Genomic DNA, 57,671 nt, shown 5'->3' with positions numbered 1-57,671 from the left:
AATAATCTGTCCAATACCAATCATCGCCAAGGGATAGATAATAGCGCCAATTACCCAAAGAACTAAAGTAGAACGAATGGCTCGGTTAACTTCGCGTGCAAAACTCATTAGAATTTCTCCGGGACAAACATAACAAAAAATAAATAAGTAGAAAGACCCAAAGTTACTAGCCCTAACAGACCTAATGACCAAGCTTGAACATGGGAAAAACTTTCTCCGGTGGCAGCATAAACAACAGGCGCAACCACGATGTTTAAACACATTCCCAAAAAGATATATAAAGGTAATCTTGGAATGCGGTAATCAGCCATAAAATCAATTATTTCTGTCAATATTTGAGGTAAACGAAAAGATTTCATACAACTATTCCACTCAAAAATATAGTGGTTCTTATGATGGTGATGTACAAGAAAGATGGAAGCAGATGGAAATAGATATAGCAATCCGTGTAGGAGTCGTGAAAAACATAGATATGGAAACGAACCGCAAAGGACGCAAAGGACACAAAGAAAGAGAATAAAAAGAAGAGAGAAAGTTTCACAAATGATTTATGATTGCTATAAATGGTCTCTCAACAGACGAGGAAATGCTATACATAAACATCACATTCCCTACTCTCCACTCCCTACTCCCTCTGATCAAGACAAAGGTAGGATGACATCAATTAATTTGATGGCAATAAAAGGTGCAACAATTCCACCCAAACCATAAATGAAAATGTTGCGTCTTAATAATTGATCTGCTGTCAGGGGACGGAATTTGACTCCCGTTAGTGCTAAAGGAATCAGTGCGGGAATAATCAGAGCGTTGTAAATTAGGGCTGAGATAATTGCAGATTGGGCGCTTTTCAATCCCATAATGTTGAGTGCGCCAATTCCCGCCGCCGCAAAGATAGTGGGAATAATGGCGAAATACTTAGCAATATCATTGGCAATAGAAAAAGTAGTTAACGCCCCACGGGTAATTAATAACTGTTTACCAATAGTTACCAAATCAATTAACTTGGTGGGGTCAGAATCTAAATCCACCATGTTGGCGGCTTCTTTTGCAGCTTGTGTCCCAGAGTTCATGGCTAAACCCACGTTGGCTTGAGCTAATGCGGGTGCATCATTAGTACCATCTCCAGTCATTGCTACTAACTTACCTTGAGATTGTTCGGCGCGAATTACACCAATTTTGTCTTCTGGTGTGGCTTCAGCGATAAAATCATCAACGCCTGCTTCTTGAGCAATCACACCAGCCGTAATGCGGTTATCACCTGTGAGCATAATTGTCTTGACACCCATCCGCCGGAGTTGGTCAAATCTTTCACGCAAACCGGGTTTGACAATATCTTTGAGATAGATAACCCCAAAAATTTGGTCATCTTGACAAACGGCTAAGGGTGTACCGCCTAACCGCGAAACTCGCTCATAAGCTGCATCAACATCACTAGCAATATGACCTCCACGAGAGCGAACAAAGCTTTTAATGGCATCTACCGCCCCTTTACGGACTTGCTTACCGTTGGGGAGATTTGTCCCACTCATCCGGGTTTTGGCAGAAAATTCTACACCTTCTGCTTGGTTGATATCGAAATCTACACCCACTCGATAAGTATCTGCCAGTTTGACAATTGATCTCCCTTCTGGTGTTTCATCAAATACACTGGCAGCATGGGCAACTCTGGCAACATCTTCAATGGTGTAACTGTTAACAGGGATAAACTCATCCGCCATCCGGTTGCCCAAGGTGATTGTACCTGTTTTATCTAGCACTAGGGTATTGATATCACCACAGGCTTCGACGGCACGTCCAGAGGTGGCAATCACGTTAAATTGCGCTACTCTATCCATCCCTGCAATGCCGATCGCACTGAGTAAACCACCGATGGTTGTTGGTATCAAAGCAACTAATAATGAAATCAAAATCGCCACACTCGCACCAGCCCGTAAGCTGTTACCGGCTTCCGCCCCAAATATGGTACTGATAAAGTTAGCAATAAAGTTAACAAAGGGCGGCATTGTTGCCACCACAATTAAAAAGACTTGGGTTAATACTGCTAACAATACTGTTAAGGCAATTTCGTTGGGTGTTTTGGTGCGTTCTGCGCCTTCCACCAAGGCAATCATGCGGTCAATAAAACCCTTACCAGGATCAGCAGTAATCCGAATTGTTAATTCATCAGAAAGCAAGCGCGTACCGCCTGTAACTGAACTGGCAATGTCTGTACCTGGTTGTTTGAGTACTGGGGCTGATTCTCCGGTGATGGCTGACTCATCTACAGAACCAAGACCTTGAATCACTTCGCCATCGGCGGGAATCATGTTATTAGCTACGACTTTGACTAAATCACCACGTCGCAGTTCTGTAGAATTAACTGTTTGAATTGAACCATCAGGAAGAATTTTACTCGCAACGGTATCAGAACGGGTGGAGCGCAAGGAATCAGCCTGGGCTTTACCGCGTCCTTCGGCTACGGCTTCGGCAAAGTTGGCAAAGACAACGGTGAAGAACAGAATAAGTGTAATTAAACCGTTTAATAAGCGTTGTTGATTAACATCTGCTTGAATTGTGCCGAATAAATTGGGGTCGAGGGTAACGAGAAAGGTAACAATTGTTCCTACCCAGACGATAAACATGACTGGGTTACGAACAGCTATTTTGGGGTGGAGTTTGACAAATGACTCTTTAATTGCTCTTTGGTAGAGTCCCCGCATATCTGATTTAGGGGTATGTTTGCGCGAGTCACGGGTTCCTTGAGGTAGACGAGGTGTTGTGTTGGTTTTCATAGAGAGAGTGAATGTTTTCACGCAGAGACGCAGAGGCGCGGAGAGTTTTTAGCCGATACCTTTGGCTATCCAGAAGGCTTCACCGATGGGGCCGAAGGCGAGGACGGGAAAGAATGTGAGTGCGCCGAGAATTAAAATTACGCCTGCGGTTACGCCTGTAAACAGTCCTGTGTCGGTGCGTAATGTGCCAACGGTGAAGGGGACTTGGGGTTTGCGAGACATACTATCGGCGAGTAAGAGTAAGCCGATGATGGGAATATAGCGTCCGGCGAGGAGGCTGAAGCAAGTGCTGAGGTTCCACCAGAGGGCGGTTGCTGTGGTTTTTGCGCCTGCTGCAATGGCGATGGGTGATGGTTGGGAGTCGCCTAAGCCTTCAAAGCCTGAACCGTTGTTAGCCGCAGCCGAAGCATATTCATAAAGGACTTGGGCAAAGCCATGAAAGCCAGGGTTGCTGATTCCTGCTAGTTGGTCGGGGAAGGCTAAAGCAATACCAGCAGGAATCATAATGGAGATGGGGTGAACTAGGAGAATCAAGAAACTCGCTAGTACTACCTCGCGCTTTTCGATTTTGCGTCCGAGAAATTCTGGTGTGCGTCCTACCATTAAGCCTGTGACGAATACTGCCAAGATGAGGTAGGCAAATAAATAAGCTGTACCTGTACCTTGTCCACCCCAAATGATTTGCAAAAACATATTGGAGAGGGTGACAAAACCACCGTTTGGCATAAAGGAGTCGTGTAAACTGTTGACTGCGCCGCACATGGTTCCGGTGGTACTGACGGCAAATAAGGCTGATTGCGCCCAGCCAAAGCGGACTTCTTTACCTTCGAGGTTGGGTTGGGTGCTACCCAACAGTGCGTTGACTGCGGGGTTGCCGTTATATTCACCAATGGCTGTGATGATAATAAATACGATGTAAATTACGCCCACCATCCCGTAGACTAACCAGGCTTGTTTGGTGTTATTGGCAAACAAGCCATAGGTATAAATTAACGATGTGGGAATTGATAACATCGCCACAATTTGAATTAAGTTAGAAAATCCGTTGGGATTTTCAAAGGGATGGGCTGAGTTGATGGCAAAAAAGCCGCCGCCGTTTTCTCCGAGTTGTTTGATGATTTCAAAATGGGCAACGGGGCCGAGAGCGATCGCCTGACTTACACTAGAATCTTCTAAGGTGGGGAATACAACTGGCCCTGCTAAGGTTTCGGGAACACCAGCCGCCATCAATGCAATTCCACCAACAATACAAATAGGTAATAAAATTCGCGTAATTGAGCGAATTAAATCTACATAAAAGTTACCTAATGGTCTACCTGTTAACCCACGAATAAAGGCAATTCCCACTGCTAAACCCGTGGCGGCTGAGGTAAACATGTGATAACCAAGCCCCCACATTTGACTGGCGTAACTCAAATATGTTTCACCAGAATAATGCTGTTGGTTAGTGTTAGTAATAAAAGAAATTGTTGTGTGTAGGGCTGTATCCCAAGTTGGTGCCGGGATTTTTGTTGGGTTAAAGGGTAGCCATCCTTGATTCATGAGAATAAAGAATATCAGCAAACCCATGACGATATTGCTGTAGAGAATGGCTCTGGCATATTGCCAGCCTGTCATTTCTGCTTTAGTCTGAACGCCAACTAAAGAGTAAAGTATGCGTTCAATTGGGTTTAAAATTGGGTCGAGAAATGTGCTGCGCTCTTGATAAACACGCGCCATATATCGCCCAAAAAATGGAGTTATGGCTACTACAATCAGTAGCGTTAGTCCAATTTGAATCCATCCTTGGAGCATAAATATTAATTATTTAGACAATTTGTAATTAATTGAATTAATTTAGATCATCGATTTTTTATGAGGGAAAAACAAGGGATGGAGGATATAAATTTATACTTATACAGCGTTTATTTTTTTCTATATCTAGCGTTTAGTTGGTTTCTAAACGCTGTTAATTTATGATAAACGAACCGCCAAGACGCAGAGAGCGCAGAGAAGATAAACTATTGTCATGAGGTATTAATCAAGAATATATATTGTAGTACTTACGCAAAATTAAGAAAAAACGAACCGCAAAGGACGCAAAGGACACGAAGTTATAAGAGTTTTAGAGAGTTATTGCGTTAGTACTATATTGAATATATCCATGCTCACAGTTGAGGGTACGGGAACAAGGAATTAACCGCCGATATCAGAGGATGAACGCTGATGAACGCAGATAAATTTGTAGCTCAAAAGAATAGTCAAGGCTATAAATTAGGCAGATTTATTATTATATTGTGTCTATTTGTTGGTGTGATGGTGATGGAGTTTAAAACACCAACAGAATATGTATTTGGATATCTTTATACAGGCGCAATTTTATTAACAAACTATTGGTTTGGCGGCAGGGCAACTTTTTTAGCAACTGTAGTGGCGGTGTGTTTGACGTTGTTGAATTTGGTTGTACCTGGAAATGAATTAGTGAAAGTCTCCACGGTCGCTAGTCGCTTAATTGCAGTGATGGCTTTGATTGTGACTGGTATTTTAAGCGATCGCCTGCGTCGTTCTCAAGAGGCGATCGCTCTCACTCGCGCCAAGTTAGAATCGCAAGCGGAATTGGTGAAGGTACGAGAAGATTTTGCTTCGACGCTGACTCATGATTTAAAAACACCGTTGTTAGGAGCAATTGAAACTATCAAAGCTTTTCAACAAGAAAAATTCGGCCCAGTTGTACCAATGCAGCAACAAGTTTTATCAACAATGGCACGCAGTCATCAAACTTCCTTACAATTGGTAGAAACGCTTTTAGATGTTTATCGCAACGATACCGAAGGTTTAAAACTGGACTTAGCACCAGTGGATTTAACTATCTTGGCAGAGGAGGCGGCTGGTGATTTGATGGAATTAGCGGCAAATCGTCGTGTTCATCTGTCGGTCGGTTATGGTGATTCTAATTGGCGACAATCATTGTGGGTGTATGGTGATGCGTTGCAACTGCATCGTGTGTTTAATAATCTGTTAGTCAATGCTATTAATCATTCCCGCCGTGGTGGGAAGGTGGAAGTTTTTTTAGAACCCCAAACTTCTTATCAAGTCGTGAAAATTTTAGATACGGGTGCGGGTATTCAACCAGAACAGTTTTCTCACTTATTTGAAAGATTTTATCAAGGACATAGCACCCGTCAAGCCAAAGGCTCAGGTTTAGGGCTTTATTTATCTCGGCAAATTATTGAAGCCCACGGGGGTATAATCTGGGCAGAAAACAAAGTGCCGACTGGTGCTGTGTTTGCTTTTAAACTACCTGTTTATCCACATCTTGCGCCTAGCGGCTGAAGTTACGGCTACCTCGAAGTCTTATCTATTCCCTTTACCTGTGTGAAATGTCTTCTACCCCCATCAAAATTTTGTTAGTTGAAGATGATGAGCTTTTTCGCTTAGGTTTGCAAGTACGGTTGCAGCAAGAACCTGGGTTAGAAATTATTGCTGAGACTGAAGATGGTGAAACAGCTATTGAGTTAGTCAAAGAACATCCTCTAGATATTGTGTTGTTAGATGTGGGTTTACCGGGAATTGGTGGAATTGAAACTTGTAGACAAATTAAGCAGCAAAATCCGGCATTGCCAATTTTAATTCTCACTTCCCACTCGCAAAAGTCTTTAATTTTCAAGTTAATTGAAGCAGGCGCTCAAGGTTATTGTCTTAAAGGCATTGCTGCGGAAAAATTAGTTTTAGCATTGCGTTCTGTGGCGGCTGGCGCTTCTTGGTGGGATGAAACTGCAACTAAAGAAATTCGTTCTTCTGTTTTGGCTGAACCATCACCCCAGACAGACAATATCTTAAAGCCTACCAATCCCCTAACTGGGCGCGAACAAGAAATTTTATCGCTGTTAGCAGCAGGTAAAACCAATCAAGAAATTGCAGCTGCACTATATATTGCACCAGGAACAGTGCGAGTGCATATTCATGCTATTTTACAAAAGTTAGAGGCGAGCGATCGCACTCAAGCTGTGATGATGGCTTTACAAAAAGGATTAATCAAAAGCGACATCATTGTGAATGATTAGCAAAATCCACAACGGAAGGTATTTGGTTATACTCAAAATGCTTTTATGAGATAGGAAGGAAAATCACAAACTCTGTCCCTTCACCTAGAACAGAATTGACTGTGATTTTACCACCGTGTTTTTCTTCGATAATTTGCTTTGCTATAGCTAATCCCAAGCCCGTACCTTTACCAACAGCTTTAGTAGTAAATAAATGGTCAAATATTTTGTGTTTTACTTCTTCACTCATCCCTTTACCATTATCAGCAATGGAGATTTTCACAGTTTTCTCTGCTATCGATGTGGTAATTATAATTTGATTAGGATGAGCTTGAATTGACTCAAAACTACGTCCGTGATTCGATTCATCTAATGCGTCGATAGCATTTGCCAAAATATTCATGAATACCTGATTTAATTGCCCAGGGAAACATTCAATTTGGGGTAAATTACCGTAGTTAGTGATTACTTCAATTGCGGGACGTTGTTCGTTAGCTTTGAGACGGTGTTTGAGAATCAAAATTGTACTATCAATGCCTTCATGAAGATTAAATGGCACTTTATAATCTCGATCAGCACGGGAGAAAGTACGTAGAGAGGTGCTAATGTTTTTCAATCTATCACAAGCTATTGTCATAGAATCGAGCATTTTAGGCAGGTCTTCTATGCTATATTCCAAGTCAATTTCTGCTTCGTGATCAAGAATTTCTGAACTCTTATCGGGTAAAGTTTCTTGATAGATTTTCAAGTGTTCGATAATATCAGCAAAGGTGGGTTTAGCTTGTTTGAGAGTTGCCGCAATAAATCCCAAAGGATTATTCATTTCATGGGCGACACCAGCGACTAAGTTACCCAAGGCAGACATTTTTTCACTTTGAACGATTTGTAATTGAGCTTGTTGCAAAGCCAATTCAGCTTGTTTGCGTTCGCTAATATCTAACATAATGCAATCCCAAACAAAACTTCCATCCACAAGTTTGCGGATGTAGCCTTCCGCCTGAACCCACTTGACAATTCCAGAAGGTGTCAAAATTCTACCTGACCATTGCCCAGAAGTCAGAGTTGTCATTGCGCCTCCTAGCGCCTGTTGGAAAGTCACAATATCTTCTGGATGAACTATATCAATGAGAGTCTTGACATTGGTATTGAATTGCTGGACTGGTATTTCCCATAATTTATAACAGCCTGCACTGATATAAGGTAAAGATTGTTCACCATTAGTAGACAAATGGACTTGATAAACAGCCCCAGGAAGATTATCTACCAAGTTATGAAAGCGAGAATTGCTGGCGCTCAATTCGTCAACCGATCGCTGTAATTGTTGGGCGGATTCCTGAGAACGTTGATAAAGTTGGGCATTTTCTATGGAAATGGCGGCTTGAGCGCAGATGAGGTTGAGTAGTTCGATGCGATCGCTTGTAAACGCCCCCGTCACTAAATTATTTTCTAGATATAAAATTCCCAGCAACTTCCCTTGATGTAAAATCGGGCTGCACAAAATACTCTGAGGCTGTTGACGAATAATATATGGATCGTTGGCTAAGGTGATATCTGCGGTTGCATCCAGCAGAATTATAGTTTGACTATTGCGCTTGACTTTGTAAATGAGTTTTAAGGGAATTTCCTGGCTATCCTCAACCGCCAGGTTTTGCAATACAACAGGCTCATTCCTCTGAGTAATTGAGCCAGCAATCAGCAGGCGCGAGTCTCGTAACAGCATTAACACACATTTATCAGCCCCAGCATTTTCAATGACGATGGAAAGCAACGATGACAGCAGTTTTTCCAGTTCAATTTTCCCGGAGATACTTTGAGATGCTTTGAGGATAGCTTTCAAATCTAGGGTATCGGAGACACTGCTGCTAGAACTAGAGGAACTGCTGGATGAGACACTCCCTAATGCGAGGATAGTTTCGTTAGTGGATAAGGAAAAACGGGTTTGCTGGAGGATGGGAGCAAGCAGTTGGGGATAGCGTCTTTCCAAGTCGGCAACTTTGGCTTTAGCTCCCCAGCGAGCATAGGCATAGTAAGCTTGGGTCATGTATTCCTGAGCAATATGCTGTTTACCCCAATTGAGATAAAACTTTGCTGCTAGTTCGTTAGCTAGTCCTTCTTCTTGGATATAGCCATTTTCTTTAGCTCCAGAAATAGCGCGATCATAATATTCAATTGCTTCCGCTTTATTGCCAAAAATCCGTTGTCGTTCTGCCTCAACTAAATACCATTTATGGAGATGATTCATGGGTGCAAAATGCGCCCACTGTTGCAACGTGGTTTGATGGGTTTCAACCAAGGCGAGAAATTCATCTAGTTCTGACTCTGGCTGTGTAGACAACAGTGCCAAATGCGTCAGGGCTGTATAGAAATGAAACATGGGAATAAAAATCATCCCTGATACTGCCATTAAATACTGTTTGGCTTGGGTGTTATATTCTAGGGCAGAGGTGTAGTTACCAAAAAAGTATGCCAGCATCAGTTTGTAAGTGTAAGCAATAGCGATCGCGGTGAGATCCTTGTCCTGATAGTGCTTAGGAATCATCACCGTTTCATCATAGGCGCTGCCAACTAAACAATCTGACAGAATCCGGGTTTCCTTCAAGTTATGTACAGTCTGCTGCATCATATCCAAATAAGTCAGGGCAGAATGTTGTTTTATCTGCACTAAGACAGCCCTGTAATCTGCTATTTCGGGTTCCCAAATATCCAGTTCTATCCCAGCAAAAAGTTTGGCAATAAAGTAATTGAGCGAGTTGTAGCCAGCGTTGAGAAAATCACCAGTTTCTATACCAGTTACATAGCCATCTTTCATCGTCAGCGTTGTTACCCTGAGAGATTCCCGATGATGTTGAACCCAGGCTGAAAACAGCAGTAGAACTTTAGATTTGAATTCCCCGACATTAAATTGATCGAGCAAGTTTATTGCTAATCGCCCAAAGCTATAGCCTGTTTTCACTTCTCCCAAAAAGGCACACAACACCATACCGTGAATCATATACCCCACAGTCGATCCTGGTGTATTCCCAAACTGGAGTGATAAACTTACCATCGTTGCACTCAGTATGGGCAGTAATCCCGGCATTGCCTGTAGAATCGGCGAAAATAATGTTCCTAAGAGTTGCATAGCTGCCTGAGTATGGCAATCGCTCATTACAGGTAGATTGACTAATTCTTCAATCTCTCTACCGCTTTGAAGGTTAGCTAGGGTTTCTAGGGCTTTGCTAATTTTGGCTTCGTCAGGTGCTGTGGGGAGTTCAACCCCCAATTGAGATAGGGCATCTCTTCCTACTGTAATGGCTTCTAATATCTTGCCCTGAGATGTCTGAGCGACGATTTGAATTTGGTATATTTTGATTTTGTCTAAAATTGTCTCAGCTTCTTTTAACGCCAGTGCTGCTATTTTCTCCATGCCATCAAAATCTGCATTCAAATAGGCAACTTCGGTAGCAGCAATATGGAGATTCATCGTCAATTCATACTGATCTTGCCAGCAGTTGACTGTCAGTAAATCAATCCCTGTTTGCAAATAGACTCTGGCTGCAACATAAGCTGTAGAATTTCTAGCTTTCTGCCCAGCTTTTAAGTTAAGTTGGGCTAGTGCTTCCCGTGCTTGCGGTTGGGTAATTAGCTCAATTCCTTGGTTTAAATGCCTGACAATATCAAACAGTTTTTCTTCCAGTTCTACTTCCGAGGAACTGTGCAGTAATAATTGTCCAATTTTCAGGTGAGTTGCAAGTTTTTGGTCATCGGGAATCAAGGAATAAGCTGCTTGTTGAATGCGATCGTGGAAAAATTTGTATGTAACAATCTCTTGATTTTCTGGTGTACTGACTAGAGTTTCTTGCCCAACATAAAACTTATAAATATTACCAATTGGTAAAATCAACCGTTCTTGTAATGCTTTCCATAAAGCAGCAGCAGTCTCAATTTGGGATTGTTCTGAAACAATAGCCAAAGTGGATAGATCGAATTGATTACCAATATAAGCAGCCAACTGCAATACATTTTGAGTTGCTTGTGGCAGTTTTTTCAATTGAAATGCCATAAAAGCCACAACGTCATCTGTAACTGCTTGAGTCCTCACCTGTATAATGTCACATTGCCAGCAGGCTAAATCAACATCAAATTTAATCAGTTCTTCTTGATGTAATGCTTTGAGAAATTGTGCGGTAAAAAATGGATTTCCCTGAGCTTTTTGATGTATCAATACTGAAAATTCCCATACCATTTCTTCTGGACATTTGAGGGTATCAGCAACTAGCTGATTGACTTGTGATTGACTGAGTGCTGCTAAAGTAACTGTGTTAATTGTTGCTTGTGTTTTCTGGATCTCACTCAAAGTCAACATTAATGGATGTGCTGGATAAACTTCATGATCACGGTACGCACCAATGATGAAAAGATGCCTGGTATCAGCCATTAATAGCTGCATCAACTTGAATGATGCCGAATCAGCCCATTGTAAATCATCTAAAAATATGACTAAAGGATGTTCTTTAGTTGTAAAGACTTGGGTGAATTTTTGAAATAATAAATTAAATCTATTTTCTGCGGCTGTTCCTGATAATTCTACTGCTGCTGGTTGTTTGCCAATAATTATTTCTAATTCGGGGATGACTTCAATAATTACTTGTCCATTTTCCCCAACAGCATCTAATATTTTATTTCTCCATTCCTGAATCTTTACATCGCTTTCAGTCAACAATTGCCCCATTAAATCGCGGAAGGCTTGCACAAAAGCACTGAAGGGAATATTCCGTTGAAATTGGTCATACTTACCTTTAATAAAGTAGCCGCGTTGCCTGACAATGGGTTTATGTACTTCTTTTACAACTGCTGTTTTCCCAATTCCCGAAAACCCAGCTACTAGTATCATTTCGGTTGCGCCAAGGCTAACTCTATCAAAGGCTTCTAAAAGGGTTTGAACTTCGGTTTCTCTGCCATAGAGTTTATCAGGGATGATGAAGCGATCGCACAAATCTCTTTGTCTAATCTCAAAGCTTTGGATTTCGCCAATTTCTTTTAGTTGATTTAGACAGTTTTCTAAATCAAATTTCAATCCCAACGCACTCTGATATCTATCTTCAGCATTTTTCGCCATCAGTTTACTGACGATTTCTGATATAACCAAGGGGATATCTGGATTAATTTCATGTATGAGTGTGGGAACTTTCGCAATATGAGAATGTACCAATTCCATCGCATCATGAGATTGGAATGGTAATTCTCCTGTTAATAGTTCATAGAAAGTCACACCCAGGGAATAAAAATCTGTGCGGTAGTCAATCCCGCGATTCATTCTCCCTGTTTGTTCAGGAGAGATATAAGCGAGTGTTCCTTCTAAAACATTCGGGTTAACTAGGGTTTGGGTTTCTCTGGGTAATAATGATGCAATACTAAAGTCAATTAATTTAACTTGTTTAGTTTCGGGGTTAATTAATATATTGCTGGGTTTGATATCTTTATGAATAATTCGCTTATGGTAGAGTAAGTCTAGGATATCGCAGAGTGCGATCGCTAAAACTAAAAACTCCTCAATAGATGCAACATTTTGATTTTTGGCAAAATAATCCTTGAGGGAAATTCCCCCAAAGTCTTCCATGACTAACATATAGCCATTATGTAAGGGTTCGAGGCTATATGTTTGGATAATCAGAGATGAATTGAGGTTTTTCCCAATAGTGTATTGATTGCGAAATAATAACAATTCGCTAAAGCTGGGATAGGGGTTTTTCAGCAGTTTGATAACTACTGGTGTTGAGTCGCTTTCTCTGACTGCGCGATAAACTAGTGTTCGGGAGCCATCATAGAGTTGTTCGCTGATGCGATATCCGGGAATCTTCACAAGAGTGTCAATCATAATCACTAAATCTTCAAAATGTCTTGATTTAGTATTCCCAAAGGATCAACTTTCCTCTATGATGACGTAAAAATTTACACTGGCAGTTGGATGATAAATTCTGTCCCTTCACCTAGAGCAGAATTGACTGTGATTTTACCGCCGTGTTTTTCTTCGATAATTTGCTTTGCTATAGCTAATCCCAAGCCCGTACCTTTACCGACTCCCTTAGTAGTAAATAAATGGTCAAAGATGCGATTTGTCACATCTGCACTTATACCTTTGCCGTTATCTTGAATATGGATATAAACTTGATTGGCAGTGACATAAGTACGGATCGTAATTTCTTGGGGATGGGTTTGTAATTCCGCAAATGTGCGAGTTTGCGCCATCTCATCAAACATATCAATGGCATTAGCCAAGATATTCATAAATACTTGGTTTAACTGTCCAGGAAAGCATTCAATTTCTGGGATATGGCCATATTCTTGTTGAATATTGATGGCGGGGCGCTGTTCATTGGCTTTTAGGCGGTATTTTAAAATCATTAATGTGCTATCCAAACCATCATGAATGTTAGCTATGACTTTATTGACTGTATCGGCACGGGAGAAGGTACGCAGACTGTTGCTAATAGATTTAATGCGTTCCGTTGCTTCTGTCATGGAATGCAGCAACTTGGGTAAATCTTCGATTAAAAATTCCAAGTCGATATTTTGGGCATTATTTTGAATTGGGGCAGCAGGTTCAGAATAATGTTGTTGATACAGTTCTAGATGTCCGATTAAATCTTGGGTGTATTCTTGGGCGTTACGGATACTACCGTAAAGAAAGCCAATGGGGTTATTAACTTCATGGGCAACCCCGGCGACTAAGTTACCCAAAGATGCCATTTTTTCATTTTGTACTATTTGGAGTTGGGATTGTTCCAACTGTTGGGCATATTCTTGGGCTTGGTGATAGAGGCGGGCATTTTCTAGGGAAATGGCAGCTTGAGTACACAAAAAGTTGAGAATCAAGATGCGATCGCTTGTAAACACCCCACTGCTAGACTGATTTTTTAAGTACAAAATCCCAATTAAATTGCCTTGATTGAGAATTGGTAAGCACAATACACTCTTTGGTTGGTGCAGAGTTAAATATTCACCAATGACAGGCAAATCAGTTTTGAGATTGTCAACTACTACGACTTCTTGGGTGTTTTTGACGTACTGTATCAGCTTGACTGGCAAATTAGGATTGTTCTCCAAAGGTTCCGCACAAAGTTTTGTGGTGTTGGTTGTGGCGATCGCTCTGACTTGCCAGATTCCCGCACGGTTGGGTAACATCAAGGCGCAGTGATCAGCACCAGAGTTTTGCAGAATAATTTGTGTTAATTGAGACAGCAAATCATCTAATTGAATGGTGCTGGAAAGACTTTGCGAGGCTTTGATAATAGCGGCAAAATCTAAGGCTAGATTCAAACTGGTGTTAGAAGAGGCAGTAGTGGCACTATGAAATGAGACATTAGAACTAGTCACAGCCGCCAGGGTTTCTAAGGGGTTGAGAGTTGCTGTAGCTGGCTGAAAAATCGGACGCAGTAAATTAGAGTAACGACTTTCTAAATCTTTGGTTTTGGCTTCTGCACCCCAATGGGCATAACCGTAGTAAGCTTCCTGCATATAAGTTGTGGCGATTTTTTCTTTACCCCAAGCGAGGTAAAACTTAGCAGCCAGTTCATAGGCGAGGGCTTGTTCTTGGAGGTAGCCGTTGGCTTGGGCGAGGGCGATCGCGCGATCGTACAAATCCCCGGCTTCATAATATTTGCCTAATACCCGATAAGTTTCTGCTTCTATTAGTTGAAACTTATGCAGATAATTCGCAGGGGCATGATCAGCCCATATCTGCATAGATTGTTGATTCTTGGCAACCTTCTCTAAATCTACAGTTGTTGTGAGAGTATCTGGGCTAGAATATTCTGACAATAAACTCAAAGATTGATAAAAGTTCTTCAGGGGAGTAATTAATAAACCCGCCGCCCCTTGTTCATATTCTTCAAATTTGCTGGCGTATTCTCTCGCGGTGTCAATATCACCAAACAAATAACAGAGTAAAAGTTTAGCAAGATAAACATAGCAAATACCGTTGACATTGCGACTTTGAATTAAGGCAGGTAAAGTCACAGTTTCATCAAAACTTGTACCAACCAGCGTCATCACATTTTCGGCTTTGCCACGCAGATTGACAACTGTTTGTCGCCAGGTATTTGCCCAAATTAACGAAGCTTCTTGCTTAATATCTTCAATGAGCAGACAATATTTATCGGCTTCTGCTTCGGCAATTTCTAGATGTTCACCTGTCCAAAATAAAAATTGGCAATAGCAGTTGGCACAATAACCAACATATTCTAAATCACCATATTCTAAACCACTGGTTAAACCAGATAAAAATACAGGTAATGTGGAACGTAAAGAATCTCGCCAATGTTTAATAAATAAAGCAAAAGTCAGATTTACTTTACTAGTTAATTCTTTGGCTTGCAATTGCTCTAAAATAGTAGTTGCCAGTTGCCCAAATTGATAGCCACGTTCAATTTCACCAGTCGCACATAAAAATAAGCCATATAAACTATAAGCGATGGCGGCTTGGGGAGAGTTACCACATCGAATGCAGATTTTCACCATTGTGAATATCTTTAAAGGTAACAATTGTGGTTTGGCTAAATAGACAGATGCAAATAAACCTACTAAGATTCGCATTGCTGCCAATTGATCAGGTGCTTGGAGAATTGGTAAATTTGCGAGAGATTCGATGGGGCGATCGCCTAAAATAATTTTGAGTTGTTGGTGTTCGGCAATCATCGTCTCAAAATCACAATCTTCTGGGAAATCAACGCCCAGTAAATTCAAAGCCTCCCTACCTGTATTGATAGCTTCTAGCAGTTGATTTTGGGCAGTGTAAGCTAAGATTTGAATTTCATAAACTTTGATTTTATCGAGTGGTTGACGCGCCGATAATAGGGTTTGATCAATGAAATATTTAGATTGGGCAAAATTAGTATTTAAATATTCTGATTCTGCTAAAGATTCATACATTTGCAGAGTCAGTGCATACTGATTTTGCCAGCAATTTTCGGTTAACAGTGTTAAACCAGTGTTTAAATAACTCACAGCCGCCGCGTAGGCGGTAGCTACTTTGGCTTTGTGTCCCGCCCGCAAGTTTAACTCGGCTAATTGTTCTCTTGGAGATAGTTCTGTAATTAATTCAATACCGATATTGAGTTGATTGACAATATCAAAAATTCGGTTGTCTAACTCTGATTCTAAGGTATTATTTAAAAGTAATGCCCCAATTTTGCGGTGAGTAGCTTGTTTTTGGCGGTCAGGAATGAGAGAATAAGCAGCTTGTTGGACGCGATCGTGTAAAAATTTATAAGTTAAGTTCTCAATTTTGTGAGTGTTTTGATTGGCTTGTTCGTGGCTGAGATAAAATTTATAAACTTCACTTTGGGGCAGAATTAATCCTTCTTGTAAAGCTTTCCACAAGGCTGTTGCCGCTTCCATTTGTAATTGTTCGGAAACAATTGCTAAGGTAGCTAAATCAAAAGAATTACCAATACAAGCAGCTAACTTGAGAACATTTTGAGTTTCATCAGGTAACTTTTGTAACTGCTGTGCCATAAACTCAACCACATCATCGGTGAGAGATAAGGCATTAATTTGAGCAATATCACATTCCCAATAGCCTTGTTCACGGTTAAATTTAATTTCTCCATCTTCGTGTAAGGCTTTGAGAAATTGGGTAATGAAAAAGGGATTACCTTTAGTTTTACGGATAATTAATTCTGTGAGAGGAAGCGATCGCTCAGTTGTACAATGCAGTGTATCGGCAATTAACTGATTGGTGTCACTCAAAGTCAAAGGCGCAAGGGTAATTGTATTTACAGTTCTACCAACTTGCTGGAGTTCTGCAACTGTTAAGATTAACGGGTGAGTTGGCGAAACTTCATTATCTCGATAAGCGCCCAACAATAACAGATAATTTTTATCTGCCATCAGCAGTTTAATTAATTGCAAAGATGCGGAATCTGCCCATTGCAAATCATCAATAAACATCACTAATGGATGTTCGGCGGTCGTAAAGACGGCAATAAATTTCTGAAATAATAAGTTAAATCTGTTTTGGGCGGCTGTTCCTGATAATTCTGGTGCAGGTGGTTGTTTACCAATGACTCTTTCGAGTTCTGGCATCACTTCAATTAAAACTTGTCCATTATCGCCCAAAGCCGCGAGAATCTGACTGCGCCATTGATTTAATTGGGTATCTGATTCTGATAATAACTGCCCAATCAAATCGCGCAAAGCTTGGACAAAAGCCAATAAGGGAATATTTCGGTTAAACTGATCAAATTTTCCTTTGATGAAGTAGCCTTGCTGGCGGGTGATGGGTTTATGCACTTCGTTGACGACGGCGGTTTTCCCAATTCCCGAAAATCCCGCAACCAGCATCATTTCAGATGTACCCTTGGCGACACGTTCAAAGGCTTGCAACAGGCTGATAACTTCGGCTTCACGTCCGTAGAGTTTTTCGGGGATGAGAAAGCGATCGCAAATATCCCGTTGTCCAATGGCAAAATTGGTAATTGTACCAGTATCTTGTAATTGCTGAGTGCAAGTTTCTAAATCATGCTTTAATCCCAAAGCACTTTGATATCTATCTTCGGCGTTTTTCGCCATTAATTTCAGCACAATATCTGCAATTACCTGGGGAATATCTATTTGATTACCCAAAATCAGAGTTTTGGCGATGTGACAATGCACTAACTCCATTGGATCATCGCAGATAAACGGTAAAGTCCCCGTCAACAGTTCATAGAAGGTCACACCCAAAGAATAAAAATCACTGCGGTAATCAATACCCCGGTTCATTCTCCCGGTTTGTTCTGGAGAAATATAAGCAAGTGTCCCTTCTAAAACATTGGGACTTTTGATTTCTTGAGTTTCTCGCGGTAATAAAGAAGCAATACTAAAGTCAATTAATTGTATCTGTTTGCTATGGGGATGAATCAGAATATTCGCAGGTTTGATATCCTTGTGGATTACACGGTGTTGATGTAAATCTTGGAGAATATTACTGAGTTGAATCGCGATCGCTAAAAATTCCGCTAAAGAAAGAGTCGTGGTTTTGATATATTCTCTTAGAGCGATCGCTCCCGTATCCGGCATCACTAATATATAACCATGCCCATAAGTTTCTAATGACAAGGGACGAATAACACCCGAAATTTGCAGATTTTTACTAATTGTGTATTGGTTCCGAAATTGCAATAACTCGTGAAAACTCGGATATTCGGAAGTGAGAAGTTTGATGACTACTGGCAGTTGATCAACTTGACGGATAGCACGATATACTATGGTTCTAGAACCTGCATACAATTGAGAACTAATTTGATATCCAGGAATGACGGGTGTCTGCAACTCAGTAGTCATTGATATATACCTCTAGTTTCTTTGGGTGGTTGCTTCTCTACATGGATGAAACCACGCGCAGCAAGTTTAGATAAACTTAGTATTCCCATTTGTGAGAGGTTTAATCACTAATAATTAGTTAAAGAGATTATGAATTACTGAATTTATTAATCAGACAATATGGTATTCCTATTTGAGATGTGAACAACACAGATCAGTGAATCCTTAGACAAGCTAGGTGTATCTTATGAGTGAAGTATTCACCAATTCTGTCTTCTGATTCCTTTTTATATAATCGGCAGGGAAATTATAAATTCTGTTCCCTCACCTAAAATCGAATTAACCGTAATTTTACCGCCGTGCTTTTCTTCGATAATTTGCCGCGCGATCGCTAATCCTAAGCCAGTACCTTTACCGACTCCCTTGGTAGTAAATAAATGGTCAAAGATTTTATGTTTTACCTCTGCACTCATTCCTTTACCATTATCAGCAATGGAGATTTTGACAAATTTATCTGCTATTGATGTGGTGATTGTAATTTGGTTAGGATGAGCTTGAATTTCTGCAAAACTCCGTCCGTGATTTGATTCATCTAAAGCATCAATGGCATTCGCCAAAATATTCATAAATACCTGATTTAATTGCCCAGGGAAACATTCAAGTTGAGGTAAATTAGCGTAATTAGTTACTACTTCAATCGCCGGACGTTGTTCGTTGGCTTTGAGACGATGTTTGAGAATTAAAATTGTACTATCAATGCCTTCGTGAAGATTAAATGGTACTTTGTAATCTCTGTCAGCACGGGAAAAAGTGCGTAGGGAAGTGCTGATATTTTTTAATCTGTCGCAAGCCATTGTCATAGAATCCAGCATTTTAGGCAAGTCTTCTATGGTATATTCCAAATCAATTTCTGCCTCGTGGTCGAGGATTTCTTCAGTTTTATCGGGTAAGGTTTCTTGATAGATTTTTAAGTGTTCGATAATATCGGCAAAGGTGGGTTTAGCTTGTTTGAGAGTAGCTGCAATAAAGCCCAAAGGATTATTCATTTCGTGGGCGACACCAGCGACTAAGTTACCCAAGGCTGACATTTTCTCAGTTTGCACCATTTGTAATTGGGCTTGTTGTAAGTCTTGTAATGCTTGTTCTAACTGTTGGGCATATTCCTGAGAACGTTGATAAAGTTGGGCATTTTCTAGGGAAATAGCAGCTTGGGCGCAAAGTAGGTTGAGTAGTTCAACGCGTTCGCTCGTAAACGCCCCCTTTGCTAAATTATTTTCTAGATATAAAATCCCCAGCAACTTACCTTGATTTAAAATCGGACTACACAAAATACTCTTTGGCTGTTGACGGATAATATAGGGGTCATTGGCGAAAGTGATATCTGCGATCGCATCCAATAAAACAACAGTTTGTTGGTTGTTTTTGACTTTGTAAATGAGTTTTTGGGGAATATCTTGGCTGTCTTCAATCGCAAGACTTTGCAAGACGACTGGGTTTGTTCCTTGGGTAATTGCACCTTGAATTAATAGATGGTTGTCTTGCAATAGCATTAACACGCATTTATCAGCCCCAGCAGTTTCAATCACGATGGAAAGCAACGATGCAAGTAGTTTTTCTAGTTCAATTTCCCCAGAGATAGTTTGAGAGGCTTTAAGAATTGCGGTTAAATCTAGGGTATCTGAGACACTGGTGCTAGAACTGGAAGAACGTGTAGATGTGACAGTCCCCAAAGTGAAGATAGTTTCGTTCGTAGAAAAAGCCGCACGAGTTTGCTGTAATATGGGTGCAAGTAGTTGGGGATAGCGTTTTTCTAAGTCGGCAACTTTGGCTTTTGCTCCCCAACGGGCATAACAATAGTAGGCTTGAATCATGTATTCTTGAGCTATACGCTGTTTGCCCCAATCTAGATAAAATTTAGCGGCTAGTTCGTTTGCTAGTGCTTCTTCTTGGAGGTAGTCGTTTTCTTGAGCCAATGAGATGGCACGATCGTAATAATCGCTCGCCTCTAAAGGATTACCAGAAATGTGCGCCATTTCAGCCGAAAGCAGTAGATATCGATGTAGAAAGTTCGCAGAACAAGTCTCGGACTGACGTTTTAAGAGTTGCTGTTGTTGTTGTAGAATGCCCCAATACTGGATTTTTGTCTCTGCGGTGACTGTAGGATACAAAGCAGCTAAGGAGAGCGGGTAGTAGAAGTGATATTGAATAATCGGGAAAAAATTTCCCGCCGCGCCCATCGTTTGCTCAATTTCTGCTGCTGAAGCGATCGCCTCAGTATAACGACCGTAGAGGTAGAGTAACTGAATCTTTAGTTGGTTATACCAATTAATACAATATGTTACCTGCTTTTGTCGCCAAACTTCAATGTAGGGAGTTGTTCGATCTACTAACCCATCGTCCAACAAATCGGTAACTTCTGTTAAAGCTTGCAAATGCAGCAGAAATTCTCTCTGCAAGCTAAACATATACAGCATATTTTGATCGTTGACTCGCTCGACGTAGCTGTGATATTTCTCGGTTTCAGCGTATACTTCGTTGAGCGGGTCGCCTTTAATCAGATGAGTCCAAGTAATAAACACAACTGACCAAACACCATAGAGCAGATCGCCTATTTCCTGACAAATTCGGAATGATTCGTCATAAATCGGTAAATTTGTCTTAATATGTCTGCTATAAAGATTAATTGCATGACAAAAGTGATTGTTACTTTTGACAATAAACGGTAACGCCTCAAATTGACGATCAAGCGCAGAGGCCAATTGACCAAACTCATAAGCTTTTTGATACTCCCCTTGATTCACCAAACTAATCCCATAAAAACAGTAAGCAAAACCAGAACTTTCTGCTGCGCCATAGTTCAATGACAAATCCAACATGAGGAGGTTGGATAAAAAGCCAAGTTCCTCATTACCGATTAAGTAAGCAGCAGTACACATACCCAACAGTAATTTCATCTGGGCTTTTTGCAGCGTCGCGGTCATTTTTGCTTGTTCTAGCAAAGATGAAAGTTCGATTGTTGCTAATTTTGCTTGTACTTTTTCGAGTTGAGCTTGAATCTCAGTTGGCAGCGCAGTGCGATCGGGTACTGTAATACCTAACACTCTTAATCCTTCCTGTGCAGCTGCAAAACCTGCTGCCAAATTTTCACCCTGAACAATCCGCAGAGTTGACAAACTAGCATAAATCTCTGCTTTATGAATGTCATCTGGAGTATTCTGCAAAGCAATATCATATAACTTTTCTGCCTGAGCAAAATTGCTATTAAAATATTCACATTCTGCACAATCTCGATATAAATCAAAAGTAAGTTGATAGTGATTTTGCCAACTATCTATCGATAATAGTTTAATGCCTACTTCCAAATACTTAACGGCTGATTTATAAGCGGTTGAAGTTTTGGCTTTCTTGCCAGCCAATAAATTTAATTCAGCTAACTCATAGCATTCTGATGCCTGAATAATAATGTCAATACCTTTATTCAACTGATTGACAATATCAAAAATCTTGAGTTCTATGGCTGCAACATCTGTGTTTTTCCATAGCAGTTGACCGACTTGATAGTGAGTTGCTTGTTTTTGGTCATCGGGAATTAGAGAATAAGCGGCTTGTTGTACTCTGTCGTGTATAAATTTGTAATTAACAGTCTGTTGATTTGCCGATATACTTACAAGATTTTCTTGCCCAACATAAAACTTATAAACATCACCAATGGGTATAATCAACCCTTCTTGTAATGCTTTCCACAAACAAGCTGCTGTTTCAATTTGAGATTGTTCTGCAACAATTGCTAAAGTTGCTAAATCAAAAGAATTACCAATACAAGCTGCCAGTTTGATGATTTCTTGTGTTGAGGGCGGCAGTTTCTGCAATTGCCAACTCATAAAAGCTACAACATCATCTGTAACCGCTTGCGCCTTTACTTGGGAAATATCACATTCCCAACAACCTAATTCAAAATCAAATTGAATCAGTCTATCTTGATGTAATGCCTTGAGAAACTGGGTAGCGAAAAATGGATTACCTTGAGTTTTTTGATAGATTAATACAGAAAGATTCCATGCCAAAGCTTCTGAACATTTGAGTGTGTCAGCAACTAACTGATTCACTTGCACTTGACTGAGTGGTACTAAGTTAATTGTGTTAATTGTTGCTTGTGTCTTTTGGATTTCACTCAAAGTCAACAATAATGGATGTCCTGAATGGACTTCGTTATCACGATATGCACCAATAATAAAAAGATACCCAATATCAGCCATTAATAGCTGCATTAATTTTAATGATGCGGAATCAGCCCATTGCAAATCATCGAGAAACATCACTAGGGGATGTTCAGGGGTTGTAAAGACTTGGGTGAATTTTTGAAATAATAAATTAAAGCGATTTTCGGCGGCGGCTCCTGATAATTTTTTAGCTGGTGCTTGTTTGCCAATAATGTTTTCTAATTCGGGAATGACTTCAATAATGACTTGTCCATTTTCCCCGACAGCCTCTACTATTTTATGTTTCCATTGCTGGATTTGTACATCGCTTTCGGTCAATAATTGCCCCATTAAATCGCGGAATGCTTGCACAAATGCCGAAAAGGGAATATTACGTTGAAATTGGTCATATTTACCTTTAATAAAATAGCCACGTTGTCTAACAATTGGTTTATGCACTTCGTTAACAACTGCTGTTTTACCAATTCCCGAAAACCCAGCCACCAGCATCATTTCCGTTGTACCCTGGCTGACTCTTTCAAATGCTTCTAGTAGGGTATTTACTTCGGTTTCTCTGCCATATAATTTATCAGGAATAATGAAGCGATCGCACAAATCCCGACTCGCAATTGCAAAACTCTGAATCTCACCAGTTTCTCTTAGTTGATTTAAGCATTTTTCTAAATCAAATTTTAATCCTAATGCACTCTGATATCTATCTTCAGCATTTTTCGCCATCAACTTACTGACGATTTCTGAGATAACTGAGGGGATATCTCGATTAATTGCGTGTAATAATGGGGGAATTTTCGCAATGTGAGAATGTACCAATTCCATCGCATCATTAGATGAGAATGGTAACTCACCTGTGAGGAATTCATAAAAAGTCACACCCAAGGAATAAAAATCTGTGCGATAATCAATACCCCGGTTCATTCTCCCTGTCTGTTCGGGAGATATATAAGCGAGTGTGCCTTCTAATACGTTGGGGTTAACTAGGGTTTGGGTTTCTCTGGGTAGGAGTGATGCAATACTAAAGTCGATTAATTTGATTTGCTTGGTTTCAGGATTAATTAAGATATTGCTGGGTTTAATATCTTTATGAATAATTCGCTCGTGGTAGAGTAAGTTGAGAGTGTCGCAGAGTGCGATCGCTAAAATTAAAAACTCTTCTAAAGATGCAAGACCCTGATTTTTGCTGAAATAATCCTTGAGAGAAATTCCCCCAAAGTCTTCCATAACTAACATATAGCCATTATGTAAGGGTTCAAGGCTATAGGTTTGGATAATCAGAGGTGAGTTGAGATTTTTGCCAATAGTGTATTGATTGCGAAATAACAACAGTTCGCTAAAGCTGGGATAAGGATTTTTCAGCAGTTTTATGACTACTGGTATTGAGTCGCTTTCTCTGACTGCGCGGTAAACCAGCGTTCTCGAACCATTGTAGAGTTCTTCACTAATGCGATATCCGGGAATCTTCACAAGCGTGTCAATCATAATATCTAAATCTTGAAAATGTCTTGATTTAGTATTCCCAAACGCTCAACCTTACTCAATAGTAACGTAAAAATTTACACTGGCAGTTGGATGATAAATTCTGTCCCTTCCCCCAAAACAGAACTGACTGTGATTTGACCGCCGTGCTTTTCTTCGATAATTTGCCGCGCGATCGCCAGTCCTAACCCAGTACCTTTACCGACTCCTTTGGTAGTAAATAAATGCTCAAAGATTTTCTCTTGTACTTCTGCACCCATACCTTTGCCATTATCTTGAATATGAATATAAACTTGATGGGCAACAACTTGAGTACGAACAGTAATTTGTTGGGGATGAGTTTGTAATTCCGCAAATGTGCGGGTTTGGGCTATTTCATCAAACATATCAATAGCATTAGCCAAAACATTCATAAATACTTGATTTAACTGACCCGGAAAACATTCAACTAAAGGAATATTGCCATAATTTGTTTGAACATCAATAGTAGGACGTTTGTCATTAGCTTTTAAGCGATATTTTAAAATTAATAAGGTACTATCTAAACCTTCGTGAATATTAGCCATGACTTTGCTATCGGTGTCAGCACGAGAGAACGTCCGCAGACTCATACTAATTGATTTAATGCGCTGCATGGCTTCCGTCATCGAATCTAGCAAATGAGGTAAATCTGCAACTAAAAAGTCTAAATCAATGTCTTCAGCATTTTCTTGAATTGCCTCAACAGGTTGGGCATAATATTGCTGATAAAGTTCTAAATGCCCAATTAAATCCTGCACATATTCTTGGGCGTTGCTAATACTAGCATTGAGAAAACCAATGGGATTATTAACTTCATGGGCTACCCCCGCGACTAAATTACCCAAAGAAGCCATTTTTTCATTTTGTACCATCTGAATTTGGGCTTGTTTGAGTTCTTGTAAAGCTGTTTCTAATTCTTGGGATTTTTTATGAATTGCTGCTTCTGTTTTTTGGCGATCGCTAATATCTAAACCAATTGAAACTCCACCACAAACCTGACCATTAGCATCTAACATTGGGGCATTAAACCATTCACAAATAATCCGTCGACCATCTTTAGTAATATTTTCATTAATTGCGTGAGAACCACCATGTTCAGCTAAAATCGAAGCAGTCACATCATCTACATAAACATGATGTTCTTCCGGGATAATTATCCGCAAATTATTGCCGACAATTTCTGCTTGTGTATAGCCAAACAATTTTTCGGCGGCTGGATTACAATGTTGACATTCAAACTGAGTATTCCACTCGAAGATAGCGACTGGAGTTTGTTGAATGATGATTTGCAATCTTTGTTGAGATTTTTCTAAACGCTCAGATTTTTCTCGTTCTTGGGCGTGGAGGCGGGCGTTTTCTAGAGAAATCGCTGCTTGGGTGCAAAGAATTTCCAAAATGAGAATGCGATCGCGTGTAAATACTTCGCTAGTATACTGATTTCTTAAATATAAAACCCCAATCAAATTTCCTTGATTGAGTACTGGTAAACACAACACACTTTTTGGACGGTGGATATTTAAATATTCACTAATAACAGGCAAATCCGTTTGCAGATTATCAAATACGACAACTTCTTGAGTATTTTTGACATAATTGATCAGTTTAATTGGTAAATGATGATTATTTTCTAGAGGTTCAAAACAAACTTGGGTATTTTCAGGTGTGCCGATGGCTTTGAGATGCCAATTACCATCGCTATCAGGCAAGATTAAAGCACAGTAATCGCCACCAGAATTTTGCAAAATAATCTCTGTGAGTTTTTGTAACAGTTCATCTAAATCAATTGTGCTAGATAATGCTTGAGAAGCTTTGATGATGGCGGTAAAATCTAGGGCAGTATTAATACTAGAGCTAGAAGCTTGATTGACTTGTGTAGAAGAGTGAATTGAGAGATTCGGGACAAACAAATTTTCGATATTTTCCCAGATGTTGAGAGTAGGGTTAATCTGTTGAAGAATGGGACGTAACAAGTCAGGGTAGCGATATTCTAAATCTTCGGTTTTGGCGATCGCACCCCAACTGGCATAGTAATAGTAAGCGGTTTGCATATAAACTGAAGCAATTTTTTCTTTACCCCAGTCGAGGTAAAATTTAGCAGCGAGTTCGTTACTCAGTGCAGCTTCTTGGAGATATTCATTTTCAATTGCACCTGCGATCGCGCGATCGTAAAGGTCAATAGCTTCGCAAATATTACCAGATAGCCGCGCTATTTCTGCTGCTAATAAATTATATTTATGCAGAAAGTTTTCGGGACAATTATTTGCCCATATTTTAATCTGTTGTTGATGTTGAAGAATAATTTGCCAGTAAGATTTTTGTTCTTCGGGTGTTGCTTGGGGGTAAAGAGCAATGAGACTCAGAGGATAATAAAAGTGATATTGAATAATTGGGAAACTACTACCATTAGTAGTCAGAGTTTGTTGATTAGCGATCGCAGTTTTGACTGCATCAACATAATCACCATAAATATAAGATAGCTGAATTCTCAAAAAACAGTACCAATTGATACCAGAAGGAAAATTATTTTTCCGCCAAATTTGAATACAGTTAATATCTTCACTATCCCAATTGGCTAGTAATTCAGTGTAATGTATCCTCCCCTGTAGATGTAATAAAAATTGTTGTTGTTGGAGAAAGCCTTGTAATATGTTGATATCATTGGCTTTTTGGACATAATCTGAATAATTCTCCATTTCCGCATAAACATCTATCAAATTCTTGCCTTGAATTAACAACGTCCAAATAATGAACAAAACCGCCCAAACACCAAATACTAAATCTCCACATTCATGGCAAATATTAAATGAACGTTGGTAGAGGGGTAAATTAGTTTTTAACGGTTTAATGTAGGGATTAATCGTATGACAAAATATATTACTATTTTGGGCAAGATATTGTGGATGATTAAATTTTTGATCAAGCTCTAGGGCTTGCTTGCCAAATTGATAGGCGGTTTGATATTCTCCTTGTTCAATGAGTGCCATTCCATAAAAGCAGTAACCAATACCAGAGTTTTCGCAATTGCCATACTCAAAAGAAGTATTGAGCATTAACAAGCGGATTAATTGATTGATTTGATGGCTACCTGTGAGATAAGTGATAGAACATAAAACACTTAAAAGCTTCATACAAGCTTTTTTGTTGGGGTCAGCCATTACAGGCAAATTCAGCAGATGATAATAAATCTCAGTTGTGCGGAATGATGCTAATTTCTTTAATTCAATATCAATGGCAGATTGAATTGCTGTGGATAGGGTTGGTAGACTCATTCCCAAAGCATCTAAAGCTTTTAACCCAGCCGCAATGGCAGCATTAAAATCGTCGCCTTGGGTGATTTTTAGCATCATTAAATCTGCATGAATATCAGCTTGATCGAAAATATTTCGTGAATGCTGTAAAGTAATTGCAAATAATTCTTCAGCCCTGGCAAAATCTCCCAGAAAATATTCACACTCTGCCTGTTCTTTATACAAAGAAAATATCAAGTGATAATTATTTTGCCAACTATCATCTGATAACACACTAAGTCCTGTTTGAAAATATTTTATAGCTGCTTTATAAGCAGTAGAAATTTTAGCCTTTTTACCTGCTATGAAGTTTAATTGAGCAAATTCATCTTTCTCTAGTTGCTGAGTGATATAATTAATGCCGCGATACAGATGATTGACAATATCAAAAATTCTATTTTCCTGTTGCTCTAGCGGAGTATTGCATAATAATTGTTTTCCGATTTGATAATGGGTGATTTGCTTTTGGTCATCGGAAATAAGAGAATAGGCAGCTTGTTGAATGCGATCGTGTAGAAATTGATATGTAGGATTAATGCTATTTTCTACCTCATAACCACCAATCTCATCAGACTGTAATAACTGATAAACTTGGCTGTTAGGTAAAATAAACCCTGCTTGCAAAGCTTTCCATAATGCTTTTGCTGTCTCCTGTGGCGATAATTCTGAGATCAGCATTAAGGTTGCTAAATCAAAAGTGTTACCAATACAAGCAGCTAACTTCAACACTTTTTGCGTGACATCTGGCAATTTCTGTAATTGCAACGCCATGAACTGGACTATATCATCAGTGAGTGATAGTGTATTGACTTGGACAAGATCACATTCCCAAAAGCGGTGATCGCAATTAAAGGTAATATATTTTTCTTCATGTAATGCTTTGAGAAACTGAATGGTAAAAAAAGGATTACCTTGAGTTTTGCGGTTGATTAATTCTGTAAGTGGTTTAGCCAATTCTAAAGAGCAATTTAATGTCTCCGCCAGCAAATAATTAATATCATCAATCTCTAAAGGTCTCAGAGTGATTTTATTAATCCTTGCCTGTGTTTTGTTGAGTTCTTCCAGCAATAACAGTAATGGGTGAGTTGCTGATATTTCATTATCTCGATATGCACCTAACACCAACAGATAATGACTTGTTTTGATGAGGGTTTTAATCAACTCCAAAGAAGCTAAATCTGCCCACTGTAAATCATCTAAAAATATTACTAAAGGATGCTCGGCAGTGGTAAATATATTAATAAACTTTTGAAATAACAAATTAAACCGATTTTGTGCCGCACTAGCCGCTAACTCCGCTACAGGTGGTTGTTGACCAATAATTAATTCTAATTCGGGTATTACGTCAATCAAAACTTGGGCATTGTCGCCTAAAACTGCCAAAATTTTTGCTTGCCATCGCTGAAGTTTGATGTCAGATTCGGATAGTAACTGTCCCATCAAGTCGCGGCAGGCTTGCACAAAACCACCCAAGGGAATGTTACGACTAAATTGGTCAAATTTCCCTTTAATAAAATAGCCTCGTTGTTGGAGAATTGGTTTATGCACTTCATTGATCACGGCGGTTTTACCAATCCCGGAAAAACCAGCAACTAGCGTTAATTCTGCCGTACCTGCTGATACACGTTTAAAAGAGCTTAATAATGCGCCAACTTCGGCTTTTCGTCCATAGAGTTTTTCGGGAATGAGGAAGCGATCGCAAATATCCCACTCACCAATTGTAAAATAGTCTAATCTACCAGTTAATTGATATTCTGTCAGACATTTTTCTAAATCAAATTTTAAACCTAAAGCTGTTTGATAACGGTCTTCAGCATTTTTCGCCATCAATTTCATCACAATCTCGGCAATGACTTGGGGGATTTTTGCATTGTTCAATTCATCTGGTTGTTTAGCAATATGACAATGCACTAACTCCATTGGATCATCACAGATAAAAGGTAAATTCCCTGTGAGTAATTCATAAAATGTCACACCCAAAGAATAAAAATCACTGCGGTAATCAATACCTCGATTCATTCTCCCCGTTTGTTCAGGAGAAATATAAGCAAGTGTCCCTTCTAAGACATTCGGATTTTTAATTTCTTGGGTTTCTTTAGGCAGTAATGAAGCAATACTAAAATCAATAAGCTGAATTTGTTTGGTTTGGGGATGAATTAAAATATTGGCAGGTTTAATATCTTTGTGAATAACGCGATTTTGGTGTAAATCGTGGATAATTTGCGTTAATTGGAGAGCAATCTCTAAAAATTCTCCTATACTGATATATTTGGTTTTGGCATACTCTCTTAAAGCAATTCCCCCAGTATCCGCCATGACCAAGATATAACTATTTTTATAAGTTTCTAAAGCTAAGGGATGAATAATTCCCGGAATATCAATATTTTTACTAATATTATATTGATGGCGAAATTGCAATAATTCTTGTAAGGTTGGATGTTCGGAAGTTAAAACTTTAATTACTACTGGCATCTGATCAAATTGACGCATAGCTCGATATACTATGCTGCGAGAACCTGCATATAGTAATTCGCTAATTTGATATCCAGGAATCAGAGGAATGCAATATTCAGTAGTCATGTATGTACGCCTTTATTTCAGTTAGCGTTTGCCTATCTAAATAGATAAAGCTGAAACATCAAAATTTATTATTCCCTTGCCGTTCATATCAAATAACACAAATACTGAAAATTAGTATATTTTCAGGCATCTTTACATAGATTTTATAGGGATTTTCAGAGCTATGGTAGTATGCCCTTAAAGCAGTGATAAACCAAGCATTATTTAGTAATATTGAAAATATCAGGTTTCTCAGAATTGGTGTGGGGGTTGTTTCATACCTAAACCCCCAATACGGTTCGGATAAGAAACTTACTTGTGTAGGCAAGCAAGGGTGCAGAGGTGAAAGGGGGAACGAAGGTACGCTCTCCCCTGCACCTGAAGCTCCTCCGCCCCCCTGCTCACCTCAACATTTCCAGCAAGTTGCTAAAACACCACTCCTACGCCTGTAAAATCCCGCGTCCATTTTCGGCAAATTCATCAATGGTTTGCACTGACAATTCGTGATTTGTCATCGACTGCAACATTGCTAAGGGTAAGGTGAGATGGTGAGCGCCAGCTTGTAGGGATGCGACGGCTTCTTGGGGAGATTTGATGCTGGCTGCCATAATTTCTGTGTTGCTTCCCTTTAAAACACTTGCCATTTCCCGGACTAATGCCACTCCATCACCTAATAGTCTAGTCGCTCGATTGACATAGGCGATCGCATATTTTGCCCCAGCTTCTTGAGAGACTGCGGCTTGGGCTGCACTGTATATAGCTGTGACTGCACAGGGAATTTCTGGTGCTAGTTCAGCCACCACCTGAAAACCAACTAAGGAAGCGGGAATTTTTAAGACTGTTTGCTGTCCAATTAACTCAAAGGCGGCTCTGCCTTCTGCTACCATTTCTTCAAATTCAGCAGCCATCAATTGATAAAACACTGGCCCTGTAGTTAATTGTGCCAGTTGTTTTAACGTCGTCTCAACCGGTAACGGGCTTTTGGCTAATAATGTTGGGTTAGTAGTGATGCCTTTTACCCAACCTAACTTTTTAGCAGCTTCTGCTTCGGCTGCGATCGCTGAGTCCAAAAATAAGGTCACTGAATTATTTTCCTTAAAGTCCCATCGCTGGCATCATACCAATTTTAGCTTGATAATTTCAGTCTTTTTTGGCTGATTATAATTCCAGAGTCAAAATTCTGTAGCTATAATTTTGGAAAAAGCAGCATAAATTTTAGTAATTTATGATTGCTAACTCTATAAATATATAGATTTATTACCATTTGAATGGAATATAGCAGAAGGCAGGAGGGAAAGTCTTACTATTCCTGTCACTCAAGCTGTGAAATTGTCCTAACATCTCTGACTACTGTTAAGAATGGGTGTGAGGATTTTGAACACTTACACCATTTGGCTGATCCTCACGCCAAAACCCTGACACCCTTACAAGAGACAAAATTGATAAACTAAGGTTTGATTTGCCAAACTTTAACAGATTTATCACCACTACCACTATATAAAGTCTGACCATCACTACTCAAGGCAAGTCCATAAATGCCGCCGCCATGTCCAATCAACTCCAAGACTGATTTTCCAGTGATGATATCACGCACTATAATTGATCTACCTAAACCGCCACTAACAAATGTCTTGCTATCGGGACTGATAACTAAGGCATCAATACTTGAACCCAACGAAAAATTATGAATTAACTTTCCTGTGTTCAAGTTCCAAGCTTTGAAACTTTTGCCATCTGTAGTCCTAACCCCAGCAGATTGAAAACTATCATCATAGCCACCACTCAGTAGCATTTTCCCATCATTGCTAACAGCAAGAGTAATTGGAGATGATGCTTTTTCTGAACCAGTAATCAGTTCTTCTTTTTTAGGTAGGGGTGGGGTAAAACTGCGTAATTCTTTACCTGTTAGCATATTCCAAACTCGAATTTTACCGCCGTTTTCACCGCCACTATAGAGAGTTTTTCCGTCACGACTAATCGCAAGTGCTGTTGCTTCTACTTTCAAGATACGATCAATTTTGCGAGTTTTGAGATTCCGAAATTTGATGGTTGTATCACCACTACCACTAATTAAAGTTTGTCCATCTGGGGTCAATAACATGGCTCTCACCCCTGTTTTTTCGCCAATTGTGCGAATTTGCTCGCCTGTTTGCGTATTCCAAAATTTGATAGTGTTATCGAAACTAGTACTAATCAAAGTTTGAGCGTCTGGAGTAATTACTATTGATTTAATTTGCTCTTTATGCCCAGTTAAAGTCCGAAGTAATGCACCTGTCTTGGGATTCCAAAGCTTGATTGTTTTATCATCGCTACCACTAGCAAGAAGTTGACCATTGGGTGCAAGAGCTAATGCCCGAACAGGTTCAGTATGTCCTGATAAAGTTAATTTTAAACGCTGCGGTTTATCAGCCTTTGTAGCAACAGAAGATGTATCTGCTACAACTTGCAGGCTTGTAACCATACTCAAGGGTATAGATAAGAAAAAGCCAAGTAATGTTAAGGTTTTAAATACAAAAGGTAGTTGCATAGTGATACAGTAATCCTATTCGATTATTACTTCTATCTTTAAAGTATAGGAAAACACCTGTATTTGTATGACTTATTTCATATTTATGTAACACTGATTTTTAAAAGTACTGTCTTTAATATCTATACTATGAAAAACGATCAATGGCAGACACTCAAACAAAAACTGACTGATGAAGCAGACTTATCCAATATCTGGGTATTTTATATGGATAATTTTGCAGATCATCCAGAATTTACTGATTTGGGTGAGCCTGCTTATAATCAATACCTCGATAATGTTATTAGCAAAACTTGTCAGCAAATGTTTGGCAGAGAAATCAAGATTACCGACCTTTTCTTAATTTATATTGCCGAACATCATTTATTTCATGGAGCTTTCTTTGTTGAACGGCGGATTGGAGGTGTGATTTATTTCGAGGATATCAAAGTAGGGTTAATTGCAGTCTCGGCAGATTATCCACCTACGGATATGGTTAAATATTCTCGTTTTTCTGAAGTACTGCAATTACCCAAACCTAATCGCAATGATCTCAATTAAATAAAACCCTCAGAGGATGTTTGGAAAGTCATGAAAGATACTAAAAACCCCTCTCCAAACCTCTCCCCGCTTCGGGGAGAGGCTTTGAGTCTTGCGCCCTTTCCCTCGTAGGGAAGGGGTTGGGGGTTAGGTTTAAAAGAAAGTTACACACGACGTTAATTAGGTTTTGATTAATAAAAACTACCAGACTTGCGATGTTCAATCGCGGTCATGCCATCATTAGTTAACATTTCACCTTTATCTACAACAGCATAAATCAGCCATCGATCGCCACATTCGAGTTGATTTTGGACTGTGCATTCTAAATAGGCTAATGCGTCATCAAGAACCAAACAACCATTAGTAGCAGTTTGGGTAGAAAGATTCGCAAATGGGTTATCGCCGGAAGTGCTTTGGCGGGAAAAATAGCGGCGCACATTTCTACCTTCTTTGAGAATATTTAACACAAATTTATCACCGGGATGACGCATTAAGTCAGCATTTTGTTCTGGAGAAATGGCAATCATAATTCCGGGTGGGTTAAAGGTGGCTTGTGATACCCAAGAAGTTAAAATTCCTTTGTGACTGTTTTGGTCACGAGTTGTTACAACGCACAAAGACCCAATTATTCTCCCGACGGCTTGTTCTGTGCGGTCTACTTGTGCTTCTGTAACGGCTTGGCGGGGAACACGCAGTTTTTTGGTTTTTTTCAAGGTTTGAGCAAAAGTAGCACCTGCATCTTTACACTGTTGCAGAGTCTCAGCCGTGGGACTAAAGCGCACTCTAATGGTTTCAAAACCTAAGCGATAATTTGCATCTGTGAGTTTGCTTTCTAATAAATCAATGGCTTCACCACTCCAACCGTAGGAACCAAAGACACCTGCTAATTTTGTTTTGGTGGCTGTTGATAAAATTATCCCCAAGGCTGTTTGAATTTGGGTGGGTGCATGACCGCCTAAAGTGGGGGAACCGATAATAAAGCCGTCGCAGGCTTCGATAATGCGAGTAATTTCGGCTGTGTCTACTAGTTCGCAGTCAATTGATTCTACATTAATGCCGTTTTGAATTAATCCTTGAGCGATCGCATTCGCTACAATTGCCGTATTACCATAAGCGGAAGCATATAATAAGGCGACGCTAAATTCCTGAGCTTTCTGCCCTTGACACCATTGGCGGTAATCATAAGTAAAGCGGCTCAAACTGTAACGCACAACCGGGCCATGTGCTGGTGCATAATATCTTGCACCTAATGTAGCCAATTTATCTAAAGCAACTTCGACTTGTTTAGCTTGGGGTGCATGAAGACATTCAAAATAGTAACGGCGTTCTGCGTCTAATTTTTTCCAGTCTTCGTCAAAAAAGGTGTCTTCGCAGATATGTGCGCCAAAAAATTTGTCTGTATACAGAATTTTACTGGCAGAATCATAAGTACAGAGTCCATCTGCCCAACGGGGAGTCGGTACAGTCACGAATGACAACAAATGGCCTTGTCCCAAATCTAAAGTATCTTCTGAACGTACTGCTTGAATGTGTGACTCTAATTCGGGAAAGGTGGATTTTAAAGCATTAACCGCCGGACGAGAACAAATTATTGTTGCTTGTGGTGCATGAGATAGCAATACTTTCAGGGTAGCGCGGCGGTTGGGGTTGACGTGGTTGAGAATGATGTAATCTAGGGTTGCTAAATCTAGATGTTGTGTTAATTCGTGAATGTAGATTTCCGTAAACGATTCACCCGGTGGGTCAATTACAGCTTTTTTATCAGCTTGAATTAAATAAGAGTTGGCTGTAGTGCCTTTTTGGCGGGAATATTCAACCTCAAATTTTAGTCTGTCCCATGTGCGCGATCGCAAAATAATTGTATTTTGTCCAATTTCAGCAACCTGGACATCTCTAGGACGGCTGGGTGTGATAGTAGCAGTAGACATAATAACCTCTTAAAAAAAGTCTGGAGTCTGAAAATTTATCTTTTAAAGTTTTTAGTACAGGATGGTGTAAATGAATTTACTATTTACAACAAACCCTTTTTCTTGCCTTTTTCCTTTTTATTTGTGCATTTGTTTGTAGCGTTGTGATACTTGTTGTTCTGGATCAATGCCTTCAAAGGTTGGGGGTAGCCAAACTCGCAAGACTAATAATATTCCTAGAACTAATAAGAATGCACAAGTCGCTAAAACTTGAGTCCAATTAGTTTCAAGTACGCCTTTAACAATCACTTCTCGCAAGGCAGAAACAATCGAAACTTCTACTGCTACTCCAATAGATATGCGTTGTTCTTGTAAGTAAATAATCAGCAGTCGGAACAACTCAACCAAAATCAGCAGAAATAAAATATCGGCGGTAACAACTTGGAAATTCAGAGGGGGAAGTAAGGAGAGAAACATATCTCTTACCTGAATCACCATGAAGCTAAATAAGCCAATACATAGAGAAATTACAATTACATCTTGAATAAGTTCTAGACTGCGAACAATGCGACCCCGATTGAGTTCGTAGGTAGTAATTGGGTTATTATCAACAGGCTTATACATGACTTCTTTTGTGGAGTGGGTATTAATTAAGTAAAAAGGTAAAAGAATCTTTTCTTTATACTTTTGACTTTTACATTTTTACTTTTGACTTGATTTAGTATGCGTGAATGTTGGGTTCCGTTCCTCCACCCAACCTACACCAGTCTCAGTTGTTACCTTAACTGAACTGTATTGGGTTTTAGCTTAATTAAGTAAAAAGGTAAAATTAAGTCTTTGATTATGACTCAGCACTATTCGCTTTTGCCTTTTACCTTTTTACTTTTGACTTGATTTAGTAGTGATTACCAATTTTGCGGTGATGAACGGCGGTGAGTCCGTTGATGTTTGCGACTCTTCCAGTTTTCACAGTGCTGTAAATCACCCAATGATCACCACAATCCATGCGGCTGGTGATTTCACATTCCATGTAAGCTAAAGCGTCAGCCAGAATTGGACAACCATTAGCAGCAGGATAGGTTTTCACGCCAGCAAAGCGATCGCCACCAGGAGGGAAACGCTTGAGGAAGTGTTTCATATAGCCTTGGTACTTCCCTTCTTCCAGGACGTTTAACACAAAGCGATCGCCTACGTGCATTAATGATTCAATGGCGCGTTCTTTCGCCACAGCAATAGCTACACCAAACGGACTGGCGCTGGCTTGTGTCACCCAAGACGCAAACATGGCGCTTTGAATTTCTGCTTTCTTTGCGGTGATGATATATAAGCCTGTGCTAATGCGCCCAAGAGCTTTTTCTAAATCAGTGTTGATGGATTTGATTTGTTTGATGGCGCGATCGCGGTTTAACCAAAGTCCGATATCTGTTCCCGCTTCATCACACAATTGTTCTGTCACTCTGGTGGGAGTTTCTTTAATTAAAATTGGTGGAAAAGCTTCAGTTAAGCCAATTTCTTGAAACTTATTCCGCAATGGATAAACTGGTTCATCTTGCCCACCACCCGACTCAAATAAACCAATTGCTTGTTTATGATGAGCCGCAGCTAATATTGTACTCAATGCTGTTTGGGCAAGTGTAGCAGATTGGGGTGGCATTCCAATGACTAAACCCGCAGCTTGTGAAACTAATTCCCGAATTTCTTGCGGTTCAGTGTTATTCAGAGGAATTAACTCAACTACTACTCCAGTTCTGGTAATGCCATGTGCAATGTAACGTGCGATCGTTTCGCTATCACCGTAATCTTCTGTGTAGCATAAAGCAACAAATTGCTCAGTTTTCGTTTGTTCTAAGCTCCAATTTTGATAGCGGTCTAGCCATTCAGAAATGTGATGCTTTAATAATGGCCCGTGACCAGTGGCAATTGTAAATATTTCTAATTTTTCAATGCGTTTTAATGCTGCCAAAACTGAGCGAGCATTTGGCCCCATTAAGCAATCATAGTAATAATGAAAATCTTCTTCAATGATTGCTAAATTTTCATCAAAGGTATGGTCATCACAGTAGTGCATTCCAAACACATCACAGGTAAAGAGAATACCTGTTTTGTGGTCATAAGTAAAGATTGTATCCGGCCAATGCAAGTTAGGCGCTGAGATAAATTCTAATTCATGACCATTACCTAAATCTAAGCGATCGCCACTTTTAACCGTAATCGATTTAAATGGCTGGTGAACCATATTTTCTAAAAATTGAATCGCCACCTTTGCACCCACAACCGTAATATCTGGTGCTAATTGCAAGATATCTCTGACTAGTCCACTATGGTCGGGTTCTGTGTGACTAATAACTAAATAATCTATCTTGGTTGGCTCAATTAATCCCGTTAATATTTCTAGATACAGTTGCTCAAATTTGCGATGAGAAGTATCAACTAAAGCAATTTTTTCACCTTGAATTAAAAAAGAATTATATGTCGTTCCGTTGCGTAAACCAAATTCAACATCAAAACGTTCTCTATCCCAATCAAGGCAACGAATTGCAGTAGTTTGAGTGGCTATTTTAATAGTTTGGATAGTTAAACGTGATGGATTAGCAAGAATTGAAGTATTTTCTGTAAGTGCAACCATTGGGTTTCTCCAAAAATCAATTTATCTGGAGTGAATCTGCTTACTATTATGTTGGACTGTTATCTTCAATTAGTAAAATGCCAATTTCTAAAGACACTCATTAGTAAGTTTTATTCATGGCTCAATTTTGTTTACCATTGATTTATATCAATGTGTATCATTAGTTTTGAATGAAAAAATACCCAACTTCTGATAGAAGTAAGGTATTTAATAGCATTTTGGATTTTAGATTTTGGATTGGGTAATAGTTGATTGTTAAGCTTTTCCTCTCACTTCTAGGGAGAAGTAACTGTCAACTATCAACTGTTCATTGTTGAATTTTCACCGTTTAGCGACCAGTCATTTGCTCCAGCTTTTCGGGGTATCTAGCCCCTTGTACCGTAATCTTGGCGGCGGCTTCATCAATGTTACGCAGATCGTCGGGCGTAAGTTCGACTGAGACTGCACCAATGTTTTCATCCAGGCGATGCAGTTTCGTGGTGCCTGGAATCGGAACAATCCAGGGTTTCTGTGCCAGCAGCCAAGCAAGTGCAATCTGGGCTGGTGTTGCTTGCTTTTGTTGGGCGATCGCGCCAAGAAGATTAATCAAAGCTTGATTCGCCTTGAGAGCCTCTGGTGTGAAGCGAGGCAGGGTACTGCGAAAGTCAGAACTGTCGAAGGTGGCGTTCTCGTCAATTTTGCCAGTCAGAAAGCCCTTACCCAGTGGACTGTAAGGAACAAAGCCAATTCCGAGTTTCTCAAGAGTTGGTATCACTTCCGCTTCCGGCTTTCTCCACCACAGCGAGTATTCGCTTTGCAGTGCCGTCACAGGCTGAACGGCGTGGGCGCGGCGGATTGTTTGTACTCCAGCTTCAGAAAGTCCAAAGTGCTTCACTTTACCTGCTTGAATCAGTTCCTTCACCGCTCCAGCTACATCTTCGATCGGCACGTTTGGGTCAACCCGGTGCTGATAGAGCAAATCTATTGTTTCGACCTTGAGCCGCTTGAGTGAACCCTCTACGGCTTCCTTAATATGCTCTGGTCGGCTATTCAGTCCTGGTGAACCCTTCATACCACGAGGATCAGAATTAGGGCTGATGTCGAACCCAAATTTGGTGGCGATAATTACTTGGTCGCGGAAAGGAGCGAGGGCTTCACCCACAAGTTCTTCATTCAAGTACGGGCCGTAAACCTCGGCAGTGTCAAAGAATGTAACACCGCGATCGACTGCGGCCCCCAAAAGAGCAGTCATCTCCTGCTTGTCTTTGGGCGGGCCATAGGAAAAGCTCATTCCCATACAGCCCAGCCCGATTGCCGAAACTTCCAGATTACTGTTTCCCAGTTTTCGTTTTTGCATTGTTTGAATTCCTATCTTTGTGTTAAGGGTTGCAGCCTTCACCTTCTCGGTGCGCGTCACATTGCACCGGATATCCTTACCAAGGCTGCGTAGTTGGGCCAATGGTAAATTCGTTCACGTTGGTGTCTTCTGGCTGGTCGATCGCAAACGCCACAACATTGGCGACTCGATCTGGTGAAATGCCATATTGCTTATACAACGCCGTCATTGCTTCAGCCGCACCTGGATCAGTAATCTGATTTAACAACTCAGTGTTAATTGCCGCAGGATAAATGGTTGCCGTCCGAATGTTAGTCCCTTCTTGAGCAGATTCTATGCGTAGAACTTCCATAAAATCGCGGACAAACCATTTCGTACCGCCATACACCGCAGCACCTGGATAAGCTTTTAATCCAGCCACCGATGAAGTTGTGATAATATGCCCAGACTTTTGGCTAATAAACGTTGGTAACACAGCAGCGATACCATTTAACACACCCTTGATATTGATATCAACCGTTTGATGCCATTCATCAGTTTTCAATGCCGAAAGTGGAGAAGTGGGCATGATGCCGGCGTTCAAGAAAATCACATCGACGCTGCCAAATGTTTCCTTGGCCAGCTTGACTATCTGGACGTTATCAGATGGGTTAACCACATCCATCACTTGATAGATTGCTTGTCCGCCAGCTTTTTGAATTTCATCAACCAGTTGTGTCAATTGCTGCTCACGTCGCGCACCCAATACAACTTTAGCTCCTTTGCTGGCAAGCAATTTCGCACTTGCTTCACCAATCCCTGATGATGCGCCAGTAATAATTACAACTTTGTCTTTAATCATCTTCTTCCTTTTTTTATTGCTTTTTTAAATGGGGGAGTGTGTCAACTGCTGAGATGCTGATGGAAAAAGGATGTAAGTTTTTCCCACGGAATCAGGTTTACTCGGTCATACAAATCGACGTGTCCCGCGTTGGGAACGATGTAAAGATCCTTTGGCTCGGCGGCGCGTTTGTAAGCATCTTCGCTGAACTCCCTGGAATGTGCATCTGCCCCCGTGATGAACAGCATAGGACGAGGCGAAATCGTCTCAATATCGTTGAATGGGTAGAAGTTCATGAATTTGACGTTGCTGGTAAGTGTCGGGTGAGTTGTCAGTTTCGGCGATGAACCTTTGGGGGTGTACTCGCCTCTGGGAGTGCGGTAGAAGTCATAAAACTCACGCTCAATAGGGGTGGAGTTCTCATTCAGTTCATGTACAGTTCCGCTTGTGTATTTGGTTTCGCCGCCCGTAAACTCCGTATAGCGTTGTTCCGCCGCCTGTGCGATCGCTTTCTTTCTCTGTTCGAGGGTTGTAGAATTTCTCAAACCGTTACGGTTGGCTGCACCCATATCGTACATACTGACCGTGGCAGTTGCCTTCAAGCGCGGGTCGATTTTGGCAGCACTGATGGCAAAGCTCGCGCTACCACAAATCCCCAGCACGCCAATCCGGTTCCTGTCAACGAATGACTGAGTACCTAGAAAATCTACCGCCGCACTGAAATCTTCGGCATAAATATCCGGCGAAACAACGTTGCGGGGCTGCCCTTCACTCTCACCCCAGAAGGACAAATCGAGGGACAAGGTGACGAACCCTTGTTCAGCTAATTTTTGGGCATACAGGTTTGCACTTTGTTCTTTGACTGCGCCCATTGGGTGTCCGACAATGATTGCGGAATTCTTAGCGTTCCGATTCAAGGCTTTGGGAATGAAGAGATTCCCCGCAACCTTCATGTTGTATTGGTTTTTGAAAGTAACTTTCTGCATAGTTACCTTGTCGCTCTTGTAGAAGTTGTCCGCCCCCTCGACGATAGTGGAGTGCTTTACGGATGCTTGGGAAATTTTATGCGAGACTTGTGTTTTGTCGAGGGAAAATGCCACCGTTGCGTAGATTGCACCAATCAAGACGGTTGGTATGAGAACGAGGTATTTCATTGAGTTCTCCATATATGTGGGTACGAGGCGAAATGTTCTGAGTTGCAGAACCCAGCAGATTTATTTATTGCGATCGCGCAAGCTCGATTGTCACTTTTACAGAGCCAGAGACGTTAAATGCGTCGATGTCACCATCTATTTTTCCGAGGATAATTAGTCCGTTGGCGTATCCAGAATCTTGATAAAACATCGCTAAATTACCCCAGGGAGCGTAATAAGCAATATCTCCAACAGCCGGATCGCTGCCTGGGGGTGCATCTTCTGTAGATAATTTTTTTGACAGATAACTGATTTTCTCGGTTTTCGCGTAATCTTCTAAAGTCAGCGTTAATGGCAGTAGGGAAATAAAATCTTGAGTGGTTTTGCTGTTGATCAAAGTAGCTGTAATTACTTTGTCTTTAACCTTGATGTTGATCTTCATACTGTCTGCCTGTTTGGTGGATATTTGAGTCGGCATCTTTGATGAGGCACTGCTAGTCATACTGTTGTCGGCACGACAGGCTGAGTAATTCAGGGACATCACCAGGGCGAGAACCAAAATCAGCATTTTCTGTTGGTAGTTTTTCCCCTTGATGGGAAACCATTTCAAAAGCATTCAGATACTCCTCCATACTGCTGATCCCAATCGTAGAGATTCAACATTTATTGCCTCCTCTATGACAGTGGAGATGAGATTATTTAAAAAACAAGATGAGCCTTGCCAGTAAAAAGTCTATTGCCCCATAAAAACTGAGTTTTATCTTGAATAAAAATCTAGAATGTTGACAAAAAGTCGGAATCATTTTTCATTGCTTTAGCTTTATTGTAAGAATCCTCAAAGGCAAGCAATAGAACAATCGTCTAAAATCGTTGTACAATTCTGCAAACTTAGAAATGAACGCTGCCAAAACTAGAGAAAAGTCTGATCTAGATTTAATCAACGACTCCCAGGCAAAGCGTGAGGCAGATAGAGCGCAAGCCAACAGAGACGAACTGACTGAGCGGATTGCCCAGGCTATTCATCAGGATGGGATGATTGAGCCACTGACAGGATTGCACTTCAAACGCTCCTCCGCCCCTGGGGAATGTACTCATGGTCTTTCTGTTCCTGCCTTTTGTGTAATTGCCCAAGGCAGTAAAGAAGTGCTTTTGGGGTGCGATCGCTATTTATATGACCCGATACATTATCTGCTGGCTACGGTGGAACTGCCGATTGTCAGTCAAATTCTGGAAGCATCCAAGGAAAAACCGCACCTGAGCCTCCGCCTTGACCTCGACCCCACTCTCGTTAGCTCAGTTATGGTTGAGGCTGGGTATGGCTCATCTCGTAGCCGTGCTGATGTGAAAGCGATCGATGTCAGTCCATTGGATGCAAATCTGTTGGATGCTGTGGTGCGCCTTGTCAGGCTTCTAGATTCCCCTGCTGAGGCTCATGTTCTTGCACCACTGATTAAGCGGGAAATCGTGTATCGGCTCCTGATGGGCGAACAAGGTAATAGGCTCCGTCATATTGCTGTTCTGGGAGGCTACACCCACAACATCGCCAGAGCCGTCGAGCGACTTCGTAAAGACTTTAAGGAGCCGATCAAGATTGAAAGCATCGCACGAGATTTGGGAATGAGTGTTTCCGGCTTTCACCATCACTTCAAGGCAGTCACCGCCATGAGTCCCTTGCAGTTCCAGAAGCAACTACGACTCCAAGAGGCTCGCCGTCTAATGCTGGCGGAAAACCTAGACGCTACCAGTGCAGCTTACCTTGTGGGTTATGATGATGCGTCGCACTTCAACCGGGAGTACAAGCGGCTGTTTGGCGCACCACCAATGCGCGATGTGGAGCGATTGCGAGAAACTGTGAGGGAGAATGTTAGTTCAACAAGGCAAAAGTAAAAAGAAAGAACATTAATACCACAAGCTTTTTAGCAATTTCTTATGGTCTGTTTATTTACGCCGACCTGTACTAGTGAAATACAACTTCCTCAAGATACCCGCCATCTTGCCAGAAATCATTAAAACATTTAAATGTTCTTGTGTCTTATAGTTCTTCATGTCCTCAATCTTTCTTCCTCCACCGACACAACAAATTCATAGCGATATCATCGAAAGTGCTGGTGTGGAAATATCGGTACTACGTCTTGATATGATGCACCCTTGGGTTAACGGTAATAAGTGGTATAAGCTGAAATACAACTTGTTAGAGGCAAAAGCCAGAAATTTCACCACATTGTTAACATTTGGCGGTGCTTATTCAAATCACATTTTTGCCACCGCCGCCGCAGGTAAGTTATTTGGTTTGCAGACAATCGGTGTCATTCGCGGTGAAGAAAGGCTACCGCTTAATCCGACGTTGAGTTTTGCGGTAGAACAGGGGATGCAGCTTGTCTACATGAGTCGCAATAGTTATAAACAACGCAATTCTCCAGAATTACAAGCAGAACTCCGAGAACGTTACGGTGAAGTGTTTATTATTCCTGAAGGTGGATGTAATTTAAATGGTGTGCTTGGCTGTACAGAAATTCTCCAACAAGCAAAAAATTTTGATATTGTTTGCGTTGCTTGTGGGACGGGTACTACTTTTGCCGGGATTTTACTTTCTCTCACTCCACAACAAAAAGCAATTGCTTTTCCTGTTCTCAAAAATGGTGGATTTCTGCAACAAGAAATCGAAATGCTATTGCAGAATTATCTGGCGGCTGATTTACCGATATCAAATAAATCTGTGGGTGCGTGGGAATTAATTTGTGATTATCACTTCGGCGGTTATGCCAAAGTTAACGATGAATTACTAAAGTTTAGCAAACAATTTCAGCAAATCCACGGTATACCTTTAGATTATGTATACACCGCCAAGATGTTTTATGGTGTGATGGATTTATTACAACAGGGGTTTTTTAGTAAAGGCGATCGCATTCTCCTAATTCACACTGGTGGTTTACAAGGCAATTTAGGTATACAAAAAAGATTGAGCCAGTAGTGTGGGCAAATTTTGCCCACACTACAAATTTAATTGATGCCTTTGAGTTTGCGAGTGCTATCAACTAAACTTTGAGCAAAATCATCAAATCTTTGGGAAAGTTTTTCATCTAATAACTTACCTTCGGGGTTAAAAGCACCCCAGGCTTGGCCGATGGCGATTTGTTCTGGAATCACCCAACCATGTACCCAGCGCACAATTATCCGTAAATCATTCAGGGCGTTGCTATTAGATTGACCTCCCAAAACGCTAATAAGTCCTGTGACTTTTCCTGATAGTTCTTCAAAACTCATTAAATCTAGAGCGTTTTTCAATACGCCACTCACGCCGCCGTGATACTCTGGTGTTGCCAAAATCAATCCATCTGCACCACTGACACTATCACGCAGGCGTTTAACATCAGGATATTCGGGATATTCTTTTTCACCGTTGCAAAATGGTAGCTGTAATTGTCGCAAATCCAAAATTTCTACATCTGCACCTATGGCTTGTAATCTTTGGGCTGCAACTTCTAAGGCCAACTGTGTATAGGATTTAGGTCTTAAACTACCACCAATGCCAACAATTTTTACCATAATTTCCTCATCTATTACAAATAAGAAGTCTGAAGTCTGAAATGAAGAAAGAGTTTATAGGCTTTTAGCAATTTATATAGGCTGCTATATTCCCGACTTCTTAAAGAAGTCGAGGATCTGACCACTCCCACTTCTTTTAATTAATGAGATGAACTACTTGTACAGACTTATGATTACAAGTCATAATCATTACGACTATGCTTATCTTAGCGAGTTATGGTTTTGTAGTCAAATTTGTCGCAGCAGTAGATATGAGAAGTCACGAAAAACTGTACTAAAGCAAATAGTCAGTCAAGGTTGGTTCACTTCCCAAACTCCCCACACTCCCCACACCCCCCACACTCCCCACACCCCCCACACTCCCCACAGACCAGGAGTATAATTTATCCTACTAAAATAAAATTCCTTGAGTAGCATAGGTAAAGAGAGTAGGGAATAGTTTGGTGTAGAAGTTAGACTAGATAAAAAACCGTGATTTCCAGTTATTACAATTTTTGCTAGAAAAAGAGGCATAAAATCAGCGCGAAGCTCATGCCAGCAAAAAAAGGGTAAATGATATGAAAAATTTTAGGAGACAGGCATTGATGCAACAGCGATCGCCCATAATCAAACCAACTAAGGCCAACTCAGAGTTAGGCAAAATCCGCCAAAAGCGAACGCCAAAATCTGTGGCTTGGTCTGGGGCGTTAATCGCCAGTTTAATGATGTTGCCAAATATTGTGGGCGGTACACCAGCCCTGGCACAAAGAGCTGATCGCGAAATTAGTTATGGCAAGTTGATTGAAAAAACCGAAAAAGGCGAAGTTAGAAAAGTTGAGTTAGACGAAACAGAACAAACCGCCAAAGTATATTTACAAGGGCAGAGTCCAGATACACCACCGCTACAAGTCAGACTGTTAAATCAAAATACAGAGTTAATTAATAAACTCAAAGCCAAAAACGTCGAGTTTGGGGAAGTTTCTTCTGCTAACAGTCGGGCTGCGGTTGGGTTGTTAATCAACTTGATGTGGATTTTGCCACTGGTAGCATTAATGTTACTGTTTTTGCGTCGCTCCACCAATGCTTCTAACCAAGCGATGAACTTTGGCAAATCCAGAGCGCGTTTCCAAATGGAAGCCAAAACAGGAGTAAAATTTGACGATGTGGCAGGTGTAGAAGAAGCCAAAGAAGAACTCCAAGAAGTTGTCACCTTTTTGAAGCAGCCAGAAAGATTTACGGCTGTCGGCGCACGCATTCCTAAAGGTGTGTTGTTAGTCGGGCCGCCAGGTACAGGTAAAACATTACTGGCAAAAGCGATCGCCGGGGAAGCGGGCGTACCATTTTTTAGCATTTCCGGCTCGGAATTTGTGGAAATGTTTGTTGGTGTCGGTGCTTCTCGTGTGCGGGACTTGTTTAAAAAAGCCAAGGAAAATGCCCCTTGTTTGATATTTATTGATGAAATCGACGCGGTAGGTAGACAACGGGGTGCGGGTATCGGTGGCGGTAACGATGAGAGGGAACAAACCCTCAACCAGTTGCTGACCGAAATGGATGGTTTTGAAGGTAATACAGGCATCATTATTATTGCGGCTACCAACCGTCCTGATGTTTTAGACGCAGCCTTGTTACGTCCTGGACGTTTTGACAGACAAGTAATTGTCGATGCGCCAGATTTAAAAGGGCGATTAGAAATCTTGCAAGTTCATGCCCGGAATAAGAAAATTGATGAGAGTGTGTCATTAGAAGCGATCGCCCGGCGGACACCGGGTTTTACAGGTGCAGATTTAGCCAACTTACTCAACGAAGCCGCCATTCTCACCGCCAGAAGACGCAAAGATGCCATCACCATCTTAGAAATTAATGATGCAGTTGACCGCGTAGTAGCGGGGATGGAAGGTACACCCTTAGTAGATAGCAAAGTCAAACGCTTAATTGCTTATCACGAAATTGGTTACGCCATCGTCGGAACCTTGCTTAAAGACCATGACCCAGTGCAAAAAGTCTCTTTGATTCCGCGCGGACAGTCACGGGGTTTAACTTGGTTCACTCCAGACGAAGAACATTTTCTCATGTCGCGATCGCAGCTATTAGCCAGAATTACCGCCAGATTGGCTGGTAGAGCCGCCGAAGAAGTAATTTTTGGTTTACCAGAAGTCACTGGTGGAATGCGCGAAAACCGTAAATTAGAATTAGCGACAGCCATAGCGCGGCAGATGGTCACACAGTATGGTATGTCCGAAATTGGGCAATTTTGCTTAGAAGCGCCCAATAGCGAGGTATTTTTAGGGCGTGATTGGATGAACAAATCCGAATATTCTGAGGAAATTGCCGCCCAAATTGATCGCAAAGTGCGGGAAATTGTCAATCAATCCTACGACACCGCAAAACGCCTGATTCAAGAAAACCGCACATTAGTTGACCATTTAGTAGAGATTTTGATTGAACAAGAGACCATTGAAGGAGAACAATTCCGTCAAATTGTCGCTGAATATCAAAGTCAACCAATAGCTGATGAGGCGACAGTGGCTGTACCTAATTAAATCAGTTATCAGTTATCAGCTATCAGTTACTAGGCGTATGGTGGGGGATTTAAACCCGCCGCCAACGCACTCCACTAATGGGTGGGGGACTTCAACCCAGGTGTAAAAGAAACTGATAACTGGTCACTGGTCACTGGGAACTTTTAAATAATTATCTGCTGGAAAATTTTGATGAACAGCACACCAGTCAGTCAAGTGCGATGGACAATAGCAGATTTAGCAATCTTTGAGAGCGATCGCAATCATCGCTATGAAATCATTGATGGGGAATTATTTGTGACAAGAGCGCCGCACTGGAAGCATCAAGCAATTTGTATTAACATCGGCACAGTGCTGAAGCTTTGGTCAGAGGAAAGTGGGCTGGGAGAAGTAGCAATTACTCCAGGGATTATTTTTGCGGATGCAGATAATGTGATTCCTGATGTAGTTTGGGCAAGTCATGAGCGCCTAGCGAAAGTTTTAGATGAAGCTGGACATTTGACAGCCGCACCAGAATTGGTAGTGGAGGTGTTGTCTGATGGTGACAAGAATGAGAAACGCGATCGCCAAGCAAAACTCAAGTTATATTCAGTACAAGGAGTCTTGGAATATTGGATTTTTGACCGTCGGGAGCAGAAGGTGGAAGTATACCGACGAGAAAAGGGAGTTTTAAAACTTGTCGCAACGTTATACAGTCAAGATGAATTAACTAGTCCTTTGTTATCAGGATTTAGCTGTATTATCAGCAAACTGTTTTAGCTTCAAAGCCTCTACTTTGGGTGGGAGTAGAAATACTATTTCTGAAAGCAACTTAGTATGAATTTAGCCTATACCCTTTTGAGACAAAATAAAAACCGTAGAAAAATATAATTTCTACGGTTTTATAGTGTGGTGTGAGGAGACTTAACTGATCTCATCATATAACCCATCAGAAGATTATTGACCCATACTTAATAAAATTTGCAGCAAGATTATCGTTTGATGACATAAACCTAAATTCTTAGGTTTTTTATGCTTTCTGTAGTTAATTTTAAACTAAAGCTCCACCACAGCTAGAACCACTCCCTGCTGTACAGCCATAGCAATAGGCGGCTGTTTGGACTTCAGAAATTAAGTCTAAATTACTAGCTGCTAACAATTTAGCTACTGTTAAGTTTTCCCCGTTGGTATTTTTGGCGGGTAGATTCATCATTTGGTTGAAATCACAATCATATACATTTCCTAAATAATCAATCGAAAGTTCATTTCGACACATTAAATACTCAACAGTACCGACGTTAAAATGGGATTCTAAAAATTGGAGATAGGGGATGTAGAGTTGTTTACGCTCTAAATACAGCTTAGTTCTACCAACTGGTAGATTTGTAATTGTAAATAAATTATTAAATTGAATATTAAAATTATCTGTTAGAAATTTTTTATAATCTTGCTCCAACTGCTGTTGTTCAGGTGCTAAAGCAAATTTTTCCCCTGTAGGTAACTGGGGATTGTAAACTAAATCTAAAATTAAGTTAGGTTCATGACCATAGCCAACGCGGTTCAGCCACTGCAAAGCTTTGATAGAATCATCAAAAACACCAGCGCCGCGCATTTTATCAACATTATCGGCTAAATAACAAGGCAGAGACGCAACTATTCTCACTTGATTTTGGGCAAAATATTCTGGTAAATCACCAAAGCCTTCGACAAAGTAAATAGTCAAGTTAGAGCGGACGATTACTTGTTTATTAGTTGCTCTAGCAGCTTCTACTAATAATTTAAATCCATAATTCATTTCTGGTGCGCCACCAGTCAAATCAACAATTTCAATTTCGGGAAATTTATGGATTAATTCAATTAACTGTGTGCAAATTTCTGGAGACAGTTCTTCTGTACGTTTTGGGCTGGCTTCAACATGACAATGGTTGCAAGCAAGGTTGCAACGTTTACCCAGGTTAATTTGCAAAACAGTAATTGGCTTTTTAGTTAATGGTGTATTTAATTTCTGGTTAAAGGTAGTACATTTTGAGGTAGTTTGCATGAGTTGATATTCCTAATTTAAACTAGAAAAAATACAGCTAACAGCGTTTTTCGGTTGAGTGCAGTACAAGTTAATAGGGGCTAGAGACTAGATGAATGTACCTTATTGGAGTGAAAAACGCTGTCGATAAATGTTTTTTTGAATACATAATCTATACTTCGGAATTGAGCAGGGTTTAATAAATCATAAGTCTAAACTAGTTAAAATTTTTGCCTCAGCAAAGCTGGTTAATCATGCTGGATTCTGACTTCTGAATTATTAATATCTTTAGCCTTGTAATAATCTATAAGCTATACCACTAATAATTGCTGTGGCGGGTAAAGTAAAAATCCAAGCAAAAATTATTTGCCAGAAAACACGTAAATATACTTGTTTTGCGGTTAAGCCAGCGCCAACAATGGAACTAACTGCAACATGAGTTGTAGAAATAGGTAAACCAAAATAAGTTGCTGCGATCGCTAAAAATCCGGTCACGAAATTTGCAGACAAACCTTGAGTAGAATCTATAGTAGCCAGTCTTGTACTCATGGTGGCAGCAATTCTTTGAGAATTGAGTAACCCACCTAATCCCATCGCCATTGCAATGGTTAACATTCCACCTTGAATGGAAAAATATTCAATAATCAGAATAATCGAAACTAACTTGGGAGTTTGACTGAAGCCTCTGGCAAAACTGACAACTGCTGCACTGATAAAATGCAGTGTATCTACGAGCTTTTGATTAGACAATAAGTTAAACTTAGAATCAGTATATACAAATAATTTATAAAGACCTGCTGCTAATAAAATTGCAATTATGGGACTCAATACTAAAGGTAAAACAAAATATCTAAGTAATACACTAAAATTAACCTTGAGACCGATCGCAACTAATCCCGCCCCTAATAACCCACCTGTTAAACTGTGAGTTGTCGAAATTGGAAATCCTGTCAAAGCAGCCATTAACACTGTAACACCAGATGCGATCGCCACTGCTAAATGAATTTCTGGCACATTAGCAATTTCATCGGGAAAAATACCTTGTCCCGAAAAATTTTGAACTAATGTACCAGCCACAAATATCGAAACAACTGCACCAGCAAAGGTCATAATAGTTGCCCACACAATCGCCGTTTGGTAGCTAGTTATACCACTACCAAACAGTGTTGCTACACCCTTAAAATTATCATTTGCTCCATGAGAGTATGCCAGAAATAACGTAGCCAAAAATAAACTAATAATTAACATTTTGGGTTTTAATTTTAACAGCAACCACCACCGTTATAGTGCCAGGTTGAATCAGTAATTATGATTTGCTGCGGCTCTAAAGTCGCCAGTTTAGCAGCCGTTTTGTCACAGACTGCGGCGGGAATCCCACGCTGAAGCAGATGTCCTGCGCCATCATCAAATAAAGCTGCTGTACCAAAGTAAATGGCTGTTTTGCCAGTAAAAATACAAGCGCCATCTTCTGGAATTGCAACTTTAAAAGCCACTGAATCAAGACTTTCTAGTAATAGGTTTGCTTCTAAGTTGTAAGTTTGAGCATCCAGTAAACGATAAGGGCGACGGGCGCGAATTTCAATTTGTCCGAAACCAGCATCAATTATGCGCTGAGTATACTCGTCGTAGGTAATTGCGCCTGACAAACACATAGCGCGTAGTTGCTCATCTTGTTGAAGATGGGTAGGAATTGGACTGGTTGCAATGGGGTCACTCATTTGCAAACGTCCACCGGGTTTCAGCACACGATATGCTTCTTTTAAAGCTCTGGTTAAATCTTCTGGTTCAAAAATGTTGAACAGGCAATTCTGGGCGACAATATCCACCGAAGCATCAGCTACAGGCAAATTAAAAGCATCACCTGGGCGAATTTCGACAAAATTAGGATTAAACCAAGAGTTTTCGGTGGCGGCAATTTCGAGGTTACGTGTAGCAGCCTCTCGCATAGCAGCCACAGGTTCAACAGCAATTACCGCACCAGCATAACGAGAAAAATAAGCGAATTGTAACGCTTCTAATCCACCGCCCACGCCAACATACAGCACAGTTGGTTGGTTGATCAGTTCTGTTGGGTGAACCGTTGTACCACAACCATAGTTCATTTCTTGCATCGGCAAAGGAATTTTTAAGCCAGGGAATTGCAAGGGTGAACTTTGGACACAACAAAGTCCTACTTCGGGTGTTTCTGCCACTTCACGGTAAAATTCTGCTGCTGTTTCTAAATAAGTCATGAAAGTCGGGATATTAGGTTTTTTCAGGAATACTCAACTCTGTGCATCCTAATATAACCAAGTATCGCCTAAATGAATTTATCCTGAGAGAGAAAGTATGAAATATAAAGTGTGAAGTATGTAGACGCGCTTCGCACGGCTTCCCGTTCGCATAGCGTCTCCCTTTGGGAGAAGGGTAGTGTGAATTTAAATTTCAATCACGACTTTACCAAAGTGGGCAGCAGTTTCGAGGTAGCGATATGCTTCTGGGGCGGCGGTGAATGGAAACACAGAATCAATTATGGGAAAGATTTGATGGTGAGATATTGCTTGATTCATCATTTCAAACATTTCTCGACTGCCTACATAAATGCCTTGTAAGGTAAGACTTTTAGCTAATATGGGCATAGGATCAATGTCACCGCCTCTTGTCAGCACACCGATTAAGCTCACACGTCCTCCAATTCTGGCGGCTTGGAGTGATTGTGGTAAAGTACCTGCACCACCCACTTCGATGACGTGATCTACACCAAGGCGATTTGTTAACTCATAAACTTGCTGTTGCCAATTTGGTGTGGTTTTGTAATTGATAATTTCATCAGCACCTAGTTGTTTGGCGCGGGCTAATTTCTCATCGCTGCTAGAAGTAATGATGACTTTTGCATTGTGGAGTTTGGCAAACTGAAGGGCAAATATCGAAACTCCGCCAGTACCCAGCAATAATATAGTGTGATTGGCGCGAATGTGACCTTTTGTAACTAAGGCGTGCCAAGCAGTAACAGCAGCGCAGGGTAAAGTGGCTGCTTGGGTGTAGGAGAGGTGATCAGGTAAGATTACTAGCCCATTTTGGTCTAGCACAACGTATTCAGCCAGCATTCCGTCAATGCTGCCACCTAAATCAGACTTCATTTTCTGTCTGGTTGGGGAGTCGTCAATCCAAGTTTGAAAGAAAATCCCGGCGACGCGATCGCCTGTTTTTACCCTTGTCACACCTTCACCCACGGCGACAACTTCCCCCGCACCATCAGACATAGGAATTAGCGGATATGTCAATTTAGAACCGTAGTTGCCCTCAGCTACTAACAAGTCACGGTAATTTAAAGATGTGGCTCTTACCTTAATGAGGACTTGTCCGGCTGTGGGTTCTGGTTGGGGGCGATCAACTAATTTTAAAGCATCAATGCCGGCATCACTTTGGATTTCGTAAGCTTTCATCAACTTCTACCATCATCGGATGAATCAATCATTCTAAGCATCACCTATAGGAATCCGGTTTGATTTCTGAATTTATTTGTGTAGTTAGGGAATAGGGAATGGGGAGTCGGGAGTAGGAAAGAAGCCTGATCTGAGTGTACTGATTTTTTTCCCAAATCAAATATGAGTCCTATATATTTATGGCGATGCCAAAAAAGTAGATTCAAACAACTCCTCGATCGCTCACCTGATGGGTTAACAAACAATTTTTTGTGTGGAATCCTTGACTTTTACACCCCTTCACCCTCTCCTCGACCCTTGATTGTTCATTTTTATGCGTCAATGCTATTTAAGTTAGATGAATTACGGATGTCTCTGTCTGAAGAGAGTAAATTGGTGAGTGTTGATTTACCTTGATGCAATATTTGCAACTTCAGGTTTGAGAATGAATCATGGATTTGAATAAAACTTACAAATCAACACACACTGATTCAATTTCATTTGCTTGAATAGCTATATTGATAGAATTGAAATTCACGTTTCTGGACTATGGCAAGTAAATATATAGACGTGCAGGAATACACTGTTAGAGCGCATAAAAGACTAATTCACACCAGGGTGTTTCACTTTGTCTGTAAAGAATGCAATCAGACAACTAAACGCGAGACTTTTGGCCCCCGTCCTTTATATTGCGAAAGCTGCCGTCCCCCACAAGCACCACGCAAATCTCCGCAGCCATCTCAAAAAGCCAAACCAAGGCCAATGACTTATACAAGTGACACCACGTTGGGTTGATGTAACGCTTTATGAAACCGCAATTGCAATTGGAACCACCCCCACAATCATTAATCACGCCTTTGTTAGAGTTACGAGACTACTATGCGCGATTGGTTGAAGAATATGGCACTTTATACAATCAGGCGCGATCGCAACTCGATAATGTTGAAGGTTTGTTATCTAGTTGGTCGTCACTTTCAGAAGCTAACAACAAGCTACTGACGGTTGAAGTTGTGAACGAAATGCTTTCGGCCTCTAAAGAAGATTTACTTTTATCTCCTTCATCTCAAAAATCTGATGGCGAATTAGCGGCGCATCCAGATTCACCACAACCAAACACAGAAGCATTAGAAACAGATAGTTCTGCTGCAACAACCAACGTCAACGAGTCCCCAGCTACAGACTTTAGTTTCTCAAACAGAGATTTCTCGCTGAACAATGTAGATATTCCGATGTTGAGTGAGTATAACTCTTTAACTCGGATGGAAGCTATCAAACAGCTATTAGAACAACATCTGGGTACTGTTTGCCACATAGATTTCATTGTGCGATCGCTTTATGGTGACTTAGACCCCCATGTCTTTAAAGTGGTCAAAGGTAGAGTGCAATCTTCACTCACCCAAGGTAGAGAAAGACAAGCTTGGTTTGGTATACCGAATGAACCTGGTTGTTACACCCTAGATTTGAGTTTAGTCACCACCAATCAAACCACCAGTAACTCTAAGACTGGGAAAACTAAGAAGAAACCGGTTGTCGTACCACAAGCAAAAGTTGTTCCAATGCTCAAAGCCTATGAAGGACAATTTTTGATTGATGCTTTAACTATTTTCTTTAGGCAACATCCAGGGAAAGTTTTTAGCGTGGCTGAAGTCATCACGGGAATTTATGGCAATCTGAACGCAGAAGAAGTGCGAGAAGTGAAAAGCAAGATACTAAATGAACTCTCACGCGGTTATCGCATAGGAAGATTCTCTAGAATGCCTGATACAGTCGGCTTTTACACTTGGGATACAAAGTTAGTTCGTAAGGGGAGTGGGGAGTAGGGGGTGGGGAGTGGGGAGTGGGGAGTGGGGAGTGGGGGGTAGGGAGTGGGGAGTAGGGGGTAGGGAGTGGGGAGTAGGGAGTAGGGGGTAGGGAGTGGGGAGTAGGGGAAAATTTTTTTACTCATTACTCAGCACTCAGCACTCAGCACTCAGCACTCAGCACTCAACACTCATCACTCAGCACTCAGCACTCAGCACTCAGCACTCAGCACTCAACACTCAACACTCAACACTCAACACTCATTACTCTCTACGTACTTAATCTACCCAGGCTAAACTACGCTGAACTGCTTTTTGCCAAGTGCTAAAGTTAGCCAAGGCGTTATTCCTGGCTGGATTAGGCTCAAAGATGTGGTCTATTTGCCGTTGATTAACTAATGTGGTGTAGCTGTCCCAAAATCCAACGGCTAAACCGGCGGCAAATGCTACTCCTTGTACGGTGGTATCGCGCATTTTTGGACGTTCTACAGGAATGCCCAAGACATCGGCTTGAAATTGCATCAGAAAGTTATTTTCACAAGCACCGCCATCGACGATTAACCGCTTCATTGGTGTAGGAGAACAAGCATTGATGGCTTGAACAACTTCCACAACTTGGTAAGCGATCGCTTCTAAAACAGCCCGCACTAAATGTTGGGGTTGGACGCTGGCGGTAATGCCAAAAAAAGCTCCTCTAGCATTCATATCCCAGTGCGGCGCACCGAGTCCACTAAAGGCAGGGACAAAATACACGCCGCCGTTATCTGACACTTGGTTAGCCATTGCTTCGGTTTCGGCGGCAGTTTTGATCAATTTGATGCCATCGCGCAACCATTGGATACAAGCGCCACTAGTAAACATACTGCCTTCTAAGGCGTAACCAATTTTTAAATTACTGTTGTCTTGCGCTTGTGTCCAAGCCAAGGTGGAAATGAGTTGATGTTGCGATCGCACAATTTCTGCACCTGTATGAGCTACCAAAAAGCTACCAGTGCCGTAAGTACATTTCATTAACCCAGGGCGATCGCAGCCATGACCAAATAATGCTGCTTGTTGGTCGCCTAAAATCGCTGTGATCGGAATTTCTACACCCAGCAAAGTTTGATCAGTCACACCAAATTTGCCTAAACTGGGTTGAATCTGGGGCAGAATCTGAGCCGGAATTTGCAATATTTCGAGTAACTTTTCATCCCAGGTGCAGGTTTTGAGGTTCATTAACATTGTGCGGCTGGCGTTGCTGTGGTCGGTTGCGTGGACTTTCCCACCTGTTAATTTCCACAATACCCAAGTATCAATTGTGCCTGCCAAAACATTGTCTAAATCAATCTCTGCAACATTTTCTAATAACCATCTCAACTTTGTTGCCGAAAAATAAGCATCAATCACCAAACCAGTGCGGTCATAAATTTCGGCGGCGTAACCTTGGGCTTGTAATTGATTGCAAAGGGGTGCTGTGCGGCGGTCTTGCCAAACAATGGCTTTATGTAGCGGCTTACCAGTGGTTTTATCCCAAATTAAGCAGGTTTCCCGTTGTACAGTTAATCCCAAAGCGACGATATCTGATGGCGCAATTTCAGCATTAGCGATCGCATTTTGCATTACCCAGCAGGTATCTCGCCAAATTTCTTCCGGGTCATGTTCTAACCAACCCGGTTGCGGATAATACTGAGTCAGTTCTTTATATGCTTGTCCAACAATTTGACCTGCTTTGTTAAACACAAAAGCACGGTTGCCTGTTGTACCCAAGTCCAAAGCCAAAATATAGCCTGATGATGGAGATTTACTATCCAAGGTTACTGATGAAGTGTGAAGTCTGAAGTCTTGTTTGGGTAAGGATATCACAAACAGGACTTCTGCACAAAGATTGTTTATGAAGACTGGGTGTGGGGGTGAAAGGGTTATGGGGTGTCGCAGCAGGGAAAACGCACCTTATTTCCTAACAAAAACTAATAAGGATTTCAAAGTCATCTATATAAGTAGTTAAACATAATTAATTACACAAAGTCATTGCGAATGGAGCGAAGCGAAATGAAGCAATCGCAAGGGCTGGGATTGCTTCGCTTCGCTCGCAATGACTGTAATTAATTTTGCGTGGTTACTTAAGTGCAAAATTTGACAAAAAGATAAACAAAACAAATCGATTTTTTGCCGACTCATGAATTAACTTATTTATAATAAAAACCTCTTGTTTAAGGATAAATTAGCCAACTATTTAGCCATGAATAAGTAAGCTTATCCCTGAAATAAGCAACAATATTAACTAGATTTTTGACAAGCTAGTTTACGCTAAAGCTAAAACTCTTTCTAAATATTTATTATCCATTGCTGCCAAAATCTCATCCACCTTCACCTGTCCCAGCACTAATTTATTTGTAGTTGCCCATGCACTTACCATTTGGATTGCAGGACTGTGCGGAACTAACAGTTCGGCAATAAAACAACGGTAAATCAAAGTTTATAGCTATTATAGACTGAGTCTTTTTAGGGACTTTTGAACAGCTTCTCGAACACTACTATCTGGGTCTTCTCTTAGTTCAGATAGAGCTTTTATTACTTTATTTTCAGTCTCTTCAGAAAATAATTGCTCCTGAATTTTGATTGTTCCTAGTATTTCTGCTACCTTCAAACGAACATACGCTTTATCACTGCTTAAAATTTCAATTAGCAAATCTACTGCATTTAAGTTAAATAGTAAAGAGACAGCTGCTGCATTTTGAACAAGCTTGTGACTATCTTGTAAAGTATTAATTAGGGGTTTTACAGCTAGATTTTCTCCGAGCTTACCTAAAGATTCTGCTGCGTTGCAACGAGTAATCCAATACTCATTGCTTAAAGCTTCAATTAAAGGTTCCACTGCTCTAATGTCGTTGAGTTCTCCTAAAATAGAGGCTGCAAACGACTGTATAATAAAAATTTCGTTTAAAGATTTACTATTTGATGTAGAAACTCGAAGTAGCTGAATTAAAGGTTCTACAGTTCTTAAATCTTTGTACCACATTAGCCTATAGATTATGCTAGATAATTTACGATAAGATAACTCACGTTGTGCCTGTTGTAGCTCTCTTAAAGTAATATCTAATAACTCAGGATTATACTTACGTAAAACTTGAGCAGACTTGACTGTATCTTCTGCTAATAATTTTCGCCCTTGTTTTTCTACCAAGTAGTAAGCTCCGATATCATAACATTCAGCAATTACCTGCATCATTGTTGTCAAGCTAGAACAGAAAATATCATGAGAACCGTCCTCTCCAAAGTAATAAATTACAGGTGAGTTTTCTTGCTGTTTGTCATGACCAATAACAAAAAACATCTCTATCCCTTCAAAAAAAATTGGGAAATAATAAGGATTCCAGTCATCGTCAGACCCTGCATACTCAGCAGTAGTTGAATGAACGTAAGCGTTCAAATTGTATTGTTCTATTGCTGTTTCTAGAGGTAAAAAAACTAGACCTGATCCGGTTGGAAAAAAAACGTCAAATCTTGAGCCATTTCGCCAACGATAAAGTTCATAAACTTCCTTTGGCAATTGAAATGGTAAGTTTTTGAGAGGCTCCTCAATTTCCTGTTCGGTTAAACCTGACTGTAATTGAGCAGCATATTCTGGTCTATGTATTTCTTGCCATGCTAGAATTTTTTCCAAAGCGTCCCTTAAGATACTCATAGGTTAACTATTTAATGTATTAAATCGAGTTTCAAAATCTTCAAATCTTGGGTTGATATACAAAGGAACAGGTGGTGTCGCCGTGAGCGTCAGCCGAAAGGTATCAGGGTTTTGAATAAGTAAAGTACACGCCCTACACTTTTAAAATAATATGTTTTTTAGCATCAATACCGTAGCCAATTTACGAGGGTTCAACACCTGTAGAAACGGGATGAATACGTCCTAAAGAAGTAAGCTTGGCAAAAATCTGACTTAATAAAATAGGCTCAGGCATTTCA

General features: G+C 40.6%; 36 protein-coding genes (1 of these 36 running past the window's edge). 10 read left to right on the top strand and 26 right to left on the bottom strand.

Translation table 11 applies throughout. The features are described from left to right. The 4 genes from kdpC to kdpA all read right to left on the bottom strand — a co-directional run. Window positions 1–108, bottom strand: the start of a protein-coding gene (kdpC, locus tag H6G79_RS14210) for a K(+)-transporting ATPase subunit C (RefSeq protein WP_190589668.1). The gene continues 537 nt to the left of window position 1, outside the view; the window shows 108 of its 645 coding nt (coding positions 1–108); it begins with the start codon at window positions 106–108; its stop codon lies off the left edge, out of view. Beyond that, window positions 108–311 carry a potassium-transporting ATPase subunit F gene (locus H6G79_RS14205; RefSeq protein ID WP_242048371.1) on the bottom strand — a complete coding sequence of 68 codons (204 nt, stop codon included), beginning with the start codon at window positions 309–311 and terminating at the stop codon, window positions 108–110. The genes kdpC and H6G79_RS14205 overlap by 1 nt, the downstream gene beginning before the upstream one ends. A 327-nt stretch (window positions 312–638) precedes the next feature. Continuing rightward, window positions 639–2,771: a potassium-transporting ATPase subunit KdpB gene (gene kdpB / locus H6G79_RS14200; RefSeq protein ID WP_190589670.1), complete on the bottom strand. Its 2,133-nt coding sequence runs from the start codon at window positions 2,769–2,771 to the stop codon at window positions 639–641. A 48-nt stretch (window positions 2,772–2,819) separates the two neighbouring features. Continuing rightward, complete coding sequence (kdpA, locus tag H6G79_RS14195; RefSeq protein WP_190589671.1) at window positions 2,820–4,565, bottom strand: potassium-transporting ATPase subunit KdpA; 1,746 nt, start codon at window positions 4,563–4,565, stop codon at window positions 2,820–2,822. 411 nt (window positions 4,566–4,976) lie between these two features. Between kdpA and H6G79_RS14190 the strand changes: the two genes are divergently transcribed. Next, window positions 4,977–6,083 (top strand): sensor histidine kinase KdpD, encoded by a 1,107-nt coding sequence (locus H6G79_RS14190; RefSeq protein ID WP_190589672.1) that lies wholly within the window; start codon window positions 4,977–4,979, stop codon window positions 6,081–6,083. A gap of 47 nt (window positions 6,084–6,130) precedes the next feature. Further along, window positions 6,131–6,814 (top strand): response regulator transcription factor, encoded by a 684-nt coding sequence (locus tag H6G79_RS14185; protein WP_190589673.1) that lies wholly within the window; start codon window positions 6,131–6,133, stop codon window positions 6,812–6,814. Window positions 6,815–6,857: 43 nt separating this feature from the next. On the opposite strand, the gene H6G79_RS14180 is transcribed toward H6G79_RS14185, so the two are convergent. From H6G79_RS14180 to H6G79_RS14155, 6 genes are all read right to left on the bottom strand, one after another. Then, window positions 6,858–12,650 (bottom strand): ATP-binding sensor histidine kinase, encoded by a 5,793-nt coding sequence (locus H6G79_RS14180; RefSeq protein ID WP_190589674.1) that lies wholly within the window; start codon window positions 12,648–12,650, stop codon window positions 6,858–6,860. A 74-nt stretch (window positions 12,651–12,724) separates the two neighbouring features. Further along, on the bottom strand, window positions 12,725–18,097 hold the full coding sequence (locus tag H6G79_RS14175; protein ID WP_190589675.1) for an ATP-binding sensor histidine kinase: 5,373 nt from the start codon (window positions 18,095–18,097) through the stop codon (window positions 12,725–12,727). Between the two features lie 266 nt (window positions 18,098–18,363). Then, a complete protein-coding gene (locus tag H6G79_RS14170) occupies window positions 18,364–23,772 on the bottom strand; it encodes an ATP-binding sensor histidine kinase (protein ID WP_190589676.1) in 5,409 nt (1,802 codons plus the stop codon). Window positions 23,773–23,846: 74 nt separating this feature from the next. Then, window positions 23,847–29,657, bottom strand: coding sequence for an AAA family ATPase (locus H6G79_RS14165; protein ID WP_190589677.1), 5,811 nt, complete (start codon window positions 29,655–29,657; stop codon window positions 23,847–23,849). 419 nt (window positions 29,658–30,076) lie between these two features. Then, window positions 30,077–30,718: a transaldolase family protein gene (locus H6G79_RS14160; RefSeq protein WP_190589678.1), complete on the bottom strand. Its 642-nt coding sequence runs from the start codon at window positions 30,716–30,718 to the stop codon at window positions 30,077–30,079. Between the two features lie 365 nt (window positions 30,719–31,083). Beyond that, a complete protein-coding gene (locus tag H6G79_RS14155; RefSeq protein WP_190589679.1) occupies window positions 31,084–32,163 on the bottom strand; it encodes a WD40 repeat domain-containing protein in 1,080 nt (359 codons plus the stop codon). Window positions 32,164–32,292: 129 nt separating this feature from the next. Here H6G79_RS14155 and H6G79_RS14150 point away from each other — a divergent pair, with 129 nt between their 5' ends. After that, on the top strand, window positions 32,293–32,703 hold the full coding sequence (locus H6G79_RS14150; protein ID WP_190589680.1) for a hypothetical protein: 411 nt from the start codon (window positions 32,293–32,295) through the stop codon (window positions 32,701–32,703). A 170-nt stretch (window positions 32,704–32,873) separates the two neighbouring features. Here H6G79_RS14150 and H6G79_RS14145 read toward each other — a convergent pair whose 3' ends face one another. The 8 genes from H6G79_RS14145 to H6G79_RS36755 form a co-directional block, all read right to left on the bottom strand. After that, window positions 32,874–34,610: a diflavin flavoprotein gene (locus tag H6G79_RS14145; protein ID WP_190589681.1), complete on the bottom strand. Its 1,737-nt coding sequence runs from the start codon at window positions 34,608–34,610 to the stop codon at window positions 32,874–32,876. Window positions 34,611–34,727: 117 nt separating this feature from the next. Next, entirely contained in the window at window positions 34,728–35,213 is a 486-nt protein-coding gene (locus tag H6G79_RS14140; RefSeq protein ID WP_190589682.1) for a phosphate-starvation-inducible PsiE family protein, read from the bottom strand. A gap of 271 nt (window positions 35,214–35,484) precedes the next feature. Continuing rightward, window positions 35,485–37,215: a diflavin flavoprotein gene (locus tag H6G79_RS14135; RefSeq protein WP_190589683.1), complete on the bottom strand. Its 1,731-nt coding sequence runs from the start codon at window positions 37,213–37,215 to the stop codon at window positions 35,485–35,487. Window positions 37,216–37,543: 328 nt separating this feature from the next. Then, window positions 37,544–38,551, bottom strand: a complete 1,008-nt coding sequence (locus H6G79_RS14130; RefSeq protein ID WP_190589684.1) for an aldo/keto reductase — start codon at window positions 38,549–38,551, stop codon at window positions 37,544–37,546. 76 nt (window positions 38,552–38,627) lie between these two features. Next, complete coding sequence (locus H6G79_RS14125) at window positions 38,628–39,371, bottom strand: SDR family oxidoreductase (RefSeq protein WP_190589685.1); 744 nt, start codon at window positions 39,369–39,371, stop codon at window positions 38,628–38,630. A gap of 41 nt (window positions 39,372–39,412) precedes the next feature. Further along, entirely contained in the window at window positions 39,413–40,504 is a 1,092-nt protein-coding gene (locus H6G79_RS14120; RefSeq protein ID WP_190589686.1) for an alpha/beta hydrolase, read from the bottom strand. A 64-nt stretch (window positions 40,505–40,568) separates the two neighbouring features. Further along, window positions 40,569–40,925, bottom strand: a complete 357-nt coding sequence (locus tag H6G79_RS14115; protein WP_242048356.1) for a cyclophilin-like fold protein — start codon at window positions 40,923–40,925, stop codon at window positions 40,569–40,571. 52 nt (window positions 40,926–40,977) lie between these two features. Further along, window positions 40,978–41,115, bottom strand: coding sequence for a hypothetical protein (locus H6G79_RS36755; protein ID WP_242048355.1), 138 nt, complete (start codon window positions 41,113–41,115; stop codon window positions 40,978–40,980). A 262-nt stretch (window positions 41,116–41,377) separates the two neighbouring features. Between H6G79_RS36755 and H6G79_RS14110 the strand changes: the two genes are divergently transcribed. Next, window positions 41,378–42,370: an AraC family transcriptional regulator gene (locus tag H6G79_RS14110; RefSeq protein ID WP_190589688.1), complete on the top strand. Its 993-nt coding sequence runs from the start codon at window positions 41,378–41,380 to the stop codon at window positions 42,368–42,370. 157 nt (window positions 42,371–42,527) lie between these two features. Further along, a complete protein-coding gene (locus H6G79_RS14105) occupies window positions 42,528–43,454 on the top strand; it encodes a 1-aminocyclopropane-1-carboxylate deaminase/D-cysteine desulfhydrase (RefSeq protein ID WP_190589689.1) in 927 nt (308 codons plus the stop codon). A gap of 29 nt (window positions 43,455–43,483) precedes the next feature. Here H6G79_RS14105 and H6G79_RS14100 read toward each other — a convergent pair whose 3' ends face one another. Then, window positions 43,484–44,029: an NADPH-dependent FMN reductase gene (locus H6G79_RS14100; RefSeq protein WP_190589690.1), complete on the bottom strand. Its 546-nt coding sequence runs from the start codon at window positions 44,027–44,029 to the stop codon at window positions 43,484–43,486. A gap of 169 nt (window positions 44,030–44,198) precedes the next feature. Between H6G79_RS14100 and H6G79_RS14095 the strand changes: the two genes are divergently transcribed. The 3 genes from H6G79_RS14095 to H6G79_RS14085 all read left to right on the top strand — a co-directional run bounded on the left by H6G79_RS14095 (window position 44,199) and on the right by H6G79_RS14085 (window position 47,286). Then, a complete protein-coding gene (locus tag H6G79_RS14095; RefSeq protein WP_190589691.1) occupies window positions 44,199–44,411 on the top strand; it encodes a hypothetical protein in 213 nt (70 codons plus the stop codon). A 175-nt stretch (window positions 44,412–44,586) separates the two neighbouring features. Then, on the top strand, window positions 44,587–46,548 hold the full coding sequence (gene ftsH / locus H6G79_RS14090) for an ATP-dependent zinc metalloprotease FtsH (RefSeq protein WP_396019800.1): 1,962 nt from the start codon (window positions 44,587–44,589) through the stop codon (window positions 46,546–46,548). Window positions 46,549–46,719: 171 nt separating this feature from the next. Then, window positions 46,720–47,286 carry a Uma2 family endonuclease gene (locus tag H6G79_RS14085; RefSeq protein ID WP_190589692.1) on the top strand — a complete coding sequence of 189 codons (567 nt, stop codon included), beginning with the start codon at window positions 46,720–46,722 and terminating at the stop codon, window positions 47,284–47,286. Window positions 47,287–47,557: 271 nt separating this feature from the next. On the opposite strand, the gene arsS is transcribed toward H6G79_RS14085, so the two are convergent. The 4 genes from arsS to H6G79_RS14065 form a co-directional block, all read right to left on the bottom strand. Next, window positions 47,558–48,547, bottom strand: coding sequence for an arsenosugar biosynthesis radical SAM (seleno)protein ArsS (gene arsS / locus H6G79_RS14080; RefSeq protein ID WP_190589693.1), 990 nt, complete (start codon window positions 48,545–48,547; stop codon window positions 47,558–47,560). Between the two features lie 267 nt (window positions 48,548–48,814). Continuing rightward, window positions 48,815–49,774 carry an inorganic phosphate transporter gene (locus tag H6G79_RS14075; RefSeq protein WP_190589694.1) on the bottom strand — a complete coding sequence of 320 codons (960 nt, stop codon included), beginning with the start codon at window positions 49,772–49,774 and terminating at the stop codon, window positions 48,815–48,817. A 14-nt stretch (window positions 49,775–49,788) separates the two neighbouring features. After that, on the bottom strand, window positions 49,789–50,757 hold the full coding sequence (arsM, locus tag H6G79_RS14070; RefSeq protein WP_190589695.1) for an arsenosugar biosynthesis arsenite methyltransferase ArsM: 969 nt from the start codon (window positions 50,755–50,757) through the stop codon (window positions 49,789–49,791). Window positions 50,758–50,943: 186 nt separating this feature from the next. Beyond that, the gene (locus tag H6G79_RS14065; RefSeq protein WP_190589696.1) at window positions 50,944–51,951 is read right to left on the bottom strand and encodes an NAD(P)-dependent alcohol dehydrogenase; all 1,008 of its coding nucleotides are present in this window, start codon (window positions 51,949–51,951) and stop codon (window positions 50,944–50,946) included. Between the two features lie 528 nt (window positions 51,952–52,479). Here H6G79_RS14065 and H6G79_RS14060 point away from each other — a divergent pair. Both H6G79_RS14060 and H6G79_RS14055 read left to right on the top strand, forming a co-directional pair. After that, window positions 52,480–52,725 (top strand): hypothetical protein, encoded by a 246-nt coding sequence (locus H6G79_RS14060; protein ID WP_190589697.1) that lies wholly within the window; start codon window positions 52,480–52,482, stop codon window positions 52,723–52,725. Window positions 52,726–52,736: 11 nt separating this feature from the next. Then, window positions 52,737–53,750, top strand: coding sequence for a hypothetical protein (locus tag H6G79_RS14055; protein WP_190589698.1), 1,014 nt, complete (start codon window positions 52,737–52,739; stop codon window positions 53,748–53,750). Window positions 53,751–54,008: 258 nt separating this feature from the next. Here H6G79_RS14055 and glpK read toward each other — a convergent pair whose 3' ends face one another. From glpK to H6G79_RS14040, 3 genes are all read right to left on the bottom strand, one after another. After that, the gene (gene glpK, locus H6G79_RS14050; protein WP_190589699.1) at window positions 54,009–55,520 is read right to left on the bottom strand and encodes a glycerol kinase GlpK; all 1,512 of its coding nucleotides are present in this window, start codon (window positions 55,518–55,520) and stop codon (window positions 54,009–54,011) included. A gap of 490 nt (window positions 55,521–56,010) precedes the next feature. Further along, window positions 56,011–56,181, bottom strand: coding sequence for a hypothetical protein (locus H6G79_RS14045; RefSeq protein WP_190589713.1), 171 nt, complete (start codon window positions 56,179–56,181; stop codon window positions 56,011–56,013). Between the two features lie 12 nt (window positions 56,182–56,193). Beyond that, a complete protein-coding gene (locus H6G79_RS14040) occupies window positions 56,194–57,393 on the bottom strand; it encodes a HEAT repeat domain-containing protein (protein WP_190589700.1) in 1,200 nt (399 codons plus the stop codon). Window positions 57,394–57,671: the final 278 nt, after the last annotated feature.

The sequence above is a fragment of the Anabaena sp. FACHB-83 genome (assembly GCF_014697485.1).
GTDB lineage: Bacteria > Cyanobacteriota > Cyanobacteriia > Cyanobacteriales > Nostocaceae > Nostoc_B.
This window is presented reverse-complemented; position numbering and strand designations above follow the sequence as displayed.

What these genes read in the sequence shown, in the direction of transcription:
- H6G79_RS14120 (WP_190589686.1), bottom strand. Translation starts at nt 40,504, where the DNA reads ATGAAATACCTCGTTCTCATACCAACCGTCTTGATTGGTGCAATCTAC.
- H6G79_RS14105 (WP_190589689.1), top strand. Translation starts at nt 42,528, where the DNA reads ATGTCCTCAATCTTTCTTCCTCCACCGACACAACAAATTCATAGCGAT.
- arsS (WP_190589693.1), bottom strand. Translation starts at nt 48,547, where the DNA reads ATGCAAACTACCTCAAAATGTACTACCTTTAACCAGAAATTAAATACA.
- H6G79_RS14040 (WP_190589700.1), bottom strand. Translation starts at nt 57,393, where the DNA reads ATGAGTATCTTAAGGGACGCTTTGGAAAAAATTCTAGCATGGCAAGAA.
- H6G79_RS14165 (WP_190589677.1), bottom strand. Translation starts at nt 29,657, where the DNA reads ATGACTACTGAATATTGCATTCCTCTGATTCCTGGATATCAAATTAGC.
- H6G79_RS14115 (WP_242048356.1), bottom strand. Translation starts at nt 40,925, where the DNA reads ATGAAGATCAACATCAAGGTTAAAGACAAAGTAATTACAGCTACTTTG.
- arsM (WP_190589695.1), bottom strand. Translation starts at nt 50,757, where the DNA reads ATGACTTATTTAGAAACAGCAGCAGAATTTTACCGTGAAGTGGCAGAA.
- H6G79_RS14145 (WP_190589681.1), bottom strand. Translation starts at nt 34,610, where the DNA reads ATGTCTACTGCTACTATCACACCCAGCCGTCCTAGAGATGTCCAGGTT.
- H6G79_RS14065 (WP_190589696.1), bottom strand. Translation starts at nt 51,951, where the DNA reads ATGAAAGCTTACGAAATCCAAAGTGATGCCGGCATTGATGCTTTAAAA.
- H6G79_RS14075 (WP_190589694.1), bottom strand. Translation starts at nt 49,774, where the DNA reads ATGTTAATTATTAGTTTATTTTTGGCTACGTTATTTCTGGCATACTCT.
- H6G79_RS14100 (WP_190589690.1), bottom strand. Translation starts at nt 44,029, where the DNA reads ATGGTAAAAATTGTTGGCATTGGTGGTAGTTTAAGACCTAAATCCTAT.
- H6G79_RS36755 (WP_242048355.1), bottom strand. Translation starts at nt 41,115, where the DNA reads ATGGAGGAGTATCTGAATGCTTTTGAAATGGTTTCCCATCAAGGGGAA.
- ftsH (WP_396019800.1), top strand. Translation starts at nt 44,587, where the DNA reads ATGAAAAATTTTAGGAGACAGGCATTGATGCAACAGCGATCGCCCATA.
- H6G79_RS14185 (WP_190589673.1), top strand. Translation starts at nt 6,131, where the DNA reads ATGTCTTCTACCCCCATCAAAATTTTGTTAGTTGAAGATGATGAGCTT.
- H6G79_RS14085 (WP_190589692.1), top strand. Translation starts at nt 46,720, where the DNA reads ATGAACAGCACACCAGTCAGTCAAGTGCGATGGACAATAGCAGATTTA.
- H6G79_RS14205 (WP_242048371.1), bottom strand. Translation starts at nt 311, where the DNA reads ATGGCTGATTACCGCATTCCAAGATTACCTTTATATATCTTTTTGGGA.
- H6G79_RS14170 (WP_190589676.1), bottom strand. Translation starts at nt 23,772, where the DNA reads ATGATTGACACGCTTGTGAAGATTCCCGGATATCGCATTAGTGAAGAA.
- H6G79_RS14125 (WP_190589685.1), bottom strand. Translation starts at nt 39,371, where the DNA reads ATGATTAAAGACAAAGTTGTAATTATTACTGGCGCATCATCAGGGATT.
- H6G79_RS14180 (WP_190589674.1), bottom strand. Translation starts at nt 12,650, where the DNA reads ATGATTGACACTCTTGTGAAGATTCCCGGATATCGCATCAGCGAACAA.
- H6G79_RS14135 (WP_190589683.1), bottom strand. Translation starts at nt 37,215, where the DNA reads ATGGTTGCACTTACAGAAAATACTTCAATTCTTGCTAATCCATCACGT.
- H6G79_RS14175 (WP_190589675.1), bottom strand. Translation starts at nt 18,097, where the DNA reads ATGACTACTGAGTTGCAGACACCCGTCATTCCTGGATATCAAATTAGT.
- kdpB (WP_190589670.1), bottom strand. Translation starts at nt 2,771, where the DNA reads ATGAAAACCAACACAACACCTCGTCTACCTCAAGGAACCCGTGACTCG.
- H6G79_RS14110 (WP_190589688.1), top strand. Translation starts at nt 41,378, where the DNA reads ATGAACGCTGCCAAAACTAGAGAAAAGTCTGATCTAGATTTAATCAAC.
- H6G79_RS14150 (WP_190589680.1), top strand. Translation starts at nt 32,293, where the DNA reads ATGAAAAACGATCAATGGCAGACACTCAAACAAAAACTGACTGATGAA.
- H6G79_RS14130 (WP_190589684.1), bottom strand. Translation starts at nt 38,551, where the DNA reads ATGCAAAAACGAAAACTGGGAAACAGTAATCTGGAAGTTTCGGCAATC.
- H6G79_RS14095 (WP_190589691.1), top strand. Translation starts at nt 44,199, where the DNA reads ATGATTACAAGTCATAATCATTACGACTATGCTTATCTTAGCGAGTTA.
- kdpA (WP_190589671.1), bottom strand. Translation starts at nt 4,565, where the DNA reads ATGCTCCAAGGATGGATTCAAATTGGACTAACGCTACTGATTGTAGTA.
- H6G79_RS14140 (WP_190589682.1), bottom strand. Translation starts at nt 35,213, where the DNA reads ATGTATAAGCCTGTTGATAATAACCCAATTACTACCTACGAACTCAAT.
- H6G79_RS14155 (WP_190589679.1), bottom strand. Translation starts at nt 32,163, where the DNA reads ATGCAACTACCTTTTGTATTTAAAACCTTAACATTACTTGGCTTTTTC.
- H6G79_RS14190 (WP_190589672.1), top strand. Translation starts at nt 4,977, where the DNA reads ATGAACGCAGATAAATTTGTAGCTCAAAAGAATAGTCAAGGCTATAAA.
- H6G79_RS14055 (WP_190589698.1), top strand. Translation starts at nt 52,737, where the DNA reads ATGAAACCGCAATTGCAATTGGAACCACCCCCACAATCATTAATCACG.
- H6G79_RS14060 (WP_190589697.1), top strand. Translation starts at nt 52,480, where the DNA reads ATGGCAAGTAAATATATAGACGTGCAGGAATACACTGTTAGAGCGCAT.